At 57.8% G+C, this 57,671-nt stretch carries 50 protein-coding genes and 1 riboswitch (2 of these 51 running past the window's edge); of the genes, 22 read left to right on the top strand and 28 right to left on the bottom strand.

Annotated features, from left to right (window positions below):
- On the top strand, nt 1–704 hold the 3' end of the coding sequence (locus tag CFBP5473_RS18690; RefSeq protein ID WP_027674806.1) for a M23 family metallopeptidase. It extends 1,237 nt beyond the left edge of the window; only the last 704 of its 1,941 coding nucleotides appear in the window; the start codon falls outside the window, past its left edge; it ends in the stop codon at nt 702–704.
- A 25-nt stretch (nt 705–729) separates the two neighbouring features.
- Here CFBP5473_RS18690 and CFBP5473_RS18695 read toward each other — a convergent pair whose 3' ends face one another.
- The 5 genes from CFBP5473_RS18695 to CFBP5473_RS18715 form a co-directional block, all read right to left on the bottom strand.
- The gene (locus CFBP5473_RS18695; protein WP_027674805.1) at nt 730–1,755 is read right to left on the bottom strand and encodes a sulfate/molybdate ABC transporter ATP-binding protein; all 1,026 of its coding nucleotides are present in this window, start codon (nt 1,753–1,755) and stop codon (nt 730–732) included.
- Nucleotides 1,752–2,645, bottom strand: coding sequence for a sulfate ABC transporter permease subunit CysW (cysW, locus tag CFBP5473_RS18700; protein ID WP_027674804.1), 894 nt, complete (start codon nt 2,643–2,645; stop codon nt 1,752–1,754). Before cysW ends, CFBP5473_RS18695 begins: the two co-directional genes overlap by 4 nt.
- Before the next feature lie 3 nt (nt 2,646–2,648).
- A complete protein-coding gene (gene cysT, locus CFBP5473_RS18705; protein WP_106389361.1) occupies nt 2,649–3,527 on the bottom strand; it encodes a sulfate ABC transporter permease subunit CysT in 879 nt (292 codons plus the stop codon).
- Between the two features lie 110 nt (nt 3,528–3,637).
- Complete coding sequence (gene cysP, locus CFBP5473_RS18710) at nt 3,638–4,624, bottom strand: thiosulfate ABC transporter substrate-binding protein CysP (protein ID WP_027674802.1); 987 nt, start codon at nt 4,622–4,624, stop codon at nt 3,638–3,640.
- A 144-nt stretch (nt 4,625–4,768) separates the two neighbouring features.
- The gene (locus CFBP5473_RS18715) at nt 4,769–5,836 is read right to left on the bottom strand and encodes an enoyl-CoA hydratase/isomerase family protein (protein WP_027674801.1); all 1,068 of its coding nucleotides are present in this window, start codon (nt 5,834–5,836) and stop codon (nt 4,769–4,771) included.
- 277 nt (nt 5,837–6,113) lie between these two features.
- Between CFBP5473_RS18715 and CFBP5473_RS18720 the strand changes: the two genes are divergently transcribed.
- Nucleotides 6,114–6,356, top strand: a complete 243-nt coding sequence (locus tag CFBP5473_RS18720; RefSeq protein WP_027674800.1) for a DUF2934 domain-containing protein — start codon at nt 6,114–6,116, stop codon at nt 6,354–6,356.
- A gap of 73 nt (nt 6,357–6,429) precedes the next feature.
- On the opposite strand, the gene CFBP5473_RS18725 is transcribed toward CFBP5473_RS18720, so the two are convergent.
- Together CFBP5473_RS18725 and nspC are read right to left on the bottom strand one after the other, a co-directional pair.
- Nucleotides 6,430–7,668 (bottom strand): saccharopine dehydrogenase family protein, encoded by a 1,239-nt coding sequence (locus tag CFBP5473_RS18725; protein WP_027674799.1) that lies wholly within the window; start codon nt 7,666–7,668, stop codon nt 6,430–6,432.
- Between the two features lie 78 nt (nt 7,669–7,746).
- Complete coding sequence (gene nspC / locus CFBP5473_RS18730) at nt 7,747–8,844, bottom strand: carboxynorspermidine decarboxylase (protein ID WP_027674798.1); 1,098 nt, start codon at nt 8,842–8,844, stop codon at nt 7,747–7,749.
- Between the two features lie 201 nt (nt 8,845–9,045).
- Between nspC and CFBP5473_RS18735 the strand changes: the two genes are divergently transcribed.
- The 3 genes from CFBP5473_RS18735 (at nt 9,046) to galE (ending at nt 10,941) form a co-directional block, all read left to right on the top strand.
- Nucleotides 9,046–9,387: an ElaB/YgaM/YqjD family protein gene (locus CFBP5473_RS18735; protein ID WP_027674797.1), complete on the top strand. Its 342-nt coding sequence runs from the start codon at nt 9,046–9,048 to the stop codon at nt 9,385–9,387.
- A 9-nt stretch (nt 9,388–9,396) separates the two neighbouring features.
- Nucleotides 9,397–9,813 (top strand): hypothetical protein, encoded by a 417-nt coding sequence (locus CFBP5473_RS18740; RefSeq protein ID WP_027674796.1) that lies wholly within the window; start codon nt 9,397–9,399, stop codon nt 9,811–9,813.
- A gap of 144 nt (nt 9,814–9,957) precedes the next feature.
- Nucleotides 9,958–10,941, top strand: coding sequence for a UDP-glucose 4-epimerase GalE (gene galE, locus CFBP5473_RS18745; protein ID WP_027674795.1), 984 nt, complete (start codon nt 9,958–9,960; stop codon nt 10,939–10,941).
- A 97-nt stretch (nt 10,942–11,038) separates the two neighbouring features.
- Here galE and CFBP5473_RS18750 read toward each other — a convergent pair whose 3' ends face one another.
- Entirely contained in the window at nt 11,039–11,605 is a 567-nt protein-coding gene (locus CFBP5473_RS18750; protein ID WP_027674794.1) for a PRC-barrel domain-containing protein, read from the bottom strand.
- A 264-nt stretch (nt 11,606–11,869) separates the two neighbouring features.
- Between CFBP5473_RS18750 and CFBP5473_RS18755 the strand changes: the two genes are divergently transcribed.
- Nucleotides 11,870–13,573 (top strand): sensor histidine kinase, encoded by a 1,704-nt coding sequence (locus tag CFBP5473_RS18755; protein ID WP_027674793.1) that lies wholly within the window; start codon nt 11,870–11,872, stop codon nt 13,571–13,573.
- Nucleotides 13,574–13,785: 212 nt separating this feature from the next.
- Here the strand turns inward: CFBP5473_RS18755 and CFBP5473_RS18760 are convergent, their stop codons facing one another.
- Together CFBP5473_RS18760 and CFBP5473_RS18765 are read right to left on the bottom strand one after the other, a co-directional pair.
- Nucleotides 13,786–14,778, bottom strand: coding sequence for a sensor histidine kinase (locus CFBP5473_RS18760; protein ID WP_027674792.1), 993 nt, complete (start codon nt 14,776–14,778; stop codon nt 13,786–13,788).
- Between the two features lie 114 nt (nt 14,779–14,892).
- Complete coding sequence (locus tag CFBP5473_RS18765) at nt 14,893–15,687, bottom strand: response regulator (protein ID WP_027674791.1); 795 nt, start codon at nt 15,685–15,687, stop codon at nt 14,893–14,895.
- 137 nt (nt 15,688–15,824) lie between these two features.
- On the opposite strand from CFBP5473_RS18765, the gene CFBP5473_RS18770 reads away from it, so the two are divergent.
- Entirely contained in the window at nt 15,825–16,025 is a 201-nt protein-coding gene (locus tag CFBP5473_RS18770; RefSeq protein ID WP_027674790.1) for a NepR family anti-sigma factor, read from the top strand.
- Nucleotides 16,025–16,591 (top strand): RNA polymerase sigma factor, encoded by a 567-nt coding sequence (locus CFBP5473_RS18775; RefSeq protein ID WP_027674789.1) that lies wholly within the window; start codon nt 16,025–16,027, stop codon nt 16,589–16,591. The genes CFBP5473_RS18770 and CFBP5473_RS18775 overlap by 1 nt, the downstream gene beginning before the upstream one ends.
- Nucleotides 16,592–16,645: 54 nt before the next feature.
- Here CFBP5473_RS18775 and CFBP5473_RS18780 read toward each other — a convergent pair whose 3' ends face one another.
- Nucleotides 16,646–17,116: an Lrp/AsnC family transcriptional regulator gene (locus tag CFBP5473_RS18780; RefSeq protein WP_027674788.1), complete on the bottom strand. Its 471-nt coding sequence runs from the start codon at nt 17,114–17,116 to the stop codon at nt 16,646–16,648.
- Between the two features lie 160 nt (nt 17,117–17,276).
- On the opposite strand from CFBP5473_RS18780, the gene putA reads away from it, so the two are divergent.
- On the top strand, nt 17,277–20,960 hold the full coding sequence (gene putA, locus CFBP5473_RS18785) for a trifunctional transcriptional regulator/proline dehydrogenase/L-glutamate gamma-semialdehyde dehydrogenase (protein WP_037170852.1): 3,684 nt from the start codon (nt 17,277–17,279) through the stop codon (nt 20,958–20,960).
- A 27-nt stretch (nt 20,961–20,987) separates the two neighbouring features.
- Here the strand turns inward: putA and CFBP5473_RS18790 are convergent, their stop codons facing one another.
- From CFBP5473_RS18790 to speB, 6 genes are all read right to left on the bottom strand, one after another.
- Nucleotides 20,988–21,770 carry a carbon-nitrogen hydrolase family protein gene (locus CFBP5473_RS18790; protein ID WP_027674786.1) on the bottom strand — a complete coding sequence of 261 codons (783 nt, stop codon included), beginning with the start codon at nt 21,768–21,770 and terminating at the stop codon, nt 20,988–20,990.
- 5 nt (nt 21,771–21,775) lie between these two features.
- Entirely contained in the window at nt 21,776–22,576 is an 801-nt protein-coding gene (locus tag CFBP5473_RS18795) for an ABC transporter permease (RefSeq protein WP_027674785.1), read from the bottom strand.
- Nucleotides 22,573–23,427 carry an ABC transporter permease gene (locus tag CFBP5473_RS18800; protein ID WP_027674784.1) on the bottom strand — a complete coding sequence of 285 codons (855 nt, stop codon included), beginning with the start codon at nt 23,425–23,427 and terminating at the stop codon, nt 22,573–22,575. Before CFBP5473_RS18800 ends, CFBP5473_RS18795 begins: the two co-directional genes overlap by 4 nt.
- Complete coding sequence (locus tag CFBP5473_RS18805) at nt 23,424–24,461, bottom strand: ABC transporter ATP-binding protein (protein WP_027674783.1); 1,038 nt, start codon at nt 24,459–24,461, stop codon at nt 23,424–23,426. The genes CFBP5473_RS18800 and CFBP5473_RS18805 overlap by 4 nt, the downstream gene beginning before the upstream one ends.
- 64 nt (nt 24,462–24,525) lie before the next feature.
- The gene (locus CFBP5473_RS18810; protein ID WP_027674782.1) at nt 24,526–25,614 is read right to left on the bottom strand and encodes an ABC transporter substrate-binding protein; all 1,089 of its coding nucleotides are present in this window, start codon (nt 25,612–25,614) and stop codon (nt 24,526–24,528) included.
- Between the two features lie 79 nt (nt 25,615–25,693).
- Complete coding sequence (speB, locus tag CFBP5473_RS18815) at nt 25,694–26,746, bottom strand: agmatinase (RefSeq protein WP_027674781.1); 1,053 nt, start codon at nt 26,744–26,746, stop codon at nt 25,694–25,696.
- Between the two features lie 173 nt (nt 26,747–26,919).
- On the opposite strand from speB, the gene CFBP5473_RS18820 reads away from it, so the two are divergent.
- Entirely contained in the window at nt 26,920–27,876 is a 957-nt protein-coding gene (locus tag CFBP5473_RS18820) for a LysR substrate-binding domain-containing protein (RefSeq protein ID WP_027674780.1), read from the top strand.
- A 35-nt stretch (nt 27,877–27,911) separates the two neighbouring features.
- On the opposite strand, the gene amaB is transcribed toward CFBP5473_RS18820, so the two are convergent.
- A complete protein-coding gene (amaB, locus tag CFBP5473_RS18825; protein WP_027674779.1) occupies nt 27,912–29,444 on the bottom strand; it encodes an L-piperidine-6-carboxylate dehydrogenase in 1,533 nt (510 codons plus the stop codon).
- 193 nt (nt 29,445–29,637) lie between these two features.
- Here amaB and CFBP5473_RS18830 point away from each other — a divergent pair, with 193 nt between their 5' ends.
- The gene (locus tag CFBP5473_RS18830) at nt 29,638–30,540 is read left to right on the top strand and encodes a LysR family transcriptional regulator (RefSeq protein WP_027674778.1); all 903 of its coding nucleotides are present in this window, start codon (nt 29,638–29,640) and stop codon (nt 30,538–30,540) included.
- Between the two features lie 5 nt (nt 30,541–30,545).
- Here the strand turns inward: CFBP5473_RS18830 and CFBP5473_RS18835 are convergent, their stop codons facing one another.
- Nucleotides 30,546–31,760: an adenylate/guanylate cyclase domain-containing protein gene (locus tag CFBP5473_RS18835; protein WP_051441224.1), complete on the bottom strand. Its 1,215-nt coding sequence runs from the start codon at nt 31,758–31,760 to the stop codon at nt 30,546–30,548.
- 223 nt (nt 31,761–31,983) lie between these two features.
- On the opposite strand from CFBP5473_RS18835, the gene CFBP5473_RS18840 reads away from it, so the two are divergent.
- Nucleotides 31,984–33,291, top strand: a complete 1,308-nt coding sequence (locus tag CFBP5473_RS18840; RefSeq protein ID WP_027674776.1) for a UDP-glucose dehydrogenase family protein — start codon at nt 31,984–31,986, stop codon at nt 33,289–33,291.
- Between the two features lie 21 nt (nt 33,292–33,312).
- Nucleotides 33,313–34,329 carry an NAD-dependent epimerase gene (locus tag CFBP5473_RS18845; RefSeq protein ID WP_027674775.1) on the top strand — a complete coding sequence of 339 codons (1,017 nt, stop codon included), beginning with the start codon at nt 33,313–33,315 and terminating at the stop codon, nt 34,327–34,329.
- A 4-nt stretch (nt 34,330–34,333) separates the two neighbouring features.
- Here CFBP5473_RS18845 and CFBP5473_RS18850 read toward each other — a convergent pair whose 3' ends face one another.
- The 8 genes from CFBP5473_RS18850 to CFBP5473_RS18885 all read right to left on the bottom strand — a co-directional run bounded on the left by CFBP5473_RS18850 (nt 34,334) and on the right by CFBP5473_RS18885 (nt 45,028).
- On the bottom strand, nt 34,334–34,645 hold the full coding sequence (locus tag CFBP5473_RS18850) for a hypothetical protein (RefSeq protein WP_027674774.1): 312 nt from the start codon (nt 34,643–34,645) through the stop codon (nt 34,334–34,336).
- A 156-nt stretch (nt 34,646–34,801) separates the two neighbouring features.
- The gene (locus tag CFBP5473_RS18855) at nt 34,802–35,578 is read right to left on the bottom strand and encodes an ABC transporter ATP-binding protein (RefSeq protein WP_027674773.1); all 777 of its coding nucleotides are present in this window, start codon (nt 35,576–35,578) and stop codon (nt 34,802–34,804) included.
- Nucleotides 35,575–36,594 carry a FecCD family ABC transporter permease gene (locus CFBP5473_RS18860; protein WP_037170850.1) on the bottom strand — a complete coding sequence of 340 codons (1,020 nt, stop codon included), beginning with the start codon at nt 36,592–36,594 and terminating at the stop codon, nt 35,575–35,577. The genes CFBP5473_RS18855 and CFBP5473_RS18860 overlap by 4 nt, the downstream gene beginning before the upstream one ends.
- 4 nt (nt 36,595–36,598) lie before the next feature.
- Nucleotides 36,599–37,624 (bottom strand): ABC transporter substrate-binding protein, encoded by a 1,026-nt coding sequence (locus CFBP5473_RS18865; protein ID WP_027674771.1) that lies wholly within the window; start codon nt 37,622–37,624, stop codon nt 36,599–36,601.
- Between the two features lie 195 nt (nt 37,625–37,819).
- Nucleotides 37,820–38,039, bottom strand: a riboswitch (cobalamin riboswitch).
- A gap of 138 nt (nt 38,040–38,177) precedes the next feature.
- Nucleotides 38,178–40,517, bottom strand: coding sequence for a glucose/quinate/shikimate family membrane-bound PQQ-dependent dehydrogenase (locus CFBP5473_RS18870; protein ID WP_027674770.1), 2,340 nt, complete (start codon nt 40,515–40,517; stop codon nt 38,178–38,180).
- A gap of 143 nt (nt 40,518–40,660) precedes the next feature.
- Complete coding sequence (locus CFBP5473_RS18875; RefSeq protein WP_027674769.1) at nt 40,661–42,220, bottom strand: TerC family protein; 1,560 nt, start codon at nt 42,218–42,220, stop codon at nt 40,661–40,663.
- Nucleotides 42,221–42,566: 346 nt separating this feature from the next.
- Nucleotides 42,567–43,529: an asparaginase domain-containing protein gene (locus CFBP5473_RS18880; protein ID WP_234881854.1), complete on the bottom strand. Its 963-nt coding sequence runs from the start codon at nt 43,527–43,529 to the stop codon at nt 42,567–42,569.
- A complete protein-coding gene (locus tag CFBP5473_RS18885; RefSeq protein ID WP_106389360.1) occupies nt 43,526–45,028 on the bottom strand; it encodes an amino acid permease in 1,503 nt (500 codons plus the stop codon). The genes CFBP5473_RS18880 and CFBP5473_RS18885 overlap by 4 nt, the downstream gene beginning before the upstream one ends.
- A gap of 208 nt (nt 45,029–45,236) precedes the next feature.
- Here CFBP5473_RS18885 and CFBP5473_RS18890 point away from each other — a divergent pair, with 208 nt between their 5' ends.
- Nucleotides 45,237–46,709 (top strand): aspartate ammonia-lyase, encoded by a 1,473-nt coding sequence (locus tag CFBP5473_RS18890; protein WP_169696902.1) that lies wholly within the window; start codon nt 45,237–45,239, stop codon nt 46,707–46,709.
- Nucleotides 46,710–46,755: 46 nt separating this feature from the next.
- Here CFBP5473_RS18890 and CFBP5473_RS18895 read toward each other — a convergent pair whose 3' ends face one another.
- Nucleotides 46,756–47,469 carry a FadR/GntR family transcriptional regulator gene (locus tag CFBP5473_RS18895; RefSeq protein WP_027674765.1) on the bottom strand — a complete coding sequence of 238 codons (714 nt, stop codon included), beginning with the start codon at nt 47,467–47,469 and terminating at the stop codon, nt 46,756–46,758.
- A 161-nt stretch (nt 47,470–47,630) separates the two neighbouring features.
- Here CFBP5473_RS18895 and CFBP5473_RS18900 point away from each other — a divergent pair, with 161 nt between their 5' ends.
- From CFBP5473_RS18900 to CFBP5473_RS18935, 8 genes are all read left to right on the top strand, one after another.
- Entirely contained in the window at nt 47,631–48,218 is a 588-nt protein-coding gene (locus tag CFBP5473_RS18900) for an ANTAR domain-containing response regulator (RefSeq protein WP_027674764.1), read from the top strand.
- A gap of 30 nt (nt 48,219–48,248) precedes the next feature.
- Nucleotides 48,249–49,511 carry a CmpA/NrtA family ABC transporter substrate-binding protein gene (locus tag CFBP5473_RS18905; protein ID WP_027674763.1) on the top strand — a complete coding sequence of 421 codons (1,263 nt, stop codon included), beginning with the start codon at nt 48,249–48,251 and terminating at the stop codon, nt 49,509–49,511.
- A gap of 364 nt (nt 49,512–49,875) precedes the next feature.
- Complete coding sequence (locus CFBP5473_RS18910; protein ID WP_027674762.1) at nt 49,876–51,174, top strand: CmpA/NrtA family ABC transporter substrate-binding protein; 1,299 nt, start codon at nt 49,876–49,878, stop codon at nt 51,172–51,174.
- Nucleotides 51,175–51,249: 75 nt separating this feature from the next.
- The gene (ntrB, locus tag CFBP5473_RS18915) at nt 51,250–52,146 is read left to right on the top strand and encodes a nitrate ABC transporter permease (protein WP_027674761.1); all 897 of its coding nucleotides are present in this window, start codon (nt 51,250–51,252) and stop codon (nt 52,144–52,146) included.
- A gap of 11 nt (nt 52,147–52,157) precedes the next feature.
- The gene (locus CFBP5473_RS18920; protein ID WP_027674760.1) at nt 52,158–52,955 is read left to right on the top strand and encodes an ABC transporter ATP-binding protein; all 798 of its coding nucleotides are present in this window, start codon (nt 52,158–52,160) and stop codon (nt 52,953–52,955) included.
- A gap of 5 nt (nt 52,956–52,960) precedes the next feature.
- Nucleotides 52,961–55,411, top strand: coding sequence for a nitrite reductase large subunit NirB (gene nirB / locus CFBP5473_RS18925; protein WP_027674759.1), 2,451 nt, complete (start codon nt 52,961–52,963; stop codon nt 55,409–55,411).
- A gap of 99 nt (nt 55,412–55,510) precedes the next feature.
- A complete protein-coding gene (nirD, locus tag CFBP5473_RS18930; protein WP_027674758.1) occupies nt 55,511–55,840 on the top strand; it encodes a nitrite reductase small subunit NirD in 330 nt (109 codons plus the stop codon).
- Nucleotides 55,841–55,842: 2 nt separating this feature from the next.
- Nucleotides 55,843–57,671: the 5' portion of a nitrate reductase gene (locus tag CFBP5473_RS18935; protein WP_027674757.1), read on the top strand. It continues 829 nt past the right edge of the window; 1,829 of the gene's 2,658 nt are visible here — the first part of the coding sequence; it begins with the start codon at nt 55,843–55,845; the stop codon falls past the right edge of the window.

Consider the following 57,671-nt stretch of genomic DNA (forward strand, 5'->3'; position numbering starts at 1 on the left):
TTCAGGCGCAGCTAAAGCCAACGGATTCTCTTGAAGCCTTCTTCTCCGTGGAGGGGCCGGATGGAAAAGCAACGGAGAAATCCGAGCTGCTTTATGTGAATGCGAAATTTGGCGATAGCGAAACGCGCTTTTATCGCTTCCAGAATTCCGAAGACGGCAGTGTCGATTACTTCGATGGCCAAGGTAAGAGCATTCGTCAGTTCCTGCTGCGCAATCCGGTTCCAAACGGACGCATGACGTCCGGCTTTGGCATGCGACGTCACCCCGTTCTGCGGTTCAGCCGCATGCATACCGGCACGGACTGGGCAGCACCCCGCGGAACGCCGATTATCGCGACAGGTAATGGCGTTGTTGAGAAGGCCGGATGGGCCTCCGGATATGGCAATCAGACGCTTATTCGCCATGCCAACGGCTATGTCTCTTCTTACAACCACCAGAACGCCATTGCGAAAGGCGTGACGGAAGGCGCGCGTGTGACGCAGGGCCAAGTGATCGGCTATGTCGGGTCTACCGGTCTTTCGACGGGCGCGCATCTCCATTACGAATTGATCGTGAATGGTACGAAGGTTGACGCAATGAAGGTGCGTCTGCCGGGCGGAAAGTCTCTGTCCGGCGAAGCGCTGGCGCGGTTCTCGGATGAGAAGCGCCGGATCGATACTCTCTTGAACATCGACGCCAAGGGCGAACAGGTCGCGAGCCGCTAAGCGTTTCGCGTATCTGTCATCTCCTTTAAGAAGCCGGGAAAATCTTTGCGCGGCGTATAACGATGTGACCGTGATCGCCTGCCTCTACGGATGACTCCGGTGGCACATCGAATTCAAGCAGATCGCCCTCTTTCGTCGTGGCGATGACCCTTCGCTCTCCTGCCCGATCAAGAACGCGCGTGACCTCTGCGGGAATACCATCATGCAGATCCTCCCATTCCAGATCGGATGGGCGGGTATAAATCTCGACAGATCCGTCAGCCTGCCCATAGGCAAACGGTACCTCGGCATTTCCGACATAGACCTTGCCGTTTCTCGCCACGCCGGAAACCTTGTTTGCATCACCGAGGAACTTCATGACGAACGCGCTATTGGGTTGACGGCAGACCTCCTTTGGAGTGCCCTGCTGCACGACCTCGCCCTGGTTTAAAATAACGACACGATCTGCAAGATCGAGAGCTTCTTCCTGATCGTGAGTAACGAAGATAGTGGTGATGCCCAACTCATCATGGATTTCGCGCAGCCAGCGGCGCAGATCACGCCGAACATTTGCGTCGAGCGCTCCGAAGGGTTCGTCCAGCAACAGCACTTTGGGATCGACAGAGAGGGCGCGAGCCAGCGCCACGCGCTGTCTCTGGCCACCTGAAATTTGCGCCGGAAATCGCTCGCCCAATCCTTCTAGCTTCACTAGCCGCAGCAGATCAGCGACACGCGTCTCTATTTCAGTCCTGCCCCGCTTCACCTTGGAAACCTTCATTCCGAAGGCGATGTTTTCCTTGAGCGTCATATGGGGAAAAAGCGCATAGTGCTGGAAGACGAAGCCGACCCCGCGATCGCGCACGGGAATATTGGTGGCGTCTTCATCGCCAAAATAAATATTGCCGCCGTCGGTATATTCAAGCCCCGCGACCATGCGCAGGATGGTTGTTTTTCCAGAGCCTGACGGTCCCAGAAGGGCGAGAAGTTCACCGCTTTCAATGTCCAGCGAAAGATCGCGCACCGCGCGGAAGCTATCGAAGGTTTTCACCACGTTTTCGAGGCGGATTTTCATGGACTTGTCTCCGTGGTGAGAACGGTATCGGCACTGGTCTTCCTGCGACCGCGCCCGGCGCCGCGACGCTCCAGCGCAACTTTGGCAATGATGGTGATGACGGCGAGCGCCGCGAGGATCGAGGCGGAAGCGAACGCCCCGGCGGCTTGATAATCGTGATACAGAAGCTCGACATGCAAAGGCAACGTGTTCGTCTGGCCGCGAATATTGCCGGAAACGATGGACACCGCGCCGAATTCACCCATGACACGGGCATTGCAGAGCACCACGCCGTAAAGCAATGCCCATTTGATGTTGGGCAAGGTGACGGAAAAGAATGTGCGCCAACCGGAAGCGCCGAGCGATGTGGCGGCTTCTTCGAGATCGCGCCCCTGTGCCTGCATAAGGGGGATCAACTCGCGAGCGACGAAAGGCGCCGTGACGAACATGGACGCAATGACGATTCCCGGCAGAGCAAAAAGTATTTTTATCTCGTAGGCATCCAGCAGAGGACCGAAGAGACCCTGCAGGCCATAGACGAAAAGATAGGCGACACCCGCAACGATTGGGGAGATGGAAAAGGGTATCTCGACAATGACCAGAAGGAAGCGTTTGCCCCAGAAGTCGAACTTCGTGATCGACCACGCCGCAGCAATGCCGAAAAGCGTATTGATCGGCACTGCGATCAGCGCCGTGATCACTGTCAGCATGATGGCGTGGCGCGTATCGGGATGGTTGATCGTTGCTGCGTAAGTCTTCCAGCCCTGCGAGAAGGCTTCGACCGCAATGATCAAAAGGGGTGCGACGACCAGAAACGCCCCGATGACGAGAACGAAGGCGATCAGGCTGCGACGAACCCACGGCGTATCACCCACGCGCGGCGGTTTGCGATGTGCTGAAACTGCGCTCATTCGTCAGCTCCTTACCGTATAACGCAAGGCACGAGCCTGAAGATAATTGGTGACCGCAAGCATGACGAAGGCGGTGATCAGCAGCACGGAGGCGATGGCGGCTGCGGCCTGATAATCATATTCCTCCAGACGGATGAAGATCAGCAGCGCGGTAATCTCAGTTGAAAAGGGCTGGTTTCCGGCGATGAAAATGATCGCGCCGAATTCTCCCAGACTACGGGCGAAGGAGAGCGACAGGCCCGCAAGAAGTGCAGGCGTCAGGAGTGGGAGAATAACCTTGCGGAAGATTTCCAGATCGGACCCGCCCAGAGATTGCGCCGCCTCTTCCAAAGCGGGATCGAGATCCTCGAGCACAGGCTGGACCGTGCGAACGATGAAAGGCAGGCTGGTAAAGGCCATCGCGACCATAATGCCCAGCGGCGTATAAGCGACCTTGATGCCGAACTGCGCCAGCACCGATCCGAACCAGCCATTTCCAGCAAAGAGAGCCGTCAGCGCGATACCGGCAACGGCAGTGGGCAGCGCAAACGGCAGGTCAACGATTGCATCGACGACGCGCCAGCCAGGAAACCGGTAGCGCGTCAAAACCCAGGCAAGTGCCAGACCGAAAACGACATTGAAAACCGTCGCGGCTAAAGCGCAGAGAACGGTTACGCGGTAGCTGGCAACGGCGCGCGGAGAGGAAATGATCGACCAGTATTCCGCAGGGCCGAGGCTTGCCGCTTTGAAGACCAGTGCTGCAAGCGGCAGAACGACGATGATGCCGACGTAAAGCAGGGTGACACCAAGCGAAAGCCTGAGCCCAGGCAAGACATTTCGTTTCAAACCCGCCCCCTTGAAGCATTGCGCGCATGCCGCGTCGCTGACTTGCGACCTCGGCATGCGCCAGAAAAAATGGAAGCACCGCTACCAATTTGGTCGCGCGCTCAAGACCGAAAATCGACCCGGCGGAAACCCTCCGGGTCGATGAAATGGCTCTTCAGATGAAGCGATTAGCGGTTGCCGTAAAGCGTATCAAGCTTGCCGCCGGATGCGAAATGCTCTTTTTGAATCTTGTCCCAGCCGCCGAAAACATCATTGACGTTGACGAGGCGAATTTCCGGGAATTGACCCTTGAACTCAGCGGCAATTTTCTGATCGTGAACGCGGTGGCCGAATTCCGCAGCGATTCGCTGACCTTCTTCCGTGTAAAGGAAGCCGAGATATGATTTTGCCAGTTCACGCGAACCGCGCTTGTCCACAACCTTGTCGACAATGGCGACCGGGAATTCGGACAAAAGGCTGACGGAAGGGACCACGCCCTCGAACTTGTCCGTACCATATTGCTTGGCGATGCCGCGCGTTTCTGCTTCGAACGTGATCAGCACATCGCCGATTTCACGCTCAACGAATGTCGTGGTCGCAGCGCGGCCTCCGGTATCGAAAACAGGAACGTTTGCGAAGATTTTCTTGATGAACTCATCCACCTTTGCCTCATCACCGTTGAACTTCTCCTTGGCGAAAGCGGCTGCCGCGAGATAGGTGTAGCGGGCATTGCCGGAGGTTTTCGGGTTCGGGAACACGATCTTCACATCGTCACGAACGAGATCGTCCCAATCCTTGATGTTCTTGGGGTTGCCCTTGCGAACGAGGAAAGACGGGAAGGAGTAGAAGGGCGAAGCGTCGTTGGGGAAATCCTTCTGCCAATCGGCGGAAACGAAGCCCTGCTTCACGAGGAAATCGATGTCCGTGACCTGATTGAACGTCACCACGTCGGCAGCCAGACCTTCAACGATGGCTCGCGCCTGCTTGGATGTGCCCGCATGCGACTGATCGATGGTGACGCCGGGATGAGCCTTGATGAAGGCTTCGTTTTCCGCTGCGAAGATTTCGCGTGCGACATCATAGGATGCGTTGAGAAGCGTCTTTGGCTCCTCTGCATGGCTGGCTGTTGAAATCAGTGCCGCGATTGCAGCGCCGATAAGTGCGATCCGTTTCATATTGCCCCCTGCAACTCCAATTGAGAGGGAAGATAGACAAGGAAGGATATGCGCGCGAGAAACCCTGCTCCTCACGCAAGCCGGTTCGGGGAAAGTTAAACTCCCAAATGCCCGCTTCTCGCAGTTATTTTCTGCGTGCCAGAATCAAAGCCGATGATCCGGAAAAAGGGGCGCAGCGCTTGGCTTAAGGTAAGACGCAATATCGCTCTCAGTCACATCGGCCAGCGAAGACGGCTTCCACTGAGGATTGCGGTCCTTGTCCACAAGCGCCGCCCTTACTCCCTCGTAAAAATCGTGGCGCCGCAATATCTCGCATCCCGCCGCAAACTCACGCTCCAGACACTCCACCAGGCCGGAGCTATCGCGCCCCTTGCGCAACAGAAGAAGCGTCAGCTTCAGGCTGGTGGGGGATCGCATGTTCAGAAGGGCGAGGCTTTCGCGGGCGAAATCGTCATCGCGTTTTTCCAGTTCGGCGATGATGTCTTCCACTTGATCGAAGCGGAAAGCCTCATTGATGAGCGCTTGATTGCGCTGCAGCACACTCTCGTCCGGCGCGGTCGCGAAATGCCTGATCACCTGATCGACATTATCTTCATTTGAAACCTCTGAGAGGCCATCGATCAGTTTCGAAAGTTCTTGTGATGGGACGTGGTAATCTGCAAGCCCCGCATAGAGGGCATCGGCTGCACCGATTTCCTTTCCGGTCAAACCCAACCACGTTCCGGCCTCTCCGGGGGCCTTGGGCAAAAGCCAGGTCGCGCCGACATCGGGAAAATACCCGATGGCGGTTTCGGGCATGGCGAGCCGCGTCCGCTCCGTGACGATGCGATGGCTTCCATGGGCGGAGATGCCGACGCCGCCACCCATGACGATACCGTCCATCAGCGCGACGAACGGCTTGGAATAGTGCGAGATCAGGTAATTGAGCGGAAATTCATCGCGCCAGAACCGGGTGCGCTCCTCCTCCGATGCAGCGCGGGCGCTATAAATCTGGCGTACATCGCCCCCGGCGCAGAGACCGCGTTCGCCTTCCCCCAGAAGTATCACGCATTTTACGGCTGAATCCCGTTCGAAACGCTCCAGCGCCGCTCTCATCTCGTGCACCATGGCAAGCGTCAGGCTGTTGATGGCTTTCGGTCTGTTGAGCCTGATGATGCCTGCCGCGCCGCGCCTCTCGGTGACGACATCCGTATCGGCAAAATTATTTTGCATGAGGCTCCTCCCAAATCGTGTCTGCGCAGTTTGGAGATCGCGGCGGCATCACGCAACGTTTATCGAAAGGAATTGACGCAGATCATGACCCGCCTCGTTGAATAAGGTAAACAAACAACAACCATAGCGTTATTGCAATGCAGCAAATTCACTTGACCGTCCCTCGAATCGTGGCATCTAATACAAGAAAAAAGACCGCCGCTCATTCCTGTCCAGCGCTGCCGCCGGACCACGCAGAACGCCCTGACGGGCATCGACGTCACTACAGGAGATAGACATGCAGGTTTCAGAATACGAGTGGATCAGTAAGCGGGCTTATACACTTTGGGAAAGCGAAGGGCATCCGCACGGGCGCGACGCCGAACACTGGGAACAGGCGAAAAAAGAATTCGCGTTGATGGAAAATACCAAGGCTACCAAACCCGCACACCGCAAAAAGGGCGAAGTCAAAGTGGCCACCCTTGGAGAAGAAGCGGCAAAGCCGAAGACGCGGGCACGCAAGGTCGCAGGGGCCAAGTAACCGGATAAAGCATCGAACGACACAAACAAAAAAGCCCCGGCATGCGGGGCTTCAATGTGTCTCGAATGGCTGATCAGAAGGTCAGCGCACGGTCGCCATTCTCATCCTTGATGCGGCTTGGAAGGCCGATTCTGTTCAGGATGTTGAGGAATGGCTGCGGCGGAAGCTCTTCCACATTCGCCATCTGCTTCACGTCCCACTCACCGGTGGCAATGAGCATGGCGGCGGCGACGGGCGGAACACCGGCAGTGTAGGAAATGCCCTGAGAGCCGACTTCTTCATAGGCTTCCTTGTGGTCAGCCACGTTGTAGATGAAGACTTCCTTTTCCTTGCCGTCCTTCGTGCCCTTGACGATATCGCCAATGCAGGTCTTGCCGACATAATCGGGCGCCAGCGAAGACGGATCGGGCAGCACGGCCTTGACCACCTTCAGCGGAACGACTTCCAGACCTTCTGCCGTCGTGACAGGCTTTTCGGAGAGCAGACCAAGATTGTTCAGCACGGTGAAAACATTGATGTAGTGATCACCGAAGCCCATCCAGAAACGCACATCCGCACCGTCCATGTTCTTCGACAGCGAGTGCACTTCGTCGTGGCCGGTCATATAGGCCTTCTGCTTGCCGACGACCGGCAGATCGAATTCCTGACCGACTTCGAACATCTGGTTCGTCTGCCACTGGCCTTTCTGCCAGGAATAGACGACGCCGGTAAATTCGCGGAAGTTGATTTCCGGGTCGAAGTTGGTGGAGAACCAGCGGCCATGGCTACCGGCATTGATATCGACGATATCGACCGAGCTGACCTTGTCGAAATACTCATCCTTGGCAAGACGTGCATAGGCGTTTACCACGCCTGGGTCGAAGCCGACTCCGAGAATGGCGGTGACGCCCTTTTCCTTGCATTCCGCGGCGCGCTTCCACTCGTAGTTTCCGTACCAAGGCGGCGTTTCGCAGATTTTCGTGGGATCCTCGTGGATCGCCGTATCCATATAGGCAACACCCGTGTCCATGCAGGCCTGAAGAACGGACATATTGACGAAGGCAGAACCGACGTTGATGACGATCTGGACGCCGGTCTTTTCAATCAAGGCTTTCGTCGCCTCGATATCCATCGCGTCCAGCGCATGGGCTTCAAGTTTCACCTCGGTCTTGAGGCTCTTCTTTTCACGTACGGATTCGACAATCGTGCGGCACTTTTCAACGGTGCGTGACGCAATATGAATGTCTCCCAATACATCGCTATTCTGGGCGCACTTATGGGCTACGACCTGTGCTACGCCACCGGCGCCGATGATGAGAACGTTCTTCTTCATTTCAGGTGATGCCTCCTTTTCCCCGCAGGGATGGCTTGTTGAATGAGGGTTTTACAAGCGTTCCTTTGGAACGCGCTGTTACGACAGACTTTGCTGGTAGTCAGTAAAGTCGAACTCGCGAACGGTGCGAATGCTCCCGTCCAATTCCTTGATGGCGATGGCCGGCATCTTGACGCCGTTGAACCAGTTTTTCTTGACCATCGTATAACCGGCTGCATCCTGGAAGGAGATGCGGTCGCCGATCTTCAGCTCGTCGCCGAATTTGAACTCGCCGAAAACATCGCCCGCGAGACAGGACTTGCCGCAGACCATGTACGGATGCTCACCTTCATTGGGAGCAACCTTGGCGCTTTCGCGGTAGATCAACAGATCCAGCATATGGGCTTCGATGGAGCTATCGACAATGGCGAGGTTCTTGCCGTTGAACAGCGTGTCGAGAACCGTCACTTCCAGTGTCGTGCTCTTGGTGATCGAAGCTTCGCCCGGCTCCAGATAGACCTGTACGCTGTATTTGTCCGAAAACGCCCTGAGCCGATCGCAGAACTGGTCCAGCGGATAGTTTTCGCCGGTGAAGTGGATGCCGCCGCCGAGGCTCACCCATTCTGCGCGTGACAGAAGCGAACCGAACTTCTCTTCGATCTGCGTCAGCATGCGGTCGAACAGGCCGAAATCGCTGTTTTCGCAATTGTTGTGGATCATGAAGCCGGAGATAAGGTCCATGACCTTTTCCACCTTGGCGACATCCCATTCGCCGAGACGGCTGAATGGACGCGCCGGGTCGGCCAGATCGAATGTGGAGGAACTGACCTGCGGGTTCAGGCGAAGGCCGCGCACGATGCCGGAAGCCTTGTCGCCAAAGCGCTCCAGCTGGCTGATCGAGTTGAAGATGATCTTGTCCGCATGGGAGACGACTTCATCGATCTCGTAATCGGCATAGGCAACGGAATAGGCATGTGTTTCGCCGCCGAACTTCTCATGGCCGAGCCGCACTTCATAGAGAGAAGAAGAGGTGGTGCCATCCATGTACTGCGCCATGAAATCGAACACCGACCATGTGGCGAAACACTTCAGCGCCAGAAGGGCCTTGGCGCCGGATTTTTCGCGCACATAGGCAATCTTCTCCATGTTGCGGAGTAGCTTCGTTTTGTCGATCAAATAGTAAGGTGTCTGCAGCATCGGCCAATTACGTCGTTCGATTGATGGAGATCATGGGGATCATTTTCCCGGCCTTATATGATGCTTGTGACAGGAAAACAAACCCGCAGCATGCAATTGCAAAGATTCTGGCCTTTCTTCGTTAATCGGCCGGGAACCAATCGAGTTGGGCAGCGTTTGTTGGTCAGGCGCAATCTCGCATCAGCAAAAAAAGGATCCGACATGGCAAGCGTTCGTAACGTGGAAGACAAGGTACGTGAATCTCTCCAGAGCGGCGATGCTGCCGATGTTGCAGCCCAGCTTTCGCAGCTGCGCGAAGACCTCGCAAATCTGGCGCATAGCGTAAAGGCACTTGGCGTCGGTGTTTCTTCCGAGGTAAAGGCACAGGCCGCTCGCGTGGCTGACGATGCGCTCAGCGCGTCCGAACAGACGGTTCAGAACGTCCGTGACGAAATCCAGACCATCAACGACAACCTCGTTTATCAGGTCCAGAAAAACCCGCTTCAGTCCCTCGGTGTTGCAGTTGCAGCAGGTTTCCTCATCGCTCTCGTCACCCGTCGTTAAGGCATAAACATGCTCCAGGCATTTCTGCTTTATCTGGGCGATACGCAGCGCGAAGGTACTTTCGTAACGCGTCGCATCAAGTCCGCGATCATTCTCAGAGTGCTGGCGGGCTTGTTCTTTTTGATAGCGGTCATTGCGGCTGGTATTGGTGGGTCTATCTACCTTGCCAAGGAACTGGGTGCCGGGCCTGCGGCTCTGGTGATTGCAGGTGTTGCATTCCTGCTGGGCGTGATCATGCTGATCATTCTGGCACTGGTTCGCAGGCCACGGGTCTATCGCGCTCCGGCTGTTTCGCCTCTTGCAGCAGCACCGCTTGCTGTTGAGGCAATGGCTGCCGGTGCGTTGGCCAAACGCCCTTTCGTGACACTTCTCGTTGCGGCTGCGCTCGGCTTCATCACCACCCGGACGACCATCAGAAAGAAATAACAAAACGTCCCGCGCACTTCCGGCACCGCTGGGAGTGCGCGTTTTTATTGAAAAGAATTAACCCCTCCACAAATTCCCACTGCCCTTCTGCGGACAAAATGTTACGCAGTCTTCCGACCCGTCTGTTTCATGAGAGGATGTTGGATGCGGAAGAAAGTTCTTGTCGTTGGTGGTGCCGGATATATCGGTTCTCACACATGCCTGTTGCTCGCCGAACGGGGATATGAACCTGTCGTTTTCGACAATCTGACCAATGGTCACGAGGAATTCGTTCGCTGGGGGCCATTCGAGCAGGGCGATATTCGCGACCGCGCACGTCTGGATGAGGTCTTTGCAAAGCACAAGCCAGAAGCAGTCCTGCATTTTGCAGCGCTGATCGAGGTCGGGGAATCGGTCAAGAACCCGGTTGCTTTTTACGATAATAACGTCACGGGCGCGCTCACCCTGCTGTCGGCAACGATGGATGCGGGTGTGAAGGCCTTCGTCTTCTCCTCCACCTGTGCAACCTATGGCCTCCCAGAGCGCGTGCCGCTGGACGAGACCCATCCACAGGCGCCGATCAACCCCTATGGCCGCACGAAATGGATTGTCGAACAGGCGTTGAAGGATTTCAGCACCTATAAGGATTTGAAGGCCGTTATGCTGCGCTATTTCAACGCAGCCGGAGCGGATTTCGAAGGCCGCATCGGCGAGTGGCACAAGCCGGAAACGCATGCCATTCCGCTTGCAATCGAAGCAGCGCTCGGGCGACGCCAGGGCTTCAAGGTTTTCGGCACCGATTACGACACGCGCGACGGTACTTGCGTGCGCGACTACATCCACATCCTCGATCTCGCGGATGCGCATGTCCGCGCCGTCGATTACCTGCTGGATGGCGGCGAAACGGTCGAACTCAACCTCGGCACCGGCACGGGCACGACCGTCAAGGAACTTCTAAACACCATTTCCGATGTATCGGGTCGCCCCTTCCCCGTTGAATATGCGGAGCGTCGCGAAGGCGATTCCACGACACTGGTTGCGAATAATGACAAGGCCCGCGAAGTTCTGGGCTGGGAACCGAAATACACGCTGGAAGACATTATCCGTTCTGCGTGGCGCTGGCATTCTTCGCTCAACGCAGAAATCTAAACTGACGAAGATATAAAAAAACACCGGTCCGAAAGGACCGGTGTTTCTGAGAAACTGGCATCATGCCAGCCTCTCGGGCTCCTCTCCCGTAACAGGATCAGGGCTTGGTGGCAGAAGTCGTCGTGCCATCCGTTGCTGTCGGGGCAGGGTTGGCCGCCGTCTTTTCCTTCATGGTCACGAACTCGGGCGCTGCCTTGAGCGAATCGGCGGTCTCCGTCGTCGTCAGGCGAATCGAGCCATCGTCCGTGCTGCGGGTCATCGTGATCTTGTCCATTGGGACAGCCACGTCCTTGGCACCCATGCCGAGGAAGCCGCCGACTCCGACAACAGCAGCGACGATGCCGCCATTTTCTTCAAGGATTAGGTTGGTCACGTTACCAATGCTTTCATTCGCAGATGTGTAAACTGCACTACCAATGTAGTCGTTTGCGCTGATCTGGTTTGCAGCCTGTTCCGTCAGGTAGGAACCGGAAGCAGCACCTGCGTCAGCAGATGTGTTTGGCGCAGCGGGGGTCATTGGTTCGGCATTCGGCGTTGCTGGTGCCGTCTGACCCGGAGCCGCCGGAGCGGGCTGCGTTGTGGTGTCCTGGGCGATGGCTAGCGGTGCGAACGCTGTTGAACCCATGAGGGCGGCCGTCGCGATAAGGGTCAATGTCTTTTTCATGTCGTACCTTCCTTTCATCGTCATTATTAAACTGGCTGGAGACCGTTCATCGGTTCCTCCCTTCAGCCTGTTCGATGGGCAAACGGCACGAGCTGGAAATTAGTTCCGACATTTTTGTCGCATTTCAACAAGTGGTGAAATACGAAAAAATTCCGATAGATCTCTCGCATATTGCTAAAAGATGAGCGCAAACGGCATTGTGCGCGGGCAAGAGACGCGTATTATCATACCTGAATTTCAGCCCATGCTGACACTGGCAGATCTATGCGGGACGCGACGATTTCCAAGTTTCGAAAATCTCTGGCCAACTTTTTTCCTACCGCCTCCCTGGGCGCATATCTCGTCATCATGACAACGGTCGTCACGCTGCCGCTAATTATATTCGCAGGCTATCTGATGCTTCGGCTGGAGGCGGATGAGCGGGAGGACCTGAAGCGTGAAGCCGTTGAAGACGCACGCGCAATTAGCCTCAATATAGAACGCCGCCTTCAGGAAATGTCCACGACGCTCAACCTTCTGTCGCAGTTCCCGGAGTTGGAAAATGGCGATCTGGAAGTGTTTCACAAGCGCGTCAGCGAGAGCCTTCAGAAACGCGGTCTATACGTCATCGTCGCGACGAAAGACGGAAGACAGAGGCTGAACAGCCGCGTTCCTTATGGCCAGCCACTGGCATCCGTTCCAGCGCAGGCTGACATAGGCGCAGCGACCGAGGCGAACCGCATTGCGGTTTCGAATATCTTCTTCGGCGTCACCAGCAAGGAGTGGGTGTTCAACGTCACACTTCCGTTACCGCGCCAGCTTTCTGCTGCGGGGGACGCGTTGATCGTCACTCAGGGCGCAAAGGAACTCTCGCGCCTGATATCGACTGACGCCATTCCCAATGGATGGTCGGCGGCGGTTCTGGACAACAGCGGTCACGTCGTCGTTTCCAGCGATCTGGAGCGCACAAAACCGGGCGATATCTATGAGTCGCCTGAGACAACCGCCCGCATGTCGTCCTTTAGCGGAAGCTTCATCGATGAACATAATGAAATCCATGCCTATGCCCAGCTTCCGGGCTGGTCATGGAAGGCAGTGGTTTGGGGGCCCGTAGACCGAAGTGAATCCGCCCTCACCAGCACATGGCGGCACATGATCATCGGCAGCTTCATCCTCGTGCTTGTCGCGGTGCTGGGTGCCTATGTCGTCGGGCGCCAGCTGCGCCGTTCCGTCCATGAACTGGCGGGTGTGGCGGAACGCATCGGCGAAGGCGAAATCGTTTCACCGATCCAGACCAACGTCACCGAGCTCAATCAGGTGGCCATAGCCCTCTCCAATGCGTCCTTCGATCGGAGCCAGGCGGAAGATCGCAACCAACTCATCCTGCATGAACTGGTGCATCGCTCCAAGAATATGCTGACCCTCGTGCAGGCAATGATGCGCCAGCTTGCGAGGGAGAACACGACCGTCGCCGATTTCCAGAAGGAAGTGGACCACAGGCTGCGCGGCCTTGCCATGTCCATCTCCGCCCTTTCGGACGTTCAGTGGGAAGGCCTGCCGATCCACAGGCTGATCAGAACGCATATGGACGTTTTCGGTCGGACGGCCGAGCAAGTGGATATAGAGGGCGAAGATTTCATACTCTCACCGGATGCGGCACAGAATTTCGGACTGATCCTGCACGAACTCAGCACGAACTCCATAAAATATGGAGCATTGTCGGATCCGGCAGGCCGTGTCCATATTCGCTGGAGCAGTAAAAAATCCGGCGATCACGAGTTGTTGAATATGGAATGGGTGGAAAGCGGCGGTCCGGTAACGACTGCGCCCACGCGTCGCGGGTTCGGATCGACCATCATAAAACGCCACGCCGAAAGCGCCTTTTCTGCAAATATTTCAATCGATTATGCGCAGACAGGCTTTATGTGGAGCATGTCTGCGCCGCTGCGGCATTTCCTCAAGAGACACGCTGTCAATCCCACGCAATAAAAAACTGCAACGAAGTGTGGAACCGAGTGTCAGGACGTGCGTTCTTCCACCATGCCAAGCCATTCCCCCGTCCCCGCCTGCGGCTTGGCGATGCAGGTTTTGCCCCTGAAAACCTGCCATGAATAGCACGGCTCTGCCCAGAGCCGTGCTTTTTCTATTTCTGGCAAGTGTTTAGGACGAATTCAGAGCGTTCCCTGTTAAATGGAAGCTCTCTAAGCAGCCACCGGCGCGGGGAAACGCAGGAAGTAACTCACCTCATCGCCTGAAACCTTGTAGTTTGCTTCGCCGCCAAGGGCCGCGGGCACGACCTTTTCCAGAACAACGCTGCCGAAATTTCCACGGCGGTCATCGTCCGAGGAAGACGACGCGACGTCACGCCCCAGAGGCTCACTCCAGCGCACTTCATAAAAGTCGCTGTCTTTCTGACATTCGAGCGTGATTGGCAGATGGTTGCCGAGATTGGCGCTATGGCTGACCGTGTTGACCACAAGCTCATGAAACGCCAGACCGACATAAAGTGCGCCGTTTGGATTGAGCAGAAGGTTTTCGCCCTTCATCTGAATGAGATGAGGGTATTCCGGCAAATAAAGATCGGCCTGCTGCTTGAGCAGATCGAAGATTTCCGCCCCGCGCCAGTCTGAATCGGTGATGAGATCCTGAGATTGCGCAAGCGCGTGCAGCCTGCCGCGAAACTTCCGCAGGAAATCCTCTTTGGTGAAGCTGAAGCGAGCGGTCTGGGCAGAAAGACTCTGAATGATGGCCAGCAGGTTCTTGGAGCGGTGGCTCACTTCGCGCAGGAGCGAGCGAAGCAACTGCTCGCGCCGCCGCTCGACCGTTACCTCGCGGATCGTGGTTTTCAGCACCCGTTGGCCAGACATGTTGACGGTGGAATAGACGTGGAACTGGAAGACCCGGTCCTTGCCCGCCGTTACCTCCAGCATGCCACGGCTGCCCGCCGCCGTCAGGTCCTTCTTCAGTTCAGAAAGCCTGAGCGCCAGATCCTTGCCGAAAATATTCTGATCGTTCGGATCCTCTTCCGAGTGCTGCGGCAGAGCCCAGACATCCGGCAGATTGGCGATGAAGATATATTCCCGGTCGCGATCCTGCAGCATGACAGTCTCGCCGGAATCAAGCAGGGCCAGCACGAGCGAGTCGTGCAGTTCACCCTCATTTCGATCCGTATTATGCCACGCGAGCCGATGCAATATAGTCTCCTAGCGGGAAACGGCGAGATGCACAGGGATGCTCACACCGAACAATCCCCTGCCGAACGCCCGGCGAGAACCCGAGTTGCTGGACATTTCAACATTCAGCATGTGTTACGCGGCAACACGTGAACTTTCATTGAAGAAAAGAGCCTGACTGATGAGGGCCTTCACCATATCCGGGTTGAAGGGCTTGGTTACAAGGAAGGTCGGCTCCGGGCGTTCGCCCGTCAGAAGTCTTTCCGGGAACGCAGTGATGAAGATGACAGGCAGTGACGTCATCTGAAGGATATCCTTCATGGCGTCGAGACCGGAGCTTCCGTCTGCAAGCTGAATATCCGCAAGAATCATCTTTGGCTGCGTGCGGTGGAACAGCTCGAGCGCTTCCTTGTGCGTGCGGGCGATACCGGTCACGTTGTGACCGAGGTCGGTAACCATCTGCTCGATATCCATCGCGATCAGAGGTTCGTCCTCGATGATCATGATATCGGTTGCCACCTGGCGCGCAATCTCAGATGCTGCTTCGTCGATGAGCTTGCCGATTTCGCTTTCCGGCACGCGCAGAATTTCAGCCGCTTCGGAAGGAGAAAATTCCTCGACCGTGGTCAGAAGGAAGGCCTGTCTCGGCACCGCAGGAACGGCGGAAAGGTTTGCGGACGCGCGCTTTTCCCAGCCGGAAAGGTTCTCGTCGCTCTTAATATTGATGGTGACGGAACTAAAGATGGAGACAAACAATTGGTAAAGCGAGACGCGATCGCTGCTTGTCTGCGGGAAAATGCTGACATCTGCGATCAAGGCTTCCAGGCTGGCAGCCACATAAGCGTCACCGGTGGATTGAGAGCCGCAAACAGCACGCGCGAACCTGCGAAGATATGGCAGGTGCGGTGCAATGCGAGTGGAAACGGACATGGAATTCTCCCCTGTTCATGCGGTTTGCAGCGCAAACCTGCGGGATTAACGTACACTCGGAAAAAAAGTTCCGCGCGGGCGGAACGTTTTTTTTGATTGCGCATTATTGATAGGTCACAAAAGGAATACCCGAACTCATGAGCATGTTTCAATCGGATCAGGATCCATCTGATAACGGGGCGGGGCCGACTGTCCCTGATTCCGGTCGGGCAGTTATTACCCGCAAACTTAGAGAACTTTACGACGCCGTTCAGGATGAAGGTATCCCGGACAAGTTTCTCGACCTACTCGAAAAGCTTGACGAGGCTGAAAGCAAATCGAAAGCTTCGGGTGGATAATGACAAAAGACGTGGAAACAAACGGCCACAATTTCAAACGTGAAATGTTGGCGGCGCTGCCAAACCTGCGCGCATTCGCCATTTCTCTCATCCGCTCGCGCGACCGCGCAGACGATCTCGTCCAAGACACGATCATGAAGGCATGGGCAAAGCAGGAAAGCTACCAGCCTGGCACCAACATGCGCGCATGGCTGGTAACGATCCTTCGCAACGAGTTCTACAGCCAGATCCGTAAATCGGGCCGCGAAGTTCAGGATACGGACGGCGCTTACACCTCGAGACTATCGGTGCCGCCGGAGCAGCACGGTTCTGTCGATCTTCAGGACTTCCGTCAGGCTCTCGACAAGCTGCCGGACGACCAGCGTGAAGCGATCCTTCTCATCGGCGCCTCCGGCTTTGCCTATGAGGAAGCCGCCGAGATTTGCGGATGCCCTGTCGGAACGATCAAGAGCCGCGTCAGCCGCGCTCGACTTCGCCTTCAGGAACTGCTTGGTATCGAAGACGAGAACGAATTCGGACCGGATGCACAGACAACCGCCGTGACTGCCGCAGCCTCGCTGCGCTAAGCACGCACTAAATATGTAATGAAGGCGGCGCTCATGCTCATGACGCCGCCTTTTTCATATGCCGGTATCCTTAACCGACTCCATCACGACAAAGGTGGATGTGTTCGATACGGACGGCAGGCTCGATATCTTCTCGCCCAAGACACGCCGGTATTTCCTGATGTCGGTGGTGCGCACTTTCAGAAGATAATCGAAAGCACCCGCTATCATATGGCACTCCTCCACCTCCTTGATCTTGCGAACCGCCGCATTGAACTCGTCCAAGGCCTTCTCACGCGTGTCCGAAAGTTTCACCTCCGTAAAAGCGATGTGCTCGAGCCCGAGCTTGGCTGGATTAAGTGTCGCGCGAAACCCGAGAATATAGCCCTCATCGACCAGACGCTTGAGCCGCGTCTGGCACGGCGTCTTGGAAAGACCGACCTGCTTCGACAATTGCAGCACGGACATTCTGCCATCCTCGCTGAGAGCCTCCATTATTCGCATATCGAAGTGATCCAGTTCGCCTGCGTCCTGGGCTTTTGCCATATGGATTGATCCAATCTCGCATTAATTAAAGTTCGTATGGCCTGTTTTATTGCTAAAATAAGACCATATCAATTTCAAATGCGATGATATTCTACAGGCAGATGTGGAGGAGGCGAATGGCCTTCCCGCAGACCCATTCACTTCAATCGAGGACCGACCGATGGCGGACAATGCTTCCACCGTTGCACTGAAGCAGGCAGCTCAGCCGAGCGAGATTTTCGACCTATTTGCGCCACCGGTCCGCACGCAAAGCCCATTGCGACAGGCAATCACTGCTGCATATCGCCGGTCTGAGCCCGAATGCCTTGCGCCGCTTCTGGAAGCAGCGAGTGTTTCCGAACAGGAAGCAGACACCATTCGGGCAACTGCGCGCAAGCTGATAGAGGCGCTTCGCGCCAAGGCAAAGGGAACCGGCGTCGAGGGGCTTGTGCAGGAATATTCGCTTTCCAGCCAGGAAGGCGTGGCGCTGATGTGTCTGGCCGAAGCGCTGCTGCGCATTCCCGATACCGCAACGCGTGACGCGCTGATCCGAGACAAGATTGCGACCGGCGACTGGAAATCGCATCTCGGCGGTGGCCGCTCGCTCTTCGTCAATGCCGCCACATGGGGTCTCGTCATCACCGGAAAGCTGACATCGACGGTCAACGACCGGGGTTTATCAGCCGCCCTCACCAAGCTCATTTCCCGCGCGGGCGAACCGGTCATCCGCCGTGGCGTCGATATGGCGATGCGCATGATGGGCGAGCAATTCGTCACTGGCCAGACCATTCAGGAAGCCATCAACCGCTCTAAGCCCTTCGAAGCGAAGGGCTTTCAATATTCCTACGATATGCTGGGCGAAGCAGCCACGACTGCGAAGGATGCCGAGCGCTATTACCGCGACTACGAGCAGGCTATCCACGCCATCGGCAAGGCTTCCGCGGGACGCGGTGTCTATGGCGGCCCCGGCATCTCCATCAAGCTTTCGGCGCTACATCCGCGTTACTCCCGCTCGCAGGCGCAGCGTGTCATGGCTGAGCTTCTGCCGCGCGTGAAGTCCCTGATGCTGCGGGCCAAAAGCTACGACATCGGCCTCAACATCGACGCGGAAGAGGCAGATCGTCTGGAACTCTCGCTCGATCTGCTGGAATCCCTTGCGCTGGATTCCGAACTAGGCAACTGGGAAGGCCTCGGCTTCGTCGTTCAGGCCTATGGCCGCCGCTGCCCGTTCGTTCTGGATTACATCATCGATCTCGCCCGCCGCGCCAACCGTCGCATCATGGTGCGTCTGGTAAAAGGCGCTTATTGGGATGCCGAGATCAAGCGTGCGCAGCTGGATGGGCTGGAGGACTTTCCGGTCTTCACCCGCAAGGTCCATACCGACGTGTCCTACATTGCCTGCGCCCGCAAGCTGCTTGACGCCCGCGACGTGATCTTCCCGCAATTTGCCACACATAACGCCCAGTCGCTGGCAACGATCTACCATATGGCGGGACCGGAATTCAAAATCGGGGACTATGAGTTCCAGTGCCTGCACGGCATGGGAGAACCGCTCTATAGCGAAGTCGTGGGCAGGCAGAATCTTGACCGCCCCTGCCGCTTCTATGCACCGGTGGGCACACACGAAACGCTGCTCGCCTATCTCGTCCGCCGCCTGCTGGAAAACGGCGCGAACTCCTCTTTCGTCAACCGTATTGCCGATCCAAACGTGCCGGTGGATTCGCTGCTGGAAGACCCGGTTGCCGTCGTAAAGGCGATGCCCGTACCGGGCGCGCAGCATGACAAGATTGCCAAGCCCGAAGCGCTTTATGGCGCAAGGCCAAATTCCGCGGGGTTGGATCTCGCCAACGAGACAACACTTTCGGAATTGAGCGACGCGCTTTTAAACAGCGTCGGGACGGAATGGACTGCCACAGCACCGAGTGCATCAGGCGAGACACGTCCAGTCACCAACCCCGGCGATCGCCACGACATCGTAGGTTATGTAACAGAGCCGACCGAGGGTGACGTTCAAAGAGCGGTCGAGACCGCGACGGCATCGGCATGGCCGCAGACCAGCGTCGAAACGCGCGCCTATTGTCTGGAAAAAGCTGCCGATCTGATGCAGGCAAGATTGCCGACATTGCTCGGCCTGATCATGCGCGAGGCGGGCAAGTCTGCTCCCAATGCCATCGCGGAGGTTCGCGAAGCCATCGATTTCCTTCGTTACTACGCGGCGGAAGCTCGCAGCACATTTGGCCTGCTGCAACAGCCGCTTGGCCCCGTCGTCTGCATCAGCCCGTGGAATTTTCCGCTTGCTATCTTCATCGGTCAGGTGGCCGCGGCACTGGTTGCGGGCAACCCCGTGCTGGCAAAGCCTGCGGAAGAAACGCCGCTCATTGCGGCAGAAGGCATACGGATTCTGCACGAGGCAGGTGTGCCAGCCGATGCCGTGCAGCTTTTGCCGGGTGCCGGACAGACGGGCGCACAACTTGTGTCTGCACCACAGACGGCAGCCGTCATGTTTACCGGCTCTACCGAAGTCGCGCGCCTGATCCAGAAGCAACTGTCCGAACGCCTCACCAGCGATGGCCGAACGATCCCCCTCATTGCAGAAACCGGCGGCCAGAATGCGATGATCGTCGATTCCTCCGCACTTGCCGAACAGGTGGTGGCGGATGTCATTGCATCCGCTTTCGATAGTGCGGGCCAGCGCTGCTCTGCACTGCGTGTCCTTTGCCTTCAGGATGATGTGGCTGATAGAACGCTGACGATGCTGAAGGGCGCGCTGCACGAGTTGCGCATCGGCAGAACCGATAGGCTTTCGGTGGATGTCGGTCCGGTCATCACCGCAGAGGCGAAGGAAAACATCGAAAAGCACATCGAAGCGATGCGCGGCCTTGGCAACAGGATCGAGCAGATTTCTCTTACCGGTGAAACCGACGAGGGCACATTCGTACCGCCAACCATCATCGAGCTGAGATCGCTTGCCGATCTCGAACGCGAAGTTTTCGGCCCCGTGCTGCATGTCATCCGCTTCAAGCGCGAGAAGCTGGACCAGTTGATAGATGATATCAACGCCACGGGTTACGGCCTGACATTCGGCCTGCACACCCGTCTGGATGCTACGATTGCGCATGTGCTTTCGCGTGTGAAGGCGGGCAATCTCTACGTCAACCGCAACATCATCGGCGCGGTTGTTGGCGTTCAGCCCTTTGGCGGACGCGGCCTTTCCGGCACCGGCCCGAAGGCAGGTGGTCCTCTCTATCTTGGCCGCCTCACCCGCATAGCCCCGGCTGTGGAGCGCAGCGGGCAGGAGAAGGATCAGGCAACTGCCGAGCTTGCCGGGTGGCTGGATGGTAAGGACGAAACGCAGGCCGCAGAAGTGGCCCGGACTTCCGCCCAACTCTCCGGCCTTGGTTTCGAAGCCGAGCTTGCCGGTCCGGTTGGGGAGCGTAACGTCTATGCCCTCCACCCGCGCGGCACGGTTCTGCTGGTTCCCACCTCCGTTCAGGGTCTCTACCGCCAGCTCGCGGCAGCCCTTGCGACCGGCAACAGCGTCGTTATCGACCAGCAAAGCGAGCTTGAGGCCGCGTTGGCTGGCATCCCGACATCCGTTGCAAACCGCGTGACATGGTCCAGCGACTGGAATGCTTCCGGCCCCTTTGCGGGCGCGCTGGTGGAAGGAGACGCGGAGAGAATTCGCACCGTCAACCGCCGTATCGCGGAGTTGCAGGGACCGCTTGTTCTCGTTCAGGCCGCAACACCGGAAGAGCTTCAGGGCGTTGCACAACCCTACAATCTGAACTGGCTGCTTGAAGAAGTATCCGTCAGCGTCAACACCACGGCGGCAGGCGGCAATGCCAGCCTGATGTCCATCGGGTAAAACAAAAACGCCGGTGAGGCTGACGCCTCAACGGCTTGAACCGAGATCCCGCAGATAGCTATTGTCAGCCCGCGAGGGGGCGTAGGCTGCGGGATCGATTTCCGCAAAAAGCAGCGCTTCGCCATCGGCAGGCGCTTTTGCCAGGAAAGAACCATCAGGCGCGACGATGGCCGATTGACCGGCATAGTCGAAAGCGCCGTCGCTGCCGTTATGGTTGACGTAAGCGACGAAAACCTGATTTTCGAAGGCGCGGGAACGGATCATTACGTTGGCGATGAATTCTCCAGACGCGCCTTTGGGTAAAGCTGTCGGAACGACAACCAGGTCCGCGCCTCCCAGCGCCAGACGGCGCACATTTTCCGGGAACTCCACATCGTAGCAGATGAGCAGCCCGAAACGCAGGCCCATAAACTCGATCATGACGCTTCTAGGCCTTTCTGGCTGGAAATGCTTCTTCTCATAATCCCCGTAGAGATGGGACTTACGATAGACAGCGCTACGCCCTTCCGCATCCACGAAAATCGCGCTGTTGAAGACCTGCTCGCCATCCCGCTCCGCAAAGCCAGCGACAATCGCTATCTCATGCTCTTTCGCAACGGCCTTCAATTGCGCCTCGACATTCCCATTCGCAGGGCAGGCAAGATGAGCGAAATCGTCTCCCGCACCATATCCGGTAACCGCCAGTTCCGGGGCAATGAGCAATTTCGCGCCTTGACGCGATGCTTCCGCCGCAGCCTTTTCGATCCGGCTCAGATTGGCATCGCAATCTGCCACCCTGCAACTCATCTGAAGCGCCGCAATCTTCATGATGTCATTCACTTATCGTTCGAGGACATGGCACCAAGCAGCTTCGGCAGATCGCCGAAGCGCGCGACAAGTCCGAAGACGACCGCGGCAATCGTCAGGAACAGTACCGTGACGGAGGCCATTGTCGGTGTGTAACCGTAGCGCAGGGCATTGAAAATCTTGATCGGCAGCGTTTCCATGGTGAAGCCGACCGTCATATAGGCGACGATGTATTCGTTCAGCGACAGCACGAAGGCGAAGGCGTAACCCGAAACCAGATAGGGCAGGATCAGCGGAAGAACGATGGTCCGAAATACCCTCCTGTCATCCGCGCCCATGGTGGAAGCGGCTTCCACCAGAGAGCGGTCGATAGAGGAAAAGCCCAGCGAAATCGTCACCAGCGGCAGCGTCACGAAGAAGATTGCGTGGCTGATGACAGCAGTCCATGGCTGGCCATAAAATCCGGTTGTCGCCCAGAAGGTCAGAAGCCCCAATGCGGTGATGACAGGCGGCAGGGTGAAAGGCGCGATGCCGAGAAGCTGGAAGATGTTGGCCCATGGGGCCACCCGGCGCCACAGAAACCAGGCCAGTGGCAAGGCAATCAGAAGCGCCAGCAACGCCGATGTTGCGGCGAGCGTGATAGACGCGATCAGCGCATTTCGCCATTCGACATTGGTGAATATCTCACCATACCAGGAGAGCGAAAAGCCCTGCGGCGGAAAAGCGAGCGTCTGCTTCTGATTGACCGAGACGCCTGCGACGACGACGAGTGGCATGGCCAGAAACAGGCCGATGAGGAAAAAATAAAGCCGCTTCAGGAAGACGCTCATGCCGCTTCTCCTCTTTTCCCGGCATAAACCGTCAGTCCCACCAGCGCCAGCGTGACGAGTACGAGAAACACCGCCATCGCCGCCGCAAACGGCATGTTGGACTGGTAGATCGCCTGATCGGTGATCAGTACGGAAAGCGTCCAGTGTTGCGGACGCCCGAGTAGCTGGGGCAAAAGATAAGAGCCGAGTGCGAAGATGAAGACCATGATCAGCGTTGCGACGATGGTGCTTTTCATCGCTGGAACAACGACGGTAAAGAAGGCTTTGACGGGCGAGGCGCCAAGTGTGCGTGCAGCCTCCGTCAAGGTCGGATCAAGCCGCACCATGGCGGGGTAAAGCACCAGAACAGTGTACGGCAGCGCTTGATAGACGAGGCCCGTCAGCACCGCCCCAAAGCTTGGCGTCAGCGCCTTTGCCTGATCCATCAGGCCGATGGCAACGAAGAGGTTGGTGATACCGGCAGTGCGCGAAAAAAGCGTTGACCACGCAAAGCCGATCATCACTTCCGAGAGCGACAGGACGGACAGCAACGCTACCAGCCACAGCACCTGCACCTTGCGGGCGGATCGCGACAGGAGATGCGTGAAAGGTACTGCAATGACCACGCAGCAAAGCGCAACCAGCATTGCGAGCATCAGCGAAAAACCGAGGACACGGCCAAAGAAGAGGCTAAGAAACCGGGCGTAATTATCGAAGACGAAAGCAGGCTCGTAAAAAGCACCCTGCAAACGCTGGAAAAACGAAACCGAGATCATTGTGCCGAAAGGCACGACGAAAAAGACGATCAGCATCAAGGCGGGAAAGACCAGCGGGCCGTAATCGGCCAGTCTTTGCGGAGCTTCGCGCCTCATGACTTCAGCACCACGCAGACATCCGCGCCAAGCTTGACGCCGATGCTCTGCCCGACAGTCACATCGGGGCGGACATTTGGCGTGGAAACGGCCACGATCTGCTTGCCCGCAGCTTCGACGAAGGTCTCGATGGTGCCGCCAAGATCACGCACGAATGTCACCGTGCCGGTGATCGCACTATCGCCGGGCGCCGTAAGGTGCACGTCTTCCGGGCGAATGGATATGATGCCCTTCGAAAGGCCAGACGGAACGGCAAGCCCTTCAACCGTCTCCCCAAGCGCAGATGCGCGACCGGTGCTGTCTGCCGAAAACTCGATTAGGTTGGTCATGCCGATGAAATCAGCAACGAAGGTATCGGCGGGCTTGCGATAGACATCCACTGGCGCTGCCGCCTGACGAATTTCGCCGCCGCTCATCACAACGACGGTATCCGCCATGGTCATGGCTTCGCGCTGGTCGTGCGTTACGACGATGGTGGTGATGCCGAGACGCTGCTGCAATTGCCTGAGCTCGACCTGCATGGCCTCGCGCAGCTTCGCATCGAGCGCGGACAATGGCTCATCCAGCAGAAAGAGCTTTGGCGAAATCGTCAGGGCGCGGGCAATCGCAACACGCTGACGCTGGCCGCCGGAAAGCTTGGAGACCGGCCGGTCGGCGTAACCCGAGAGATGGATCATGGACAGCAACTCGTCCACCCGCTTTTTCTGTTCCTCTTTCGAGGCCCCGCGAATACGCAGCGGATAGGCGATGTTTTCGCCGACGGTCAGATGCGGGAAAAGCGCCAGCGACTGGAAGACCATACCAAGCTCGCGCTTGTGGGTGGGAACTGCCGTAATGTCCTTGCCGTCCAGCAGGATATTGCCGCTCGTTGGCAGATCCAGCCCCGCAATCATCCGCATCAATGTCGTCTTGCCGCAGCCGGAAGGCCCGAGCAGGCACACGAATGTACCGTGCGGCACCGTGAGGTCCACACCATTGACGGCGGTGAAATTACCGAATTGCTTGACGATGTTGTTGAGGGCGAGGCCGGACATCAATGCTTCCCGTTCTTGTCGGCTGGCCCATTGAAGGGCCAGCTTCTTATTATCTGTCGGCAGATCAGCCGGCGATCATCTCTGTCCATTTCTGGTTCAGCCAGTCGGATTTCGTCTGGTAGAGATCGTAGCGCGGAATGACCGGATCGATATCCGAAGACACGGCGGCAAATTCCTCCGCCGTCAAATCCGTCAGTTCGCGCTTGACGGTTGGCGACGTGCCGACCTTGCGGGACAGAACGGCCTGAATCTCCGGCTTGCTCATGTAATCGATGAAGACATGCGCTTCTTCGGTCTTCTTCGAAGCACGCGACAGCACCCACGAGCCCGCATCCTGAATGCCGCCTTCTTTCGGGAAGGTGGAGCGAACCGGCTGGCCTTGCGAAGCGGCAAGACCGGTCACGTCGTGATAATACTGACCCATCGGGATTTCACCGGACTTCAGCGCCTGCTCGAACTGCGCCTCATCGCGATACCACAGGCTGACATTCGGCTTGACCTCGGCAAGTTTCTCGAAGGCCTTCAAAAGCCCTTCTTCCGTATCGAGAACCTTGGTGCCGCCAAGAAACGTCTTTGCCGTCACCTCCAGCAGGAAGGAGTTGGAGACGAGAGCGAGAAGACCGATCTTATCCTGGTTTGCCGGATCCCAAAGTGCCGTCCAGGAGGTCGGTGCTTCCTTGTAGACATCGGTATTCGTAACCAGCGTGATGTACCAGGACACCGCGCCGATGCCGGAAACGCGGCCATCCGGATATTTGTTGACGAAGCGCTCGATGAGGCCGGAAGAATTCGGAATTTTCGCAAGGTCGAGCGGCGCCCAGAGCTCAGTCGCCTGACCCTTCAGAACCGCGACCTGAGACATCATGGAAACGTCCGCCGGGGCCTGACCGGCCTTTGCCGCCTGCTCCAGCTGCACAAGCCAAGCTTCGCCTGTCGGTTCCGCCACGGATTCCACGGCAATGCCCGTGGCCTTGGTGAATTCGGGGAAAATGTTTTTGTCGAAGCTATCCTTGAAGTAGCCTCCGTAAACACCAACCTTCAGCGACTTGTCCTGCGCGCGCAGCACCGCTGGCATGGCAAGCATGGAGGCACCGGCAAGACCCGCTCCCAGAACCGTGCGCCGGCTAAGCGGCAGCTTCGAAAATTCCGACATGATTTTTCTCCTTATTATGGACCGTGCTGACGCACGGCCTGTTCCCGTTGTTTCTGTTGGTCTTTATCTTACGTCAATATCATCGCTTCACGGAAGGGCTGAACACCATCAAGCTCAAAATCTCGAACAGCATCTGCGCCCCGGCATGGGCGGTATTGGTGGTCGAATCATATTGCGGAGCCACTTCCACGACATCGCCGCCGACGATGTTCATGCCCTTCAGACCGCGGATGAGTTCAAGAACCTCCCGTGTCGTCAGCCCGCCGATTTCCGGCGTGCCCGTGCCCGGCGCAAAGCTCGGGTCGAGGCTGTCGATATCGAAAGTGAGGTAGGTCGGACCGTCGCCGATGATCGCCTTCGCCTTCTCGATGATTGCCGGGATGCCGAGACCGGTGACTTCCTCGGCATGGATCACCGTCATGCCGGACTCGTAGGAAAATTCCCACAGATATTCGGAGGAGCCGCGAATGCCGATCTGGATCGTGCGTGTCGGATCGAGCACGCCATCCAGCACCGCGTTGCGGAACGGTCCTCCATGGTGGAATTTGGTCAGATCATACGCGCCGCCGGTATCGCAATGGGCGTCGATATGGATCATGCCGACCGGCTGCTTCTTGCCCACCGCCTTCAAAATGGGATGCGTGATGGAGTGATCACCCCCGACTGAAAGCGGCAGCACACCGGCATCCACGATTTGCTGCACCCGCTTTTCGATGTCGTCATGGCTGAGTTCGAGGCGATAGCGGCTGCGGAACGGCACATCGCCGACATCGGCCACGCGCAGATCATGCACCGGCGCGCAGCCGAGAACGTGATTATATGGACCGATGCGCTCTATAGACCGCAATGCGCGCGGCCCGAAGCGGGAGCCTGGGCGGTTGGTCACGCCAAGGTCCATCGGCACGCCGAGAATTGCCACTTGGAGATTACCGAAATCCGGCTCCTCGGCATCCACCGGCATGTAAGGCGCGGTCAGAAATGTCGGCACGCCCGCATAGGGCGCGAGCCGCGTTCCGTTCTTCGAGAAAATCTTGTCCGCCACCTTGCGAAATGCCGGATCGAAAAGCTCGCCACCATGGCTTTCTGCGTATTTCGCCCGCAGCTCCTGCAGCTTTTTCTCGTCAAAAGTCATGATCGCTCCCTGTCCATAACAAGCTGGTCATTTTAGCACCGGCAACATCTGCATGTTTTTTTTGCCCGCCGCGAACCCGCCTATGTTTTAAACATTTCAGCGCATCCCTGTTGAAAATGCAATTCACGTTGTTATAGCAGTTATTGTGAGATTTTCTCACGGAAGCTATCAATATGTCTGGACGTCTACCGCCGCTAAATCCTCTACGCGCCTTCGAGGCAACAGCCCGAAGGGGCTCCGTTTCAGCGGCTGCGCGTGAGTTGAACGTCACCCATGGCGCGATAAGCCACCAGATCAAGGCATTGGAAGAATCTCTCGGTGCCGTGCTGTTCGAGCGCGGTAGCAGACGGTTGAAGCTTACAGCACAGGGAGCGTTGCTGCTGCCTGTCGTAACACAGGCCTTCGGCAGCATTGCAGCAGCAACAGCGCTGATGGCGCGGCCCGCGACCAGCGGCAAGCTTACGATTTCCTGCGTTGCCGGTCTTTTGTCTTTCTGGATTTTGCCCCGGCTCAACAGCTTTGCGGAGCGTTTTCCCGACATCAATGTCACACTGCTTGCAAGCAATGATCCTTCGGCCCTGAACGACGCGAATATCGATATCTGCATTCTTTACGGTGACGGGAAGTGGCCGGATGTGTGGAGCAGCCTCTGGAGCGAAATCCATCTCTTCCCGGTGGCAAGCCCGAGCCTTCTCAACACGCGCCCCCTTCGCTCCATCCGCGATCTTCAGGATCACGTCCTTTTTCACGGAGATAGCGGGCGGGAATGGAATACCTGGCTGACGGCAGCGGATGCTTCGGCCATCCAGATACGGCGTCAGCACTTCATGAGCGATGCACGCCTTTCCACCGAGGCGGCTTTGCATGGGCAGGGCATTGCTTTGGGTGACACGATCACGGCTGGAGGTCATATCGCCAAGGGCGACCTCATCGTTCCCTTCGACCTCAGCGTCCCTGCGGGCCAGGGTTTCCACGTGGCGTGCCGCCCGGAAGTCCGGGAAGCACCCATCGTCAGCGTCTTCATCGACTGGCTGTTTTCCTCGCTCGATCCGGGCAATCTTCCCGAACCGAAAACCTCCGCGCATACGATACTGCGCTCTCGCCAGAGCCGAGCGTCTACCGATATGTGAGAAAAGCTCCGCCGAGTTTCGGCGGAGCCTTAGGATCAATCGATATCGAAGGAAACACCCTGCGCCAAAGGCAGTGCCTTGGAGTAGTTCACGGTGTTGGTCGCGCGGCGCATATAGGCCTTCCAGGAATCCGAGCCGGATTCACGACCGCCGCCGGTTTCCTTCTCGCCGCCGAACGCGCCGCCGATTTCGGCACCGGAGGTGCCGATATTGACGTTGGCGATGCCGCAATCCGAACCATCGGCTGCAAGAAAGCGCTCAGCCTCCTGAAGATCGCGGGTAAAGATGGAGGACGATAGGCCCGCAGCTACGGCATTATGGTCCGCAATCGCCTGATCGAAGTCGCTATACTTCATCACATAGAGGATGGGCGCAAAGGTTTCCTCAAGCACAGGACCGGCCTGCTTCGGCATTTCCACGATGGCTGGCTTCACGTAATAGCCGTTCGCCGCACCCGTATCGACACGCTCGCCACCGGCAACGACGCCGCCGTGGTTCTTGGCTTCGCCGAGCGCCTTCTGCATGCCGTCGAAAGCGGCCTTATCCACCAGAGGACCGACAAGCGCCGAGCTTTCCAGCGGATTGCCGACGGACACGGAGGCATATGCCTTCTTCAGGCGCGGCACGAGCTCATCATAAACGCTCTCATGCACGAAGAGGCGGCGCAGCGTCGTGCAACGCTGACCGGCAGTGCCCATGGCACCGAAAGCGATTGCTCTCAAAGCCATGTCGAGATCGGCAGAAGGGCAGACGATACCGGCATTGTTGCCGCCCAGTTCGAGGATGGCACGGGCAAAACGCTTGGCAAGCCGCGGGCCGACATCGCGGCCCATCCGAGTCGAGCCGGTGGCCGAAACCAGTGGCACTTTTGGATGGTCCACCAGCGCTTCGCCAACGGTGCGGTCCCCGATGATGAGCTGGCTGAGGCCTTCCGGCGCATCGCCGAAGCGGGCTGCGGCACGCTCGAAGATGCCCTGTACGGCAAGCGCCGTCAGCGGTGTCTTCTCGGACGGCTTCCAGACAACGGAATTGCCGCAGACGATGGCGAGTGCTGCGTTCCACGACCAGACGGCAACGGGGAAGTTGAACGCCGAGATGACCCCGACGACACCCAGCGGATGCCAGGTTTCCATCATGCGATGGCCGGGGCGCTCGGTCGCAATGGTCAGACCGTATAGCTGGCGCGAAAGACCGACTGCGAAATCGCAGATGTCGATCATTTCCTGCACTTCGCCCAGACCCTCGGACGGAATCTTTCCGGCTTCGAGAGACACGAGGCGACCCAGATCGGTCTTGAAGGCACGCAGTTCTTCACCGAGAAGGCGGATCAACTCGCCACGGCGCGGCGCTGGCACCAGCCGCCATGTGCGGAAGGCTGCATCGGCTTTCTCTACGATTGCGGCAACCTCCCCAACCGAAACGGTCTTGAGGCTTGCGACCTGTTCACCCGTCACCGGGCTGAAGGACGCCATGCTGCCACCCTGATAAAGCTCGGACGAAACGCCCATCTTGGCAAGAAGCGCTGCGGCTTCCTTGACGACATCGACTTTGGCTGATGTTGCGGTCATGTACGGCTCCCTTGAGGCGTCGCGCCTTTGCACAAGCAAATCGAAAGGCGGCTTGGATCATCTAAGCGAAGGGCTCGTTGACGCCTTGTCCAACGGCCAAGGAAACCACCCATTTCATTCTCGTTCAGGATCATATACGGGTAGAAGCGCCCAATTCAAATGAGTAAAGCGGTTGGGTTGATGCGGGGCAGGAATGGATACGCGCAGACGGCTGGTTCCGGATATCGTCACATTACAGGCATTCGAATGCGCAGCGCGGCATGGCAACTTTACCCGCGCGGCGGAGGAGCTGAACCTGACACAAAGCGCGGTCAGCCGCCAGATCAGCGATCTGGAAGCGCAGACCGGCATGCTGCTTTTCGAGCGTATTCGGCGGCGTGTGGTGCTGTCCGATGCAGGCCGAAAGTTTCTCCCCGACGTGCAGAAGCTGTTGCAACAATCCGAGCAGTTGATGGTGCGGGCGGTGACCGCCGGTACCTCCAACGCAGCGCTCTCCATTGCGACGCTCCCGACTTTCGGAAGCCGCTGGCTCACCCCGCGCCTGCACAAATTCATGGCCATTCACCCGGAAACGGTCCTGACCGTCGGCTCGCGCTCGCATCCCTTCGATTTCGATGACGAAGGTTTCGATATTGCAATCCATTACGGCCAGCCGGTCTGGGCGCATGGAACCTGCACCTTCCTCTGCAACGAAGTCATCGTGCCGGTCGCCAGCCCTTCGACGCTGAAAATTCATCATCCGCAGAGCTTTCACGACCTGTTGCAGAAGCCCCTGCTCCACGTCACCACCCGTCCCAAGCTGTGGACGGACTGGTTCGAGATGAGCGGCATTTCTTCCGATGGCGCCTATCGCGGCAGCCGTTTCGACCAGTTTTCCATGCTGATCGAAGCCACGATCAGCGGCATGGGCTTTGCCCTTCTGCCGAAATATCTGATCGAAGCCGAGCTGAAGTCCGGACAGCTGGTCGTCGTCTTCGATGTCCCGCTACAGACGGACAAGAGCTATCACATCGCGCTGCCGGAAGGGCGTCAGGACAATGTGCTGGCGCGCGCCTTCCAGACCTGGCTGCTGGATCAGGTCGGCAAGCCGCTCTAAAAGGATCAGGCCAGTTCCGGGTCGATGGTGAAAAGCTCGTGGGCTCTTGCAAAACCTCGCAAGGCATAGCGGCCTATCGAGACCATAAGGTTACGCATTTCAGCAGGACACATCGCCGCGAAATCCTTCGACATGACGGTGTCCCGGTCGACCGATCCGCATAGTCCCTCAATGCGGCTGACCATGTTGACTGCGGGGCCGACGACGGTGAAATCCAGCCGGTTGCGGCTGCCTATATTGCCATAAAAAACTTCGCCGACGTGGAGCCCGAGATAAACATCGGTGGTGGGAAGCCCCTCGAGCCGGCGACGATTATTGAGAACGGAAAGGTTGGTACGCATGGTCATCTCGGCTGCAAGTGCTGCTGCACAATCATCGCGCTGGTCGCCGCTGCGAAAAATCGCCAGCACCCCGTCCCCGATCAGCTTCAAGACACTGCCACCGTGGGCATGAACGGCATCGATGACCAGACCGGCATAATCATTGAGAAATGGAATGATCTGGTCCGGTTCCGCCCGGTCCGAGATGCCGGTGAAATCCCGCAGGTCGGAAAACCACAAAACGGCATCGATCCTCTCCACCTCACCGCGCGTAATCGTGCCGCTCATTACTTTGCGGCCCGCATCGCGACCGAGATAGACATCGGTGATGGTGCCGATGATCCGCATGCAGCAGGCCGTTTTTACCGCCAGAGCCAGCGTAGGAAGCAGCATGCGCAGCGCTGCCAGTTCGTCGTCATGAAAGCCCTCCGGGTGGCGGGTCAGCCACCGGGAATAAAAGGCACTCATCTCGCCGATGCTGCCGCGCTCGGTAAAGCGGTGGATGGCGGCGATGTAATCGGTGTGGCCCGCATTCCGCAGCTCATCCAGCTTGTAGAAATTCGCCTCTTCATTGAGGTGGAGACGGCGGCGGATTTCCTGCGCATTTTCACGTATCAGATGGAAAAAGACAGAACTTTCCCAGTCTTCGCGCGCCGTTCCCTCATCGGTAAAATCATAAACGCTGGAAGACTTGAATTCGTCGCGACTGTCCCACTGGAAGGCGTGCCCCTCGAAATCGGGATGCAGCGTGTCCATGAGGATGAGCGCAGAGGAAATCGAAACGCCGATGGCGTTGCATTTTTCGCAGAAGCCAGAAAGCAGATCCTCCTCCGGCGTGCCCTCATAACCCTGCTGCGAGAGCCAGAACGCAATTTCCTGAAGGCGGCTTTGCTCGATCATGAACGGATCCTTGGGCGATGATGGGGCGGGGTTAATTGAGCTATAAATGAATGAACACTCAGGAGGTGGCGTAGGCTCCGTTCGTTCACAACAAAATATCGAAATCGTCGTTGAAAACCGTCTGTGCGCTTGGACATGTCACAGAAGGCAGTTAAACACCTATCCGATTGAATTTTGAAGCGGTTGATGATTTCCCGCCGTCTGCACACCGAAAGGTTCACGAATGCGCATTGTTATGATCGGGTCTGGTTATGTCGGCTTGGTGTCTGGCGCCTGCTTTGCTGATTTTGGGCATGATGTGATCTGCGTCGACAAAATGCCGGAAAAGATCGAGGCGCTGAAAAACGGCCAGATTCCGATTTTCGAACCGGGTCTCGATGCCATCGTTGCCAGTAATGCCAAGGCGGGTCGCCTGAGCTTCACCACCGAATTGAAAAGCGCCGTTGCCGATGCGGATGTCGTCTTCATCGCCGTCGGCACGCCGTCGCGCCGTGGCGATGGCCATGCCGATCTCGGCTATGTCTATGCCGCTGCGCGCGAGATTGCAGCCGCCATCACCGGCTTTACCGTCATCGTCACCAAGTCCACCGTTCCGGTCGGCACCGGCGACGAGGTTGAGCGCATCATCCGCGAGGAAAATCCTTCCGCTGATTTTGCGGTCGTGTCCAACCCCGAATTCCTGCGCGAAGGTGCAGCCATCGACGACTTCAAGCGTCCTGACCGCATCGTCGTCGGTCTTTCGGACGAACGCGCCCGCCCGGTGATGACGGAAGTCTACCGTCCGCTCTATCTCAACCAGTCGCCGCTGCTCTTTACCACGCGCCGCACATCCGAGCTGATCAAATATGCTGCCAACGCTTTCCTTGCGATGAAGATCACCTTCATCAACGAGATGGCGGATCTGTGCGAAAAGGTCGGCGCGGACGTTCAGGATGTCTCGCGCGGCATCGGCCTCGATGGCCGTATCGGGTCGAAGTTCCTGCATGCGGGCCCCGGTTACGGCGGCTCCTGCTTCCCCAAGGACACGCTGGCTCTTGCCAAGACGGCGCAGGATTATGACAGCCCCGTTCGCCTGATCGAGACGACGATTGCCATCAACGACAACCGCAAGCGCGCCATGGGCCGCAAGGTCATCGCAGCCGTGGGCGGCGATATTCGCGGCAAGAAGGTTGCGGTTCTCGGTCTTACTTTCAAGCCCAACACCGACGACATGCGCGACAGCCCGGCAATCGCCGTGATCCAGACTCTACAGGATGCAGGTGCGAAGGTAACCGGCTACGATCCGGAAGGCATGGCGAATGCCAAACATCTGATCGAGGGCATCGAATATGCTGAAGGGCCTTACGAAGCAGCACTGGATGCGGATGCGCTGGTGATCGTGACCGAGTGGAACCAGTTCCGCGCGCTCGATCTAAACCGCCTCAAGTCCACCATGAAAAGCCCGGTTCTTGTCGATCTGCGCAACATCTACCGTGCCGACGAGGTGACCGCTCACGGCTTCTCCTATTCCAGCATCGGTCGCGCGGAATAAGCACAGGAAGGCATCTCTGACATGCGTTATCTGATCACCGGCACGGCGGGTTTCATCGGCTTCCATCTGGCAAAACGTCTGCTGGACGATGGCCACTTTGTCGTCGGCTTCGATGGTATGACGCAATATTACGATGTTGCCCTGAAGGAAAAGCGCCACGCGATCCTCTCCCGCTCCAACGGCTTCAAGGCCTCCATCGGCATGCTGGAAGATGCGGACGCGCTGAACCGCGCCGCCGATCTGGCCGAGCCGGAGGTGATCATACACCTCGCAGCACAGGCAGGCGTGCGTTACAGCATCGAGTGCCCGAAGGACTACGTGAATTCCAACCTGATGGGCTCCTGGAACATACTGGAACTGGCGAAAACGCTTCAGCCCAAGCATCTTCTGCTGGCCTCCACGTCCTCCATCTATGGTTCGAACGAGAAGGTTCCGTTCGCGGAAAGCGACCGCGCGGACGAGCCGATGACGATTTATGCCGCGACCAAGAAGTCGATGGAGCTGATGGCGCACAGCTATGCCCATCTGCACAAGGTGCCGACGACCGCGTTCCGCTTCTTCACCGTCTATGGTCCATGGGGCAGGCCGGATATGGCGCTGTTCAAATTTGTCGATGCGATCTTGAAGGGTCAGCCGATCGACATTTACGGTGAAGGCAAGATGAGCCGAGATTTCACCTATATCGACGATCTCGTGGAGGGTATCATTCGCCTCAGCCACATCGCGCCTTCGGAAGACAACCGCGTGACCGAAGACGGTGTTACGGATACGCTGTCCAGACATGCGCCATTTCGTGTCGTCAATATCGGCGGCGGACAACCGGTGGAACTGATGCGCTTCGTGGAAACGGTCGAGACCGTGCTTGGTCAAAAAGCCATCCACAACATGCTGCCCATGCAGCAGGGAGACGTGCCGCGCACCTATGCGTCACCAGATCTTTTGCGCGCCTTGACAGGCTATGCGCCGGAAACGCCCGTCGAAACGGGCGTCACCGCTTTCGTGGACTGGTATCGCAACTGGCGGGCTGAGAAGGCGTAAGCCTTTAGCTTTCCGCCTCTGCGCCTTCATCATTGCGTAGCAATCCCGCAATGGCTGCGCAGTTTGGATCGCTCGTATCGAGAAGCTGCACAGGCGAGGTCCAGCCGAGCGAGAAGCCAGCGGCAGTCGCGATAGCCCAGCCCGGCTGTTCACCCGCACGCTTCAACAATTGCGGTGCCTGACTTGCGATACACTGCTGCGACTGCTGAATGATTTGAGTGGATGCATTCGCCCTGTCCAGATGCTCGCGCACCTGCGCCTGAAGCGGATCGACAACGAAAAGCGTGATGAACCACGCGGCTATATCTGAAAGCATGAGAAAACCTCTGCACCATCGGCGTCATGTCGGAAACGGTCCGACATCGTGAAAGCGCCGGGACTTTCACCAGAGGGGCCCGGACCAGCGGGTCGAGAAAGATGTAGGAGAAGGGTCGCCTTCTTCAAGAAGACGACCCGAAAATTTCGTGGCGGCTCACACCGTCTCAAGCGATGGCGCGCGATAGCGGATGTGGCAGGCGTCCTCCCCGTGGCGCTCGACATCGACATCGACGCCGAAGACATCCATGATCAGCTGGCGCGTGAAGACATCGCATGGTTTGCCCAGAGCAACGAGTTCGCCCGATTTCATGACCGCGATGCGGTCACAGAACATGGCCGCATGGTTGAGATCATGCAGGGCTGCGGCAACGGTCAGCTTCTGCTTGCGCACCAGATGCAGAAGCGCAATCTGGTGGCCGATATCGAGATGGTTGGTCGGCTCGTCAAGCAGCAGAATTCTGGGCTGCTGGGCGAGGGCGCGTGCAATATGCAGACGCTGGCGCTCCCCGCCGGAAAGCGTATGCCACATGCGCTTGCCAAAACCTTCCATATCCACATCAGCCAATGCCTGATCTACGATTGCATCGTCATGGGCAGACCATGGAGAGAGGGCACCGAGATGAGGGATGCGTCCTAGCTCTACCGCCTGACGCGCATTGATCCGCTCCTGCGTTTCCGCCTGCTGTTCCACCAGCGCGATGTGGCGCGCAATGTCGCGTCGCTGGAGCAGGTCCATAGGCGTTCCATCCAGCGACACCTCACCCGCGCGCGGCTTTCTGAGGCCGGAGAGAATGGACATCAGGCTGGTCTTGCCAGACCCGTTCGGGCCGACGATGCCAAGAAACTCACCCTCGGACAGATCGAGGCTGACATTTCTGACGATTTCCACGCCTCCTGCCGACCAGCTGAGATTTTTTGCTGAAAGCATCACGCCGCCCTCCGCCGCTGGGAGAGGATGAGCGCGAAAGCAGGGGCGCCAAACAGCGCGGTTATGACCCCGATGGGCAGCACCTGCCCCGCAATAATCGTGCGCGAAAGAATGTCCGCCGCAATCATGAAGATGGCGCCGATGATCGCAGCAGCGGGAAGCAAACGCCCGTGGCGAACACCGACGACGAGGCGCGCGGCGTGCGGAATGACCAGACCGATAAAGCCGATGGACCCGACGATGCTGACCATGACAGCTGTCATCAGCGCCGAGATACCCGTCAGCACCACATAGACGCGCCGGACCGGAATGCCGAGCGACGCGGCGGATTCAGCGCCGAAGGTGAAGGCGTCCAAAGCGCGGGCATGCCAGAGACAGACGACAAGGCCAAGGATCGCAACCGGCAGCGCCAGCGAGACATCCGGCCAGCGGACGCCGGAAAGATTGCCGAGCAGCCAGAACATGATACCGCGTGCCTGTTCCGCATTGGCCGACTTGGTGACGATGAAGGACGTCAGCGCGTTGAACAGCTGCGACCCCGCAACGCCTGCCAGAATGATCGCGCTATTGCCGCTTCCGGCCCGCAGCGCCAGCAATGTGACGAGGGCGAAGGCAACAAGTGCGCCCAGAAAAGCACCGAGCGGCATGGTAAGCATGCCCGCGCCGAAACCAAGAATGGCAACACCGACTGCGCCCGTCGAAGCTCCAGCGGAAATGCCCAGAATATAAGGATCTGCCAGCGGATTGCGCAGCAGCGATTGCAGCACGACGCCAGAAAGCGCCAGGGCCGCCCCGCAACAGGCGGCAACCACGGCCCGGCTTAACCGGTAGTTCCAGACGATACCCTCATCGATGGCGTCCAGCGGATAACCCGCATGCCACAGGCGGTTGGCCACCGTTTTGGCGACGACATCCATGGGAATGGATGTCTCGCCAATCGATGCGCCAAGCCACAGCGCCAGCAAGAGGCACCCGGCCGCAATGGCGGCGGCACGGGCATAGATTAAAGGAACCGACATCGGCTTACTTCGTCAGGCCGAGCTGAACGACCTGATCCGCCAGCACTTCGATGCCTTCGATCGTGCGGATCGTCGGATTCATGGCCTGCGCATCCATCACCACGATGTGGTTCTGTTTGACGGCGGGCATCAGGCTAGCAACTGGATCCTCTTTCAGAAATTTCTGTTTCACGGCAGCGTCGTCAGCCGGATAGCGGCGACGGTCCATTTTGCCAGCAACGATGATGGTCGGCTGCGACTTCGCAATGGTTTCCCAGCCCACGGTCGGCCATTCCTCATCGCTGTCGATGACGTTTTTGATACCAAGCGCCGACATGATGTAGCCCGGCGCACCATTCTTGCCCGCGACATAGGGATCGATATCCAGTTCGGCGCTGGAGAACCAGAAGACGGCGGACAGCTTGCCATCGACCGAGGCAATCTTTTGCCTTGCTGCTTCTTCGCGGGATTTCAGATCGGCAATCAGCTTCTCGCCGCGATCCTGCACATTGAAGATTTGCGCAAGTTCGGAGATTTCCTGATAGATCTGGTCCATCGTAAATACGGAGTGACGCACGCCATCACCACCGCCGGAATTGTCCTTGCCCGTGCAATCCGAAGGGGACGTATAGACCGGAATGCCAAGTTCCTCAAACTGCTCCGGCTTGGCCACCACGCCTTCCGAACCGACATGCCACTGGAACTGCGCAGTTACCAGATCGGGCTTCTCGGCAAGCACGCTTTCGAAGCTCGGATCATTATCCGCCAATCGCGTTACCTTGGCATTGGCCTCCTCATAGCCTTTGATGACCGGGCCGATCCAGACGGCGGTTCCCACCACCTTGTCTGCCAGCCCGAGCATATAGAGGATTTCCGTCGTGCTCTGGCCGATGGAGACCGTGCGCTCTGGAGCGTGGGTAAAGGTTACGTCCCTTCCACAATTCTTCAGCGTCAATGGATAGCTGGTTTCCGCAGCCTGCGCGGATGTAGCTGCCATCGAAAGTGCAGCCATGGCTGCTGCAAAGATGGCGCGGCTTAAGTTAATTGTCATGTTCCGATAGTCCCCGAAATCGCCAGCTGCGCGTTACAGCGCAAAGCCGTCATGTGAAGGTGAATGAACATCCATTCCGCAGCCACACGCGAAGGACCGTTTTGAAACCGGAAAAAGAGCAGATTGAATATGGCGCCGGGTGGCGCAAACAACGATCATGACGTCTCCTGTTCAGGGCATCCCCGCCCGTGACATTGGAATGAACTCTCGACGGCAGGTCTCCTGGCTCACGGATGATCGTCTTGCCCGCCTTCCCACGATTATTCGCAGTGGCCTGACGCAAGTATGCGTCACGAGTGCTCGACAATCCGCTTACAGTTGCGGGGGCAGCCACGGCATTGAAGCAATGCCTCTCACCGTGTTCCCTATTATTCCTTGCGATCTCTCGCTTGGAACCGTCGCGGACCAGATAGAACTATTTGGCTTCCGCCGTCAAGCACCGATTTGTAATGTTATTACATATCAAACACAATAAACTTATCATTCTGAAAATAAAGAAAATGGCCGGAGAATCCGGCCATTTCTGAAATATTCAAATGAACGTCGTCAGCGTTCAAGGAAGCTTGTAGGCAATCACGTAATCGCCCGGCTTCGTGCCGACGGACCCGTGCCCGCCAGCGACTATGACGACATATTGTTTTCCGTCATCGAGCGCATAGGTCATGGGCGTTGCTTGCCCACCTGCCGGCAGTCTGGCCTCCCAAAGCTGCTTGCCGCTCGTCAGATCATAGGCACGAAGGTAATCGTCTACTGCCGCGCCAAGGAAGGCCACGCCGCCCTTGGTGATCATCGGGCCGCCGATCCCGGGAACACCGACCTTGAAGGGAAGCGGTAGCGGTGTCATGTCGCGGACCGTGCCGTTCTTATGCTTGTAGGCAATCTTGCCGGTTCTGAGATCGGCACCCGCCACATAGCCCCATGGCGGCGCCTGGCATGGAATGCCGATGGGGCTGAGGAACGGACCCATCAATACGCCGTATGGCGCGCCGTCGTTACGGTTCAGACCCTGCTCGCTACCCTTTTCATCCTGTCCCTTCTGGGGAATTTGGGCGCGTGGAACGAGCTGCGAGGTGAAGGCCAGATAGGTCGGCATGCCGAACATGACCTGACGTTCAGGATCTACCGCAACGCTACCCCAGTTGAAGGTACCGAAGTTACCCGGGTAAACGAGAGTGCCATTCAGCGATGGCGGCGTGTAACGGCCTTTATAGTTCAGTTGATGGAACTTGATGCGGCAAGCCAGCTGGTCGAACATGGAGACGCCCCACATGTTCTTTTCCTGAAGCGGCTCCGGCTTGAAGCTCAAGGCAGAGGTCGGCTGCGTCGGCGCGCTGAAGTCTTCAGGGATGGCGCCACTTGGAGCAGGCTCTTCCGTCACGGCCAGGATAGGATCGCCGTTCCGCCGGTCCAGCACATAGATATCGCCCTGCTTCGTCGGGCCAACGAGTGCCGGCACGGTCTGGCCATCCGGCTTGGTGATGTCCAGCAGGACAGGCTGTGCCGGTACGTCCATATCCCAAAGGTCGTGATGGACGAATTGCTTCACCCAGCGATCCTGCCCGGTATTCACATCCAGAGCTACGATGGACGAGGAATATTTCTCTACATTCTCGCTCCGACCCATGCCGAGCTGGTCAGGAACTTGATTTCCCAGAGGGATGTAGACGAGCCCAAGCGCTTCATCGACACTAAAAACGGACCAGCTGTTGGGAGAGTTGGTCGTATAGGTCTGACCCGGCTGAAGCGGTTGGGTCTGGGTAGGGTTTCCGGAATCCCAGTTCCACAGCAGTTCGCCGCTGTTCACATCGAAGGCGCGGATGACACCGGACTGTTCCTGGGTGGAGTAGTTGTCATTGACGGCACCGCCGATAATGATCTTGTTGCCGACGATGGCTGGCGGAGAGGTGGAGTAGTAATAGCCAGCAGGATTGTACTGCATGCCGACTTCGAGATGCAGCGTCCCCTGATCCGCGAAAGAGGTGCAGACCTGACCCGTTCCGGCGTCGAGCGCAATCAGACGTGCGTCGGAGGTTGGAAGATAGACGCGGGCAGCGCATTGCGAACCCGCCTGGGCGGTGGGCTCGGCGTAATAGGTAACACCGCGGCATGTCTGGTGCTGACGGTCGGGATTGAGACCCACATTCGGATCGTATTTCCACTTTTCCTTGCCAGTCGCCGCATCCACGGCGATAGCCCAGTTATGCGGCGTGCAGAGGTACAGCGTGTTACCGACCTTCAGCGGCGTGACCTGATAGGTCGTCTCGCCCACATCTTGCGGCAGCTTCACGTCGCCGGTCTGATAGCGCCATGCCTCTTTCAGCTCACCGACATTTTCAGTGTTGATCTGCGTCAGCGGAGAATAGCGCTGGCCGTAAGACGTGCGGCCATATTGGTGCCATTCATTATCCGGCACCGGGTTGCCATAGGATGGGGAATTGTTGACTATCTCGGTGGGTAGATTGCCCTCCTGATCATGCGGGTCCTGCGTCATTGCGAAGGCTGCGACACCGATGGACGCAATGACGACTGCCAGAAGCGGAACGGCGTTCGCGCCATACCGGATGCCGGTGGGGCTGACGAAGCCGAGGGGCTTTCTGATCCATGGCATCAACAACCAGATACCGATGACGATGATCAGGCCACCGCGTGGCCCAAGCTGCCACCAGTCGAAACCCACTTCCCAGACAGCCCAGCCAAGCGTGGCGAGCACGAACAGCGCATAGAAATGCAGCGCTGCCTTGTTTCTCTTGAAAAGAAGAATTGCGGTGACGACGAAAGCGAGACCCGCAAGAACATAATAAAAGCTTCCACCCAGCATGACGAGCTGAGAGCCAAAGCCAAAAATCGCCAGTCCGATCAACGTCAGGACGACGGCGGTAAACGTAATTGCCATAATGAGGCCCCCGATGGATTCCCGACCGAACAAACAGCCTTGGCCTCAAAAAAGTTCCAAAAAAAACGTATTTTAGCGATCTGCGGCGGTATGCGGGCACCGGTATGGAGGCAGCCTGACAGGGGCTGCCTCCGGTATTTTTATCAGGCCGCATCCTGTGTCTGGCGAATACGAACCTTGTCGATGTTGCGGCCATCGAGCGCCACCACCTCGAAAATCAGCGCGCCATAGGCGACCGTCGCGCCCTCTTCCGGAAGATGGCCGAGACGCCAGAGAATGAGACCGGCCAGCGTCGAATAGCGGTCCGCATCGTCCACGAGATCGATTTCCAGAAGCTTGGAGATGTGGCGTATGTCGATCCAGCCATCCACCAGAAGCGAGCCATCCTCCGCGCGCTCGACGGTCAGCTTCTCGTCATTGTCATCGGTAAATTCTCCGGCGATGGCTTCCAGCAGATCCGTAGGCGTCACGATGCCTTCCAGTGAGCCGTACTCGTCCAGAACGATGGCCACCTGTACAGGTGACTGACGCAATTGCTCCAGAAGGCGCAGCGCGTTGACACTTTCATGCACCACGAGCGGCTGGCGCAGCGACCGGTCGAAATCGAATTTTCCTGTCTCGAGAAAATCGCGCAGCAAATCCTTTGCGAGTGCGACGCCCAGGAATTCATCGAGATTGTCGCGCGCGATGAGGAAGCGGGAGCGCCCGGTTTCAAGAACCTTGCGCTGCAATTCCTCATGGCTGTCTTCGATATCCAGCCAGTCGATGTCGAGCCGCGGCGTCATCAGCGAGCGGGCCGAACGATCCGCAAGTGACAATACGCTTTCGATCATTTCGTGTTCTGCTGGCGTGAAGAGCTCGCTTTCTGAGGCGCGCTCGGCAATCACATCGGCAGTATCCCCTAGCGATGTTTCGCTTTTACGGCGACCGAGCAGCGAGAGGACGGCATTTGCCGTGCGCTCCCGCAAATCCCCTGTCGACATGAATTTTTCACGGTTGCGCCGGCCGATCTGGTTGAAAGCTTCGATCAGAACGGAGAAGCCGATGGCCGCATAGAGATAGCCCTTCGGAATATGGAAGCCCAGACCTTCGACGATCAGGCTGAAGCCGATCATCATCAGGAAGCCGAGGCAGAGGATGACGACGGTCGGATGCTTGGAGACGAAGGCCATAAGCGGCTTGGAGGCAAGCAGCATGACGCCAACCGCAACGATAACGGCGATCATCATGACCGAGAGATGCTGCACCATGCCGACAGCGGTGATCACGCTATCCAGCGAGAAGACGGCATCGAGAACGACGATCTGTACCAGAACCTGCCAGAAGACCGCATGTTCGATGCGGCCTTCCTTATGCTCGCCATGGCCTTCCAGTCGCTCGTGCAACTCCATTGTGCCCTTGAAAAGCAGGAAGAAGCCGCCGAAGAGCAGGATGAGATCGCGACCGGAAATTTCGAGACCGAGGACCGTAAACAGCGGCGCCGTCAGCGTGACGATCCACGCGACCGAGGCCAGCAGCACGAGACGCATGCCGAGCGCGAGGCTGAGACCGATCAGGCGGGCCTTTTCACGCTGATGCTCCGGCAGCTTGTCTGCCAGAATGGCTATAAAAACGAGATTGTCGATACCGAGCACGATCTCGAGAACGATAAGGGTGGCGAGGCCCGCCCAAGCGGCCGGGTCTGTCATCCATTCAAATATCATGGTGGATCAATGGCGCACCGCTTCGGGTGGCCGCTCCTTCTGTTCTGGATTGGGAAAACAAAAAAACCGCCCATTGCAATGGGCGGCGGCAAAAAGGACGCACAATGGACGACGGCTGACCCGGTTTTCGGCGGGTCGCTTTGGTCATCAGCATTTCAGAGCTTATCGTCCGAACCGTAATCATCTCGGCAGTCTTCGAGATGACGGAACGGACATGCGCAATCGGGTGTCCATGGCTGGACCATTAGCAGAAGCACACCTTCAATGCCAGAGGCTTCGCGCTGTGGTTTATCAGGAGCGTGAAATTGGCGGAAGTAAAGCCTGAAACACGTTCAGGCTGTATCCATCAGAGCGCAAAGTCGTTGAAGGCGCGCTCGATCTCTTCGCGGCCAGCTGAAGACGCAATCAGCGACGCAAGCAGGATTCGCGCCTGACCGGGCCTCAGCGTGCGGGAATGCACGGCACCGACCTCGCCCATATCATGCCCGCCGCCGCCGCCGCCATAACCCGCGACAAGACGACCGACTGGAACGCGGCTGGAAACGACGACGGGAACGCCTTTTTCCGCACAGCGCTTCACCGCCTGCACGACGCGTGCATTCGCATTGCCCGAACCGAGGGCGGAAAGCACGATACCTTTCGCACCCGCATCAAGGCTTGCGTCGATATGGGTGGCTTCGCAGCCCGGATGGATGGCGACGATATCGACGCGAATGGCATCAACGGCAGCTGACATTTCAGGGCTTGCGGCAATGGCGGCAGGGCCTGCTAGTTCGAACGCATCCCGCTCATCTGCGGAGCGCTTGTAAAGGCCCCAGACCGGCAGAAGCTTTCCGCCGAAACAGAGAAGAACGCCCTTTTCAGCATTGTCTTCATTGGCGGCAGCGGCAATGGCGGCGCTGAGATTTTCAGGGCCATCCGCTTGCGGATTGTCTGCGGTAAATTGCGCACCGGTGAAAACGACCGGCTTTTCCAGCCTGTGCTGAAGATGGACGAGAAGAGACGTTTCTTCCATTGCGTCCGTGCCATGCAGCACGACGACGCCGGAGATTTCAGGATCGGCCAACTCTGACGCAACCGCGTTGCTGATCGTCTGCATGTCGGAAATCGTCAGACTGGACGAATCCTTCGCCATCAGTTCCACGGGCTTCAGCGCGATGTGATCCGCTGAAAGACCGGACAGCAGGTTTTCGCCCGTCAGCGATGGCTTGGCTGCACCGCTTTCATCACGAATGCTGGCAATGGTTCCGCCGGTGGCAATGACTGCCACCAGCTTATCGGCTTTATCGATATGATCTGCCTGGTTCACTGCTGGCCCCGCGCACCAGTGTCATTCAACATCTGGGCTTTCGACAGCTCCTGAATTCGACCGCGCATCAGATACCACCCCCCAACAAGAGTCGGTGCGATGATGATAAGCGATCCAACGGTCCAAGTGCCCGCCGGATAATCGAATGCCATCAGCACCAGAACACCAAAAAGGAAGACAAGCGTAAGGATGCCCGTGTAAGGCGCGCCGATCATGCTGAATTCCGGACGCTGCATCTTCCCCTGCCGGGACAGATGCCACAGCTTGAGCTGGCATAACACGATGACGCCCCATGCGCAAATGATACCCAGTGCGGCGAGATTGAGTGCGATTTCAAATGCTTCCGCCGGAACGATGGCGTTGAGAATGACGCCGAGCACGGTAACGACTGCCGTCACCGCAATACCGCCATATGGCACGCCTGCCTTGTTCATCTTGGCAAGCGCTGCCGGAGCAGAACCCGAAACCGCCATGGAATGCAGGATGCGGCCTGTCGAATAAAGACCGGCATTCAGCGACGAAAGCACCGCCGTCAGAACGACGAGGTTCATGACGATATCCGCACCTTCGATACCAATGGAGCCGAAGAAGGTCACGAACGGGCTCTCGCCAGCCTTATAGGCCGTGTAAGGCAGAAGCAGCGTCAGCAGCAGAACCGAACCGACATAGAAAACCAGCAGGCGGAAAACCACGGTGCGGATTGCGCCAGGGATGACCTTGCGCGGGTCTTCAGTTTCGCCAGCAGTCGTTCCGATCAATTCGATGGACGCATAGGCAAACAGAACACCCTGAATGATGATGAAGGCTGGCAGGATGCCATTGGGGAAGAAACCACCATTATCGGAAATCAGGCTGAAGCCGGTAACATGGCCTTCGATCGGCGTGCCGAAAATGACGAAGTAAACACCGACGATGAGGAAGGTGAACAGCGCCACGACCTTGATCAGGCTGAACCAGAACTCAAGTTCACCGAACACCTTGACCGACAGCATGTTCATGCCAAGCACGATAATGAGCGCGCTAAGTGCAAAGACCCACTGGTCGATGCCCTGCATCCACGGCACATATTGCTTGAAGAAATTCATGTAGAGGGCGACGGCGGTCACATCCGCAACCGATGTCATGGCCCAGTTCATCCAGTACATCCAGCCTACGGCAAAGGCCATCTTCTCGCCGTAGAATTCACGGGCGTAGGAAACGAAAGAACCGGATGTCGGGCGATGCATGATCAGCTCGCCAAGTGCGCGAAGCACGAGGAAAGCGAAGAATCCGCAGAGCGCGTAAACGAAAATGAGCGCTGGTCCGGCAACGGCAAGACGCCCGCCTGCGCCAAGGAAAAGCCCGGTGCCGATGGCGCCGCCAATGGCGATCATCTGAATTTGCCGTGGCTTGAGCGCCTTGTGATAGCCAAGGTCTTCCTGAATTTCGACCTGACGTTCTCTATTTGCTTGATTTACATTATCCACTGGTGTCGCTCCTCCCTCAGAGCTATTTTCCATCAGTTTGATCCGTCAGCCATCGATTGAGGCTTGACGGCAATATTGATCTTTCGGCTTGGAAGCCATCAATTTCAGGGGCTAAATGTGCCCCGCTGTAATGCTGTATGACAGATTTTTCGACCCATTAATGATCCTCCAAGGCCGCGTCAACCCTCATCCCCACCATTGACCTATCCGTTCGCGCAAGATATCACAAGCAAAATCTGTCATGCAGCTTTACAGATTTTATGTGATCGACTTGGAGGAAGAAGTGATCGATATGCGTCAGGAAAAAGATTTACTGGGCCCGAAGGACATTCCGGTTGAGGCTTATTGGGGGGTTCACACCGCGCGCGCAGCGGAGAATTTTCAGATAACCGGAACGACGATCAGCCGTTTTCCCTATCTCATCCGTGGGCTGACCTTCGTGAAGGAAGCGGCGGCACGCGCCAATCATGAACTTGGCCTGATCGATCAGCTCAAGCTCGACGCCATCATTCAGGCTTGCCGGGAAATTCGCGACGGCGCACTGCATGACCAGTTCATCGTAGACGTTATTCAAGGCGGTGCGGGCACATCCACCAACATGAATGCGAATGAGGTGATCGCCAACCGAGCGCTGGAAATTCTTGGGCACATCAAGGGTGATTACAAGCACCTGCACCCCAACGACCACGTCAATCTTAGCCAGTCCACCAACGATGCCTATCCGACCGCCATCAACGTCGCACTGATCGAATCCATCGATGAGCTCGCAGCCTCGATGCTCGTACTTCAGGATGCCTTCGAGCGGAAGGCGCGGGAGTTCGACGGCATTCTAAAAGTGGGACGCACGCAGTTGCAGGACGCCGTGCCCATGACGCTCGGTCAGGAATTCCGCACCTTCGCCGTAATGCTGGGAGAGGATCGCTCCCGGCTGATCGAATCCGCTGCCCTCATACACGAGATCAATCTCGGCGCGACCGCCATCGGCACCGGCTTGAACGCGCCCGCCGGTTATGCCGCACTGGCCTGCAAGCATCTGGTTCAACTGACAGGAAGACCGCTGGTCACCGCCAGCGACCTGATCGAAGCAACGCAGGATCCGGGTGCCTTCGTGCATCTTTCCGGCGTGCTGAAGCGGGTCGCCGTCAAGCTTTCCAAGACGTGCAACGATCTGCGTCTGCTATCGTCCGGGCCGCGCGCGGGCATCGGAGAGATCAATCTGCCACCGGTTCAGGCGGGCTCCAGTATCATGCCGGGCAAGGTCAATCCGGTCATTCCCGAAGTGGTCAACCAGGTCGCTTTTGCCGTCATCGGTAACGATATCACCGTGACCATGGCGGCAGAGGGTGGGCAGCTTCAGCTGAATGCCTTCGAGCCGATCATCGTCAAGGCGTTGTCGGAAAGCATTGCGCAGCTTAGCGCCGCCTGCCGCACGCTTGCTGAACGCTGCGTCGATGGCATTACCGCCAATATCGATATCATGGCCAGACGCCTGGAAGAATCCATCGGCATTGCGACGGCACTCAATCCATTGATCGGCTATTATGCCGCAACGGAAGTGGCACGCGAGGCATTGGCCAGCGGCCGAACGGTGCCGCAGGTGGTTCTTGAAAAGGGCTATATGAGCGCGGAGCAGCTAATCGAAGCGCTGAGGCCGGAATTGCTGGCGAATATTTCGGCACCCATACCGCCGAGCGTGGCCAAACCAGCCGCATAATTAAATTGGGAACTCTGTCGGAGGGTACATCACTCTCCGGCGGAGATCACGCCGACTTGGTATCGTCACCCATAATGGCCGTGACAACCTGCTTCACCTTGCCGAGATGGGCTTCCATGGCGTTGCGCGCCGCCTCATCCGATCCGGCGGCAATCGCCTCCGCGATCACCCGATGCTCGACATTCGATGCAACACGCCGATGCGCCATCAGATTGAGCAACTCCGATTGCTGGCTGACCGATTCGCGCGCATCCGCCACGACTTTGGCAAACAGCGAATTGCCGGATGCCTGCGCGATGGCGCTGTGAAATTCCGAATCCAGACGCACCCATTTGTGGGGATCTTGCTGCGCATCCATTGCATCGCAGAGCTTCAAAATATGCGCCAACTGCGCATCCGTCTTGCGAAGTGCTGCCCAACCGGCTGCGGGCACTTCGATGAAGGGACGTGCCTCCATCAGATCCCGGGCGGAATAGCCGCCGTAACGCAGTTCATTGCGCGGAGAATCTGTCAGAACGAATGTGCCACTGCCCGTGCGCGTCTGCGTCATGCCCAGCGTCTGTAGCGACCGCAGCGCCTCCCGAACGATGGGTCGGCTGACACCATAACGCCCTGCCAGATGCGTCTCGGAAGGCAAACGCGTGCCCACCGTCAACCGTCCTGAAACGATGGCTGACCGCAAATCCTCAAATACCGATTCCGCCGCATTCTTACGGCTCACCGGGTTCGCCTCGTATATCCAATCCGCCCCTGCACTCATATTATCAACCTTTCCAAACATAGGATATTTGTCAAGGAGGTCCGCACCGGGAAAGCGTGGACGGCAACAATAAAGAAGCCCACAAAACCATCAATAAGCCTAAACTTTAGTCATGATGAAAAAGATTGCATTTATTTGTGCGCTGCGTCATTGATGCTGGCATGACGCTGCGCGACCTTACTATTCTTGTCATCGATGAAAACGCCATTCGCGCCTCGATTATCGAGGAGGGATTGCGCGAGGCGGGGCATATGCGCGTGACCGTCATTCACGAGGTCAACGGCGTTGCGCGCACCATCGAAACATTGCAGCCGGACGTGATCGTCATCGATCTCGAAAACCCGAACCGGGACATGATGGAGCACCTGTTCCAGCTGACCCGCACCGTCAGCCGTCCGATTGCCATGTTCGTGGATCGCTCCGATACCGCCTCCATCGAGGCCGCTGTTGAAGCGGGCGTTTCGGCTTACATAGTGGATGGGCTGAAAAAGGAGCGAGTGAAGCCGATCCTCGATATGGCCGTCAGCCGCTTCAATGCCTTCAGCCGCCTGCAAAGGGAATTGGCGGAAGCGAAATCGGCCCTTGAAGAGCGCAAGGTCATCGAGCGTGCCAAGGGAATTTTGATGAAGATGCGAGGCCTTTCCGAAGAGGAAGCCTTTGCCCTGCTGCGCCAAACCGCAATGAACGAGAAGAAGAAGCTGTCCGAGATCGCGCAAAGCGTGGTCACGGCTGCCGGATTGCTGATGTAACCGGCAGACACTGGACAAGGAGCGAATGCCATGACGGTAATTGATGATCTCAAGGCCAACCAATCCGGCCTCGCCGCGCCAGCCTTGAGCGGCAATGACCGGCAGCGGACGCTGCGGGCAGGCTTCATTCCGCTGGTGGATGCATCCGTCCTGATCGCCGCCGCTGAATTCGGCTTTGCAGAGAAGGAAGGGCTGAAGCTCGATCTGGTAAAGGATGTTTCTTGGGCCAATGTCCGTGACCGGCTTGCCTTCCGCCAGTTCGATATCGCCCACATGCTGTCTCCAATGCCTGTCGCCTCCATGCTCGGCCTCGGCTCCAATCCATCCCCTACGATCACACCCTTTTCGCTTGGTCGTGGCGGCAATGCCATCACGCTTTCCACGCGCCTGTTCGAGCGAATGCAGACGCTGACAGGCCTTTCTGCCACGGCTGGCGCGCTCGAAAATGCGCAGAGCTTGAAGCGCGTGCTGGATGACATGCGGGCAAGAGGCGAAGCCGCGCTTACGCTTGGCATGACCTACCCCTTCTCCTCTCACAATTACGAGTTCCGCTACTGGCTGGCCGCTGGCGGTATTCACCCGGATAAGGATGTGAAGCTGGTCGTCGTGCCTCCGCCCTTGACTTCCGATGCACTGGCCGCAGGCGCTATCGATGGCTTCTGCGTCGGCGCGCCATGGAACATGATTGCCTGCGAGCGCGGTGTCGGCAAGATCGTAGCGGCAAAGCAGGACATCTGGCCCTCCGCACCGGAAAAAGTTATCGGCATGCGGCCGGATTGGGCGGATACGCAGCAGGAAAGCGTAGCGCGATTGCTGGTAGCGCTGGATGCCGCCGCCCGCTGGTGCGACAGGCCAGAAAACCGTGACGACCTGAGCGCCGCGCTCGCCGATCCCCGCTACATTGGCGCTCCCCAAGATATTATCCGCCGCGTCCTCGGCGGTGAATTCAGCATCGACAGCCTCGGCAACCGCCGGGTCATCGACAACTATTTCCAGTTCCACGATCGAAACGCCAACTACCCTCGCCCCGGTCAGGCGCTGTGGATATACAGCCAGATGATCCGCTGGGGGCAGACGACCTTTTCGCAGGACGGCGTGACAGCAGCTTCATCCGCCTACCGGCCCGATATCTATCGCACTGCCCTCGGCACCGCATCTGCGCCGGATATGGAGAGCGCAAGCGAGCCGTTCATGGACGGAATCTCCTTCGATCCAGCCAATATCGAAGCCTATGTCGAACGCTTTCCCGTCAGGAATCTACCGTCCGAAGGCGTGGAAAACGGCGATAGCTGATACGCATGCTGCGCAAAATTGAAGCGCAGCCATAAATCCAGAGCTTAAATTATAATCCAAAATTCTTCGGCTCAAAAAACAAGCACTACTGTAGCCATCATTAATTTCCACACAATTACAGAACTTTACCGCCTAAAATCAAAACTGGCACGGTGCTTGCATTTCATAATTCGCTCGGGTCAACGGCGATCAAAGCAGCAGGGCGCGCGATAAGCGCCTTCATACGACACAGACGTCGCAAGGTTTGCAGCCCGGAACTCTCCTCCCGTTCCGATGGCAGCAACACCGAGCGGCGTTTTTTTATTTTCGGCCTTCGCACAAGGACACGCCACCCAAGAGGCGGCCAAAAAAGGGGAACAAGCGCATGAAAAAAATGCTTTCCAGTTCGATCAGCCGCCGCGCGATCCTGAAGACTTCTGCCACTGCGGCGCTCATCACCGCCGTTCGCACCGCGTTCCCATCCGGCGCCTTTGCTGCGACATCCGAGCCGGAAGTCAAAGGCGCGAAGCTCGGCTTTATCGCCCTCACCGACGCGGCTCCGTTGATCGTCGCTTCTGAAAAAGGCCTCTTCGCCAAGCACGGCATGCCGGATGTCGAAGTTCTCAAGCAGGCATCCTGGGGCGCGACGCGCGACAATCTGGTTCTCGGCGGCGCTGCCAACGGTATCGATGGCGCGCATATTTTGACGCCAATGCCGTACCTCATCCACACCGGCAAAGTGACGCAAAACAATGTGCCGGTGCCGATGGCAATACTTGCGCGCCTGAATCTCGACAGCCAGGGCATTTCCGTTGCCAAGGAATATGCCGATACCGGCGTTCAGCTGGATGCCTCCAGGCTAAAGGCAGCTTTCGAAAAGAAGAAGGCCGAAGGCAAGGAAATCAAGGCGGCCATGACCTTCCCCGGTGGCACGCATGATCTGTGGATTCGCTACTGGCTGGCCGCTGGCGGCATCGATCCGGACAAGGATGTCTCCACCATCGTCGTTCCGCCGCCGCAGATGGTTGCCAATATGAAGGTCGGCAACATGGACGTCTTCTGTGTGGGCGAGCCGTGGAACGAGCAGCTCGTCAATCAGGGCATCGGCTTCACCGCCTGTACCACCGGCGAGCTTTGGAAGGGCCACCCGGAAAAGGCGCTCGGCATGCGCGCCGACTGGATCGAGAAGAACCCGAATGCCGCCAAGGCAATCCTCATGGCCGTGATGGAAGCGCAGCAATGGTGCGACAGCATGGACAACAAGGAGGAAATGTCCGCGATCCTCGGCAAGCGCCAATGGTTCAACGTTCCGCCGAAGGATGTGCTGGGCCGCCTAAAGGGCGACATCAATTACGGTAATGGCCGCGTTGCCCACGGCACCGATCTCCAGATGAAGTTCTGGAAGGACGGCGCATCCTATCCGTTCCAGAGCCATGACAGCTGGTTCCTTGCCGAAAACATCCGCTGGGGCAAGCTGCCTGCTACCACCGACATCAAAACATTGGTCGGTCAGGTGAACCGCGAAGACCTGTGGCGCGCAGCGGCAAAAGACCTCGGCGTGGCGGCAGCGGATATTCCAGCTTCGCCATCGCGCGGCAAGGAAACCTTCTTTGACGGAAAGGTCTTCGACCCGGAAAACCCATCCGCCTATCTCGAAAGCCTCAGCATCAAGGCCGCCTCCTGAGCCGCTTTGGCCCCTCGATGAGAGGGGCCCAAAAGCGCTTGAGAAAAACAAATGACCGGAAACAGGACTTAAACAATGACCGCAACAGCCCGCAAGACAGACAGTACGGCCATGACCGCCGCCCTCTCGAAAGGCGGTACCGTCATTGCCATTCAACGCCGCCCTGCCCCGGCTTTGCCCTTGAAGAAGATCGGCCTTGCGGTGGCACGCAATGTCATCCCGCCGCTGGTCGTGCTGGTGGCGATGCTAGGCGTCTGGCAGTTGCTCTGTTCCAGCCCCGGCGCAACGCTGCCGCCGCCAAGCCAGGTGTTTCAGGAAAGCTATGACCTGATCGCCTATCCGTTCTTCGTCTACGGCTCGCAGGATATCGGCCTTGGCTGGCGCGTTCTGGTGTCGCTGGAGCGCGTGGCTTACGGCTTCGGCCTCGCAGCGGTCGCAGGTGTCATCATGGGTGCGATCATCGGCCAGTCCGTCTGGGCCATGCGCGGTCTCGACCCGATCTTTCAGGTGCTGCGCACCGTGCCGCCGCTGGCATGGCTGCCGCTTTCGCTAGCCGCTTTTCAGGATAGCAATCCATCCGCGATTTTCGTGATCTTCATCACCTCCATCTGGCCGGTCATCATCAACACTGCCGTTGGCGTGCGCAACATTCCGCAGGATTACCGCAACGTGGCGCAGGTGCTGCGACTGAACCAGCTGGAATTCTTCTACAAGATCATGCTGCCATCGGCTGCACCCTACATCTTCACCGGCCTTCGCATCGGCGTCGGCCTGTCGTGGCTCGCAATTGTCGCGGCTGAGATGCTGACGGGTGGCGTCGGCATCGGCTTCTTCATCTGGGATGCGTGGAATTCATCGCGCCTGCCCGACATCATCGTCGCACTCGCTTACATCGGCGTCGTCGGCTTCGTGCTGGACAAGCTGGTCGCGGCACTCGGCAAAATCATCACTCGCGGCGCAGCAGCGAACTAAGGGAGAGCATAATGAGCGCTTATCTCAAGCTCGATCATATCGACAAATATTTCGACAAGGGCGGCAGCCGCGCCGAGGTGCTGAAGGGCATCAACCTCACCATCGACAAGGGCGAATTCGTCTCCGTCATCGGCCATTCCGGCTGTGGCAAGTCCACCATGCTGAACCTCGTAGCGGGGCTGACCAAGGTTTCTTCCGGCGTCGTTCTGCTGGAAAACCGCGAGGTGAACGAGCCCGGCCCCGAGCGCGCGGTCGTGTTCCAGAACCACAGCCTGCTTCCGTGGCTGACGGTTTATGAAAACGTCAATATCGGCGTCGAGAAGGTTTTCCGCTACACCAAGTCCAAGGCCGAGCGGCATGACTGGGTGATGCGCAATCTCGACCTCGTGCAGATGGGACATGCCAAGGACAAGAAGCCGTCCGAAATTTCCGGTGGCATGAAGCAGCGTGTCGGCATTGCCCGGGCGCTTGCCATGGAACCGAAAATCCTGCTGCTGGACGAACCCTTCGGCGCGCTGGATGCCCTGACCCGCGCCCATCTGCAGGATGCGGTGATGGAAATCCACGCCCGTCTCGGCAACACCATGATCATGATCACGCATGATGTGGATGAGGCGGTGCTGCTCTCCGACCGCATCGTGATGATGACCAACGGTCCCGCCGCTCACATCGGCGAAATTCTCGATGTGCCGCTCACGCGCCCACGCAACCGCATCGAGCTTGCCTCCGACCGAACCTACCTCAAATGCCGCGAAGCCTTGCTGAAGTTCCTCTACGAACGTCACCGCTTCGTCGAAGCTGCGGAGTAAACACCATGGCACAAAAACTCGTCATTATCGGCAATGGCATGGCGCCGGGCCGCATGCTGGAAGAACTTTTCGAAAAGGCACCCGGCCAGTTCGATGTCACCATTTTCAACGCCGAACCGCGCGTCAATTACGACCGCATCATGCTCTCGCCGGTTCTCTCCGGTGAGAAGACCTATGAAGACATCATCATCCACGGAGATGGCTGGTACATCAACCATGGCATCACGCTCTATAAGGGCCACCGCATCGTCAACATCGACCGCGATGCCAAGACGGTAACGTCCGATCAGGGCGTGACGGAAGGCTATGACAAGCTGGTCATTGCAACCGGTTCCGTGCCGTTCATCATTCCGGTTCCCGGAAAAGACCTGCCCGGCGTCATCACCTACCGCGATCTGGATGATGTGGACGCGATGCTGCTGGCGGCGCAATCCCGCGAAAAGGCCATCGTCATCGGCGGCGGCCTGCTGGGGCTGGAAGCCGCAGCCGGTCTTGCCATGCGCGGCATGGATGTGACCGTTCTGCATGTCATGCCGACCCTGATGGAGCGCCAGCTCGATCCTGCCGCCGGTTATCTGCTGCAAAAGGCAATGGAAGATCGCGGCATCAAGATCATCACCAAGGCAAACACCAAGCAGATCATCGGCACCCATAAGGTCGAAGGCATCGAACTGGATGATGGCCGCATCATTCCGGCAACGCTGGTGGTGATGGCTGTCGGTATTCGCCCAAGTGCAGGGCTGGCGAAAGAGGCCGGTCTTGCCGTCAACCGCGGTATCGTCGTGGATGCGGGCATGCAAACATCGGACGGCGATATTCTCTCTGTCGGTGAATGCGCCGAGGTGGACGGAATGGTCTACGGCCTCGTCGCACCGCTTTACGAAATGGCCCGCATCGCCGCTTCGCATCTGGCAGGTGATACCTCACCAGCCTTCGTCCATGCGGACACGCCGACCAAGCTCAAGGTCACCGGCATCAACCTCTTCTCCATCGGTGACTTTGCCGATGGCGATGACCGCGAAGAAATCGTGCTGCGTGATGCCACCGCAGGCATCTACAAGCGCGTCATCCTGAAAGAAAACAGGATTATCGGTGCCGTTCTTTATGGCGAAACCTCGGATGGACCGTGGTTCAACGACCTGAAGAAAAAAGCGACCGACATCTCGGAAATGCGCGAAACCCTTATTTTCGGCCAGGCCTATCAGGGAGGGTCTCCGCTGGACCCTATGGCGGCCGTTGCAGCCTTGCCGGATGATGCGGAAATCTGCGGCTGCAACGGCGTTTGCAAGGGAAAAATCACCTCCACCATCACCGGCAAAGGCCTGACCTCTCTGGATGATGTGCGCGCCCACACAAAGGCCTCGGCCTCCTGCGGCAACTGCACCGGCCTTGTCGAGCAGTTGATGACGCTGACGCTTGGCGATAGCTACAATCCAACCGCCGTTCAGCCCATGTGCAAATGCACCGATCTCGGCCATGACGATGTGCGCCGTCTGATCAAGGCCAAGGGGCTGAAGACCATCCCCGCCGTCATGCAGGAACTGGAATGGAAGACCTCCTGCGGCTGCGCCAAATGTCGCCCGGCGCTGAACTATTACCTCGTCTGCGACTGGCCGGATGAATATGCCGACGATTACCAGTCCCGCTACATCAACGAGCGCGTTCACGCCAACATCCAGAAGGATGGCACCTATTCCGTCGTGCCGCGCATGTGGGGTGGTGTGACCAATGCAGGCGAATTGCGCGCCATTGCCGATGTTGTCGACAAGTTCGAAATCCCTTTGGTGAAGGTGACAGGCGGCCAGCGCATCGACCTTCTCGGCATCGAGAAAGAAGACCTGCCCGCCGTCTGGGCCGATCTCGGCAAGGCCGGTTTCATCTCCGGTCAGGCCTACGCCAAAGGTCTGCGCACCGTCAAAACCTGCGTCGGCCAGCAATGGTGCCGCTTCGGCACGCAGGACAGCACCGGTCTCGGCATCCGCATCGAAAAATTCATGTGGGGTTCGTGGACGCCGGCCAAGCTGAAGCTCGCCGTTTCCGGCTGTCCGCGCAACTGCGCCGAAGCGACCTGCAAGGATATTGGGGTGATCTGCGTGGATTCAGGCTTCGAAATCCACTTCGCAGGTGCCGCCGGTCTGGATATCAAGGGCACGGAAATTCTTGGTCTCGTGAAGACAGAGGACGAGGCGCTGGAGCATATCGTGGCGCTGACGCAGATGTATCGCGAGCAGGCCCGCTATCTCGAGCGCATCTACAAATGGGCCAAGCGCATCGGTTACGAAGAGGTCCGCCGCCAGATCATGGACGATGCCGAAAAACGCAAGGGCTATTACGAGCGCTTCGTCTTCAGCCAGAAATTCGCGCAGGTCGACCCATGGTCGGAGCGCGTGTCTGGCGAGCACAAGCACGAGTTCAAGCCCATGGCGACCATCGGTTTCAATCAAGCCGCAGAGTGACCGAAAGCCGAAAGGCCATCGGCGCGGAGCGCCGGGTGGGGCGAAATGGAGGAGATTTCGCCCCACCCAAAAGTTTCAAACGGACACAGGATGACGACAATGAATTGGGTCGAAATCGGCAATATCACCGACATTCCGCTGCGCGGCGCACGCTGCGTGAAGACGCCCATGGGCAAGATCGCAGTGTTTCGCACGGCTGAAAATGAGGTCTACGCCATCGAAGACCACTGCCCGCACAAAGGCGGGCCGTTGAGCCAAGGCATCGTGCACGGCGCATCCGTCACCTGCCCGCTGCACAATTGGGTGATTTCGCTGGAAACCGGCAAGGCGCAGGGCGCGGATGAGGGCGCTGTGCGGACAATTCCCGTTCGCAACACGTATGGCAGTCTCTCTATCGCCATCGAAAGCCTGATGATCGCAGCGGAGTAAGCATGGCGAACGAGGTCAAGACAACCTGTCCCTATTGCGGCGTCGGCTGCGGCGTCATCGCGAAAATCGATGATAACGGCAGCGTTTCGGTAAAAGGTGACCCAGATCACCCCGCCAATTTCGGGCGGCTCTGTTCCAAGGGCTCAGCACTGGCCGAAACCATCGATCTGGACGGAAGGCTTCTTTATCCGCAGGTAAACGGTTCCCGCGTCGAGTGGGATGAAGCGCTTGACCTCGTGGCCTCGAAATTCTCGCAAGCCATTGCCGAATATGGCCCGGACTCCGTCGCCTTCTATGTTTCCGGGCAGTTGCTGACGGAGGACTATTACCTCGCCAACAAGCTGATGAAGGGCTTCATCGGTTCAGCCAATATCGACACCAATTCCCGCCTCTGCATGTCGTCTTCTGTTGCTGGGCACCGCCGCGCCTTCGGCTCGGATACAGTACCCGGACTTTATGAGGACCTATTTCTGGCCGACCTCGTCATCCTCACCGGCTCCAACCTCGCATGGTGCCATCCGGTCATCTATCAGCGGCTTGCAGCGGCAAAGGCTGAACGACCGGAAATGCAGGTGGTGGTCATCGACCCGCGCCGCACCATGACCTGCGATATCGCCGATATGCATCTCGCGATCCGCCCAGATGGAGACGTCGCGCTCTTTACTGGCCTGCTTGCCCATCTTGCCAATAGCCTGGCTCTCGACCGGGCCTATATCGAAAACCATACGAGCGGCTTCGAACTTGCGGTCCAGTCTGCCACGGACACAAGTTTAGCGAAGATTGCAGAAGCCACGGGATTGAGCCTTGCCGAACTCACCCGGTTTTACGAGCTTTTCGAGCGCACGGAACGCGTCGTCACCTGCTACAGCCAGGGCGTAAACCAGTCTTCCAGCGGCACGGACAAGGTCAACGCCATCATCAATTGCCATCTCGCGACTGGCCGCATCGGCAAGCCAGGTGCCGGTCCCTTCTCGCTCACGGGTCAGCCCAATGCCATGGGCGGACGTGAAGTCGGTGGGCTGGCGAATATGCTTGCCGCCCATATGGCGATTGAAAGCGAGGAGGATCGCGACCGCGTACAGCGGTTCTGGCAAGCGCCGACCATCGCGAAAAAGCCGGGCTTGAAAGCCGTCGATCTTTTCAAAGCCGCGGCCGACGGTCGGATCAAAGCATTGTGGATCATGGCGACCAACCCGGTGGTCTCCATGCCGGATGCCGAGGCAGTGGAAGCGGCGCTGAAGGCCTGTCCCTTCGTCGTCGTCTCCGATATCATGGCCACAACAGATACTGCACGTCACGCCCATGTTCTCCTCCCATCGGTAGGCTGGGGAGAAAAGGATGGAACGGTAACAAATTCAGAGCGCCGAATTTCTCGCCAGCGCGGCTATCTCCCGGCTCCCGGAGAAGCCGCCGCCGACTGGTGGCAATTCGCCGAAATCGGCAAAAGAATGGGCTTCGTCGATGCCTTCACCTATTCCGGCCCGCATGAGATTTTTGCCGAACACGCTTCTCTTTCCGCTTTCGAAAATGATGGAACGCGGGATTTCGACATCGGCGCCTATGCGGATGTGGCGCAGACGCCCTACAACGAAATGGTCCCATTCAACTGGCCTCAGCCCTCTGGCGAACCCCGCGACACCACCCGTTTCTTCGCCGACGGACGTTTCTTCCATGCGGATGGCAAAGCGCGTTTCATTGCAACAGCCCTCCCCAAAACATCTCGCACAAGCCCCGGCTTCCCGATGGCGCTAAACACCGGTCGCATTCGCGACCAGTGGCACACGATGACGCGCACAGGCAAAAGCGCCCGTCTGTCCTCGCATGTGGCCGA

This window comes from Agrobacterium larrymoorei, assembly GCF_005145045.1.
Taxonomy (GTDB): Bacteria; Pseudomonadota; Alphaproteobacteria; order Rhizobiales; family Rhizobiaceae; genus Agrobacterium; species Agrobacterium larrymoorei.

Excerpts from the sequence above, each read along its gene's own strand:
- CFBP5473_RS18695 (WP_027674805.1), bottom strand. The coding sequence starts at position 1,755 with ATGAAAATCCGCCTCGAAAACGTGGTGAAAACCTTCGATAGCTTCCGC.
- cysW (WP_027674804.1), bottom strand. The coding sequence starts at position 2,645 with ATGAGCGCAGTTTCAGCACATCGCAAACCGCCGCGCGTGGGTGATACG.
- cysT (WP_106389361.1), bottom strand. The coding sequence starts at position 3,527 with ATGCCGAGGTCGCAAGTCAGCGACGCGGCATGCGCGCAATGCTTCAAG.
- cysP (WP_027674802.1), bottom strand. The coding sequence starts at position 4,624 with ATGAAACGGATCGCACTTATCGGCGCTGCAATCGCGGCACTGATTTCA.
- CFBP5473_RS18715 (WP_027674801.1), bottom strand. The coding sequence starts at position 5,836 with ATGCAAAATAATTTTGCCGATACGGATGTCGTCACCGAGAGGCGCGGC.
- CFBP5473_RS18720 (WP_027674800.1), top strand. The coding sequence starts at position 6,114 with ATGCAGGTTTCAGAATACGAGTGGATCAGTAAGCGGGCTTATACACTT.
- CFBP5473_RS18725 (WP_027674799.1), bottom strand. The coding sequence starts at position 7,668 with ATGAAGAAGAACGTTCTCATCATCGGCGCCGGTGGCGTAGCACAGGTC.
- nspC (WP_027674798.1), bottom strand. The coding sequence starts at position 8,844 with ATGCTGCAGACACCTTACTATTTGATCGACAAAACGAAGCTACTCCGC.
- CFBP5473_RS18735 (WP_027674797.1), top strand. The coding sequence starts at position 9,046 with ATGGCAAGCGTTCGTAACGTGGAAGACAAGGTACGTGAATCTCTCCAG.
- CFBP5473_RS18740 (WP_027674796.1), top strand. The coding sequence starts at position 9,397 with ATGCTCCAGGCATTTCTGCTTTATCTGGGCGATACGCAGCGCGAAGGT.
- galE (WP_027674795.1), top strand. The coding sequence starts at position 9,958 with ATGCGGAAGAAAGTTCTTGTCGTTGGTGGTGCCGGATATATCGGTTCT.
- CFBP5473_RS18750 (WP_027674794.1), bottom strand. The coding sequence starts at position 11,605 with ATGAAAAAGACATTGACCCTTATCGCGACGGCCGCCCTCATGGGTTCA.
- CFBP5473_RS18755 (WP_027674793.1), top strand. The coding sequence starts at position 11,870 with ATGCGGGACGCGACGATTTCCAAGTTTCGAAAATCTCTGGCCAACTTT.
- CFBP5473_RS18765 (WP_027674791.1), bottom strand. The coding sequence starts at position 15,687 with ATGTCCGTTTCCACTCGCATTGCACCGCACCTGCCATATCTTCGCAGG.
- CFBP5473_RS18770 (WP_027674790.1), top strand. The coding sequence starts at position 15,825 with ATGAGCATGTTTCAATCGGATCAGGATCCATCTGATAACGGGGCGGGG.
- CFBP5473_RS18775 (WP_027674789.1), top strand. The coding sequence starts at position 16,025 with ATGACAAAAGACGTGGAAACAAACGGCCACAATTTCAAACGTGAAATG.
- CFBP5473_RS18780 (WP_027674788.1), bottom strand. The coding sequence starts at position 17,116 with ATGGCAAAAGCCCAGGACGCAGGCGAACTGGATCACTTCGATATGCGA.
- putA (WP_037170852.1), top strand. The coding sequence starts at position 17,277 with ATGGCGGACAATGCTTCCACCGTTGCACTGAAGCAGGCAGCTCAGCCG.
- CFBP5473_RS18795 (WP_027674785.1), bottom strand. The coding sequence starts at position 22,576 with ATGAGCGTCTTCCTGAAGCGGCTTTATTTTTTCCTCATCGGCCTGTTT.
- CFBP5473_RS18800 (WP_027674784.1), bottom strand. The coding sequence starts at position 23,427 with ATGAGGCGCGAAGCTCCGCAAAGACTGGCCGATTACGGCCCGCTGGTC.
- CFBP5473_RS18805 (WP_027674783.1), bottom strand. The coding sequence starts at position 24,461 with ATGTCCGGCCTCGCCCTCAACAACATCGTCAAGCAATTCGGTAATTTC.
- CFBP5473_RS18810 (WP_027674782.1), bottom strand. The coding sequence starts at position 25,614 with ATGTCGGAATTTTCGAAGCTGCCGCTTAGCCGGCGCACGGTTCTGGGA.
- speB (WP_027674781.1), bottom strand. The coding sequence starts at position 26,746 with ATGACTTTTGACGAGAAAAAGCTGCAGGAGCTGCGGGCGAAATACGCA.
- CFBP5473_RS18820 (WP_027674780.1), top strand. The coding sequence starts at position 26,920 with ATGTCTGGACGTCTACCGCCGCTAAATCCTCTACGCGCCTTCGAGGCA.
- amaB (WP_027674779.1), bottom strand. The coding sequence starts at position 29,444 with ATGACCGCAACATCAGCCAAAGTCGATGTCGTCAAGGAAGCCGCAGCG.
- CFBP5473_RS18830 (WP_027674778.1), top strand. The coding sequence starts at position 29,638 with ATGGATACGCGCAGACGGCTGGTTCCGGATATCGTCACATTACAGGCA.
- CFBP5473_RS18835 (WP_051441224.1), bottom strand. The coding sequence starts at position 31,760 with ATGATCGAGCAAAGCCGCCTTCAGGAAATTGCGTTCTGGCTCTCGCAG.
- CFBP5473_RS18840 (WP_027674776.1), top strand. The coding sequence starts at position 31,984 with ATGCGCATTGTTATGATCGGGTCTGGTTATGTCGGCTTGGTGTCTGGC.
- CFBP5473_RS18845 (WP_027674775.1), top strand. The coding sequence starts at position 33,313 with ATGCGTTATCTGATCACCGGCACGGCGGGTTTCATCGGCTTCCATCTG.
- CFBP5473_RS18850 (WP_027674774.1), bottom strand. The coding sequence starts at position 34,645 with ATGCTTTCAGATATAGCCGCGTGGTTCATCACGCTTTTCGTTGTCGAT.
- CFBP5473_RS18860 (WP_037170850.1), bottom strand. The coding sequence starts at position 36,594 with ATGTCGGTTCCTTTAATCTATGCCCGTGCCGCCGCCATTGCGGCCGGG.
- CFBP5473_RS18865 (WP_027674771.1), bottom strand. The coding sequence starts at position 37,624 with ATGACAATTAACTTAAGCCGCGCCATCTTTGCAGCAGCCATGGCTGCA.
- CFBP5473_RS18870 (WP_027674770.1), bottom strand. The coding sequence starts at position 40,517 with ATGGCAATTACGTTTACCGCCGTCGTCCTGACGTTGATCGGACTGGCG.
- CFBP5473_RS18875 (WP_027674769.1), bottom strand. The coding sequence starts at position 42,220 with ATGATATTTGAATGGATGACAGACCCGGCCGCTTGGGCGGGCCTCGCC.
- CFBP5473_RS18885 (WP_106389360.1), bottom strand. The coding sequence starts at position 45,028 with ATGGAAAATAGCTCTGAGGGAGGAGCGACACCAGTGGATAATGTAAAT.
- CFBP5473_RS18890 (WP_169696902.1), top strand. The coding sequence starts at position 45,237 with ATGCAGCTTTACAGATTTTATGTGATCGACTTGGAGGAAGAAGTGATC.
- CFBP5473_RS18895 (WP_027674765.1), bottom strand. The coding sequence starts at position 47,469 with ATGAGTGCAGGGGCGGATTGGATATACGAGGCGAACCCGGTGAGCCGT.
- CFBP5473_RS18900 (WP_027674764.1), top strand. The coding sequence starts at position 47,631 with ATGACGCTGCGCGACCTTACTATTCTTGTCATCGATGAAAACGCCATT.
- CFBP5473_RS18905 (WP_027674763.1), top strand. The coding sequence starts at position 48,249 with ATGACGGTAATTGATGATCTCAAGGCCAACCAATCCGGCCTCGCCGCG.
- CFBP5473_RS18910 (WP_027674762.1), top strand. The coding sequence starts at position 49,876 with ATGAAAAAAATGCTTTCCAGTTCGATCAGCCGCCGCGCGATCCTGAAG.
- ntrB (WP_027674761.1), top strand. The coding sequence starts at position 51,250 with ATGACCGCAACAGCCCGCAAGACAGACAGTACGGCCATGACCGCCGCC.
- CFBP5473_RS18920 (WP_027674760.1), top strand. The coding sequence starts at position 52,158 with ATGAGCGCTTATCTCAAGCTCGATCATATCGACAAATATTTCGACAAG.
- nirB (WP_027674759.1), top strand. The coding sequence starts at position 52,961 with ATGGCACAAAAACTCGTCATTATCGGCAATGGCATGGCGCCGGGCCGC.
- nirD (WP_027674758.1), top strand. The coding sequence starts at position 55,511 with ATGAATTGGGTCGAAATCGGCAATATCACCGACATTCCGCTGCGCGGC.